Source organism: Bacteroides sp. AF39-11AC, assembly GCF_003474285.1.
In the GTDB taxonomy this organism is placed as follows: domain Bacteria; phylum Bacteroidota; class Bacteroidia; order Bacteroidales; family Bacteroidaceae; genus Bacteroides.
The window spans coordinates 115,344-173,014 of sequence record NZ_QROH01000001.1; the positions used below are offsets into that span (position 1 = coordinate 115,344).

At 42.8% G+C, this 57,671-nt stretch carries 34 protein-coding genes (2 of these 34 cut by a window edge); 10 read left to right on the forward strand and 24 right to left on the reverse strand.

Annotation, left to right across the window (positions count from 1 at the left end):
- The 5 genes in view from DW036_RS00350 to DW036_RS00370 are tightly spaced (at most 47 nt apart) and all read right to left on the reverse strand, a layout consistent with a single transcriptional unit that may run on beyond the window.
- A protein-coding gene (locus DW036_RS00350) for a glycosyl hydrolase family 28-related protein (protein ID WP_118460398.1) crosses the window boundary here: on the reverse strand, positions 1-1,049 show its 5' end (the start). 1,930 nt of this gene lie to the left of the window's left edge; only the first 1,049 of its 2,979 coding nucleotides appear in the window; the start codon lies at positions 1,047-1,049; its stop codon lies beyond the left edge, outside the window.
- Between the two features lie 10 nt (positions 1,050-1,059).
- Positions 1,060-2,109, reverse strand: coding sequence for a DUF4466 family protein (locus DW036_RS00355; RefSeq protein ID WP_118460400.1), 1,050 nt, complete (start codon positions 2,107-2,109; stop codon positions 1,060-1,062).
- A gap of 37 nt (positions 2,110-2,146) precedes the next feature.
- The gene (locus DW036_RS00360; protein WP_021967871.1) at positions 2,147-2,551 is read right to left on the reverse strand and encodes a hypothetical protein; all 405 of its coding nucleotides are present in this window, start codon (positions 2,549-2,551) and stop codon (positions 2,147-2,149) included.
- 47 nt (positions 2,552-2,598) lie between these two features.
- Complete coding sequence (locus tag DW036_RS00365) at positions 2,599-4,368, reverse strand: RagB/SusD family nutrient uptake outer membrane protein (protein ID WP_118460402.1); 1,770 nt, start codon at positions 4,366-4,368, stop codon at positions 2,599-2,601.
- 26 nt (positions 4,369-4,394) lie between these two features.
- A complete protein-coding gene (locus tag DW036_RS00370; RefSeq protein WP_118460404.1) occupies positions 4,395-7,463 on the reverse strand; it encodes a TonB-dependent receptor in 3,069 nt (1,022 codons plus the stop codon).
- A gap of 423 nt (positions 7,464-7,886) precedes the next feature.
- Between DW036_RS00370 and DW036_RS00375 the strand changes: the two genes are divergently transcribed.
- Positions 7,887-10,760 carry a transcriptional regulator gene (locus DW036_RS00375; protein ID WP_118461123.1) on the forward strand — a complete coding sequence of 958 codons (2,874 nt, stop codon included), beginning with the start codon at positions 7,887-7,889 and terminating at the stop codon, positions 10,758-10,760.
- A gap of 135 nt (positions 10,761-10,895) precedes the next feature.
- Here the strand turns inward: DW036_RS00375 and DW036_RS00380 are convergent, their stop codons facing one another.
- The 3 genes from DW036_RS00380 to DW036_RS00390 are packed head-to-tail and all read right to left on the reverse strand — an operon-like array spanning position 10,896 to position 16,298.
- The gene (locus DW036_RS00380) at positions 10,896-11,453 is read right to left on the reverse strand and encodes a hypothetical protein (RefSeq protein WP_118461124.1); all 558 of its coding nucleotides are present in this window, start codon (positions 11,451-11,453) and stop codon (positions 10,896-10,898) included.
- Between the two features lie 19 nt (positions 11,454-11,472).
- On the reverse strand, positions 11,473-13,149 hold the full coding sequence (locus DW036_RS00385) for a RagB/SusD family nutrient uptake outer membrane protein (RefSeq protein WP_118460406.1): 1,677 nt from the start codon (positions 13,147-13,149) through the stop codon (positions 11,473-11,475).
- Between the two features lie 14 nt (positions 13,150-13,163).
- Positions 13,164-16,298: a TonB-dependent receptor gene (locus tag DW036_RS00390; protein WP_118460408.1), complete on the reverse strand. Its 3,135-nt coding sequence runs from the start codon at positions 16,296-16,298 to the stop codon at positions 13,164-13,166.
- Positions 16,299-16,578: 280 nt separating this feature from the next.
- On the opposite strand from DW036_RS00390, the gene DW036_RS00395 reads away from it, so the two are divergent.
- The gene (locus DW036_RS00395; RefSeq protein WP_118461126.1) at positions 16,579-19,440 is read left to right on the forward strand and encodes a LuxR C-terminal-related transcriptional regulator; all 2,862 of its coding nucleotides are present in this window, start codon (positions 16,579-16,581) and stop codon (positions 19,438-19,440) included.
- Here DW036_RS00395 and DW036_RS00400 read toward each other — a convergent pair.
- Genes DW036_RS00400 through dapB form a run of 4 tightly spaced genes read right to left on the reverse strand, consistent with a single transcriptional unit; the run spans position 19,432 to position 23,316 of the window.
- Positions 19,432-20,064 (reverse strand): WbqC family protein, encoded by a 633-nt coding sequence (locus DW036_RS00400; RefSeq protein ID WP_118460410.1) that lies wholly within the window; start codon positions 20,062-20,064, stop codon positions 19,432-19,434. The two genes, DW036_RS00395 and DW036_RS00400, sit on opposite strands and share 9 nt — an antisense overlap.
- 44 nt (positions 20,065-20,108) lie before the next feature.
- Positions 20,109-21,044 (reverse strand): signal peptidase I, encoded by a 936-nt coding sequence (gene lepB / locus DW036_RS00405; RefSeq protein ID WP_118460412.1) that lies wholly within the window; start codon positions 21,042-21,044, stop codon positions 20,109-20,111.
- 9 nt (positions 21,045-21,053) lie between these two features.
- Entirely contained in the window at positions 21,054-22,526 is a 1,473-nt protein-coding gene (locus DW036_RS00410) for a S26 family signal peptidase (protein WP_118460414.1), read from the reverse strand.
- 28 nt (positions 22,527-22,554) lie between these two features.
- Positions 22,555-23,316 carry a 4-hydroxy-tetrahydrodipicolinate reductase gene (gene dapB / locus DW036_RS00415; RefSeq protein ID WP_118460416.1) on the reverse strand — a complete coding sequence of 254 codons (762 nt, stop codon included), beginning with the start codon at positions 23,314-23,316 and terminating at the stop codon, positions 22,555-22,557.
- A gap of 96 nt (positions 23,317-23,412) precedes the next feature.
- On the opposite strand from dapB, the gene DW036_RS00420 reads away from it, so the two are divergent.
- The 5 genes from DW036_RS00420 to DW036_RS00440 all read left to right on the forward strand — a co-directional run bounded on the left by DW036_RS00420 (position 23,413) and on the right by DW036_RS00440 (position 30,642).
- Positions 23,413-24,687: a DUF2851 family protein gene (locus tag DW036_RS00420; protein ID WP_118460418.1), complete on the forward strand. Its 1,275-nt coding sequence runs from the start codon at positions 23,413-23,415 to the stop codon at positions 24,685-24,687.
- Positions 24,688-24,826: 139 nt separating this feature from the next.
- Positions 24,827-25,342, forward strand: a complete 516-nt coding sequence (locus tag DW036_RS00425; RefSeq protein WP_118460420.1) for a DUF4348 domain-containing protein — start codon at positions 24,827-24,829, stop codon at positions 25,340-25,342.
- Positions 25,343-25,445: 103 nt separating this feature from the next.
- Positions 25,446-26,138 carry a DUF6250 domain-containing protein gene (locus tag DW036_RS00430; protein ID WP_118460422.1) on the forward strand — a complete coding sequence of 231 codons (693 nt, stop codon included), beginning with the start codon at positions 25,446-25,448 and terminating at the stop codon, positions 26,136-26,138.
- A gap of 42 nt (positions 26,139-26,180) precedes the next feature.
- Positions 26,181-29,246: a chondroitinase family polysaccharide lyase gene (locus DW036_RS00435; protein ID WP_262352191.1), complete on the forward strand. Its 3,066-nt coding sequence runs from the start codon at positions 26,181-26,183 to the stop codon at positions 29,244-29,246.
- 28 nt (positions 29,247-29,274) lie between these two features.
- Positions 29,275-30,642: a sulfatase gene (locus DW036_RS00440; RefSeq protein WP_118460426.1), complete on the forward strand. Its 1,368-nt coding sequence runs from the start codon at positions 29,275-29,277 to the stop codon at positions 30,640-30,642.
- 9 nt (positions 30,643-30,651) lie between these two features.
- On the opposite strand, the gene DW036_RS00445 is transcribed toward DW036_RS00440, so the two are convergent.
- Complete coding sequence (locus DW036_RS00445; RefSeq protein WP_118460428.1) at positions 30,652-31,593, reverse strand: tRNA-dihydrouridine synthase family protein; 942 nt, start codon at positions 31,591-31,593, stop codon at positions 30,652-30,654.
- A gap of 34 nt (positions 31,594-31,627) precedes the next feature.
- The gene (locus DW036_RS00450) at positions 31,628-32,755 is read right to left on the reverse strand and encodes a glycoside hydrolase family protein (RefSeq protein ID WP_118460430.1); all 1,128 of its coding nucleotides are present in this window, start codon (positions 32,753-32,755) and stop codon (positions 31,628-31,630) included.
- 442 nt (positions 32,756-33,197) lie between these two features.
- Here DW036_RS00450 and DW036_RS00455 point away from each other — a divergent pair, with 442 nt between their 5' ends.
- Entirely contained in the window at positions 33,198-35,663 is a 2,466-nt protein-coding gene (locus tag DW036_RS00455; RefSeq protein WP_118460432.1) for a polysaccharide lyase family 8 super-sandwich domain-containing protein, read from the forward strand.
- A 129-nt stretch (positions 35,664-35,792) separates the two neighbouring features.
- Here DW036_RS00455 and DW036_RS00460 read toward each other — a convergent pair whose 3' ends face one another.
- From DW036_RS00460 to DW036_RS00485, 6 genes are all read right to left on the reverse strand, one after another.
- Complete coding sequence (locus DW036_RS00460; RefSeq protein WP_118460434.1) at positions 35,793-38,045, reverse strand: glycoside hydrolase family 95-like protein; 2,253 nt, start codon at positions 38,043-38,045, stop codon at positions 35,793-35,795.
- A 12-nt stretch (positions 38,046-38,057) separates the two neighbouring features.
- Positions 38,058-40,961, reverse strand: coding sequence for a chondroitinase family polysaccharide lyase (locus DW036_RS00465; protein ID WP_118460436.1), 2,904 nt, complete (start codon positions 40,959-40,961; stop codon positions 38,058-38,060).
- Positions 40,962-41,090: 129 nt separating this feature from the next.
- On the reverse strand, positions 41,091-42,671 hold the full coding sequence (locus tag DW036_RS00470; protein WP_118460438.1) for a RagB/SusD family nutrient uptake outer membrane protein: 1,581 nt from the start codon (positions 42,669-42,671) through the stop codon (positions 41,091-41,093).
- A gap of 23 nt (positions 42,672-42,694) precedes the next feature.
- Complete coding sequence (locus DW036_RS00475) at positions 42,695-45,874, reverse strand: TonB-dependent receptor (protein WP_118460440.1); 3,180 nt, start codon at positions 45,872-45,874, stop codon at positions 42,695-42,697.
- 165 nt (positions 45,875-46,039) lie between these two features.
- A complete protein-coding gene (locus DW036_RS00480) occupies positions 46,040-47,599 on the reverse strand; it encodes a sulfatase-like hydrolase/transferase (RefSeq protein WP_118460441.1) in 1,560 nt (519 codons plus the stop codon).
- Between the two features lie 267 nt (positions 47,600-47,866).
- Complete coding sequence (locus DW036_RS00485; protein ID WP_118460443.1) at positions 47,867-51,940, reverse strand: two-component regulator propeller domain-containing protein; 4,074 nt, start codon at positions 51,938-51,940, stop codon at positions 47,867-47,869.
- 198 nt (positions 51,941-52,138) lie between these two features.
- Between DW036_RS00485 and DW036_RS00490 the strand changes: the two genes are divergently transcribed.
- Positions 52,139-53,224, forward strand: a complete 1,086-nt coding sequence (locus tag DW036_RS00490; protein WP_118460445.1) for a phosphotransferase enzyme family protein — start codon at positions 52,139-52,141, stop codon at positions 53,222-53,224.
- A 328-nt stretch (positions 53,225-53,552) separates the two neighbouring features.
- Positions 53,553-54,308: a carbohydrate-binding family 9-like protein gene (locus tag DW036_RS00495; RefSeq protein WP_118460447.1), complete on the forward strand. Its 756-nt coding sequence runs from the start codon at positions 53,553-53,555 to the stop codon at positions 54,306-54,308.
- Here the strand turns inward: DW036_RS00495 and DW036_RS00500 are convergent, their stop codons facing one another.
- The 4 genes from DW036_RS00500 to DW036_RS00515 all read right to left on the reverse strand — a co-directional run.
- On the reverse strand, positions 54,309-55,160 hold the full coding sequence (locus DW036_RS00500; protein ID WP_118460449.1) for a DNA/RNA non-specific endonuclease: 852 nt from the start codon (positions 55,158-55,160) through the stop codon (positions 54,309-54,311).
- Positions 55,161-55,242: 82 nt separating this feature from the next.
- On the reverse strand, positions 55,243-56,010 hold the full coding sequence (lpxA, locus tag DW036_RS00505) for an acyl-ACP--UDP-N-acetylglucosamine O-acyltransferase (RefSeq protein WP_118460451.1): 768 nt from the start codon (positions 56,008-56,010) through the stop codon (positions 55,243-55,245).
- A 19-nt stretch (positions 56,011-56,029) separates the two neighbouring features.
- Positions 56,030-57,418: a TolC family protein gene (locus tag DW036_RS00510; RefSeq protein WP_118460453.1), complete on the reverse strand. Its 1,389-nt coding sequence runs from the start codon at positions 57,416-57,418 to the stop codon at positions 56,030-56,032.
- A 27-nt stretch (positions 57,419-57,445) separates the two neighbouring features.
- Positions 57,446-57,671, reverse strand: the 3' end of a protein-coding gene (locus tag DW036_RS00515; protein WP_118460454.1) for an efflux RND transporter permease subunit. Its footprint extends 2,987 nt past the window's final position; only the last 226 of its 3,213 coding nucleotides appear in the window; the start codon falls outside the window, past its right edge; it ends in the stop codon at positions 57,446-57,448.

Genomic DNA, 57,671 nt, shown 5'->3' on the forward strand with positions numbered 1-57,671 from the left:
ACTATCTGGGGAATATCTTCGAGACTGTTAGCGTTGAAACCATAAGTGAAACGGGTAATGCAGTAGGCCTTTCCCTTACCGGATACCTGTTCTTTTGTAGAACGTTCCAGAGAAAATACCGGAACATTTTTGCACTGTATATTTCGAAGATTGATTTGCGTAGCTGCATTGCCTGCATCGGTCAGAATGAGTCCCGTTTGTTGTACATTCTCAAAGATACAGTCTTCCATAAACAGGCGATCAGGTGCATCTTTTTTAATCTCTACAGCCACGGGTACATTCTTTACTTTCATGCGTACGATAGTCAATCCGCCTTCATTAGTCAGGATCGCACTTTTACGCTGTCCTTCAAAATAACTGTTGAGTAGCATAATGGGCCATCCCGGGGCTGATTTATCCGTATCAATACCATATTCTCCTCCAAAGACGGATACGTTTTCCAGATGATTACCTGCATCTACAATTCCTGCACGTCCTTTTCCTACGTGAATCGTCACATTGGAGATGGAGCAGTGCTGGGCAAAATGGGCGCGGATTCCTGAAGCATTCGGATTTCCATCTTCAATACGAATATCTGCGTTTAGTAACGAACTATAAAAAGTTCCGGCATTAGCATCACTCACTGGACGTTCAGAACGGTAGTTTCCGCTGATGAACCAGAAAAGATACTTCCCTTTATTTGTTTCATGCGTCACTTCCTGGAAACCGGGTGAATTTTTGCCAAGGACGAATACCGGACGTTTGGTCCCATATCCAATGAGACGTATCCCTGAAGGTATATATATCGTTTTACTAAGTTTATAAACTCCTTCGGGGACAAAAAGAATACCGCAACCCGATTCTTTATGTTTGGCGGTATTCAGTGCTTCTTGCAGAGCATCAGATACGTCCGTACTTCCATCTGGTTTGATAGGGAAGTATTCCGGAGTAAAATATACGGCTGCAGAGTCCACCGGTCGGTCGGTGAAGACCGACCGGGGATTTTGAGCTTGTATTCCTCCTGCGAGGAGCACAATTAAAAAGAAAATATGGATTCTGATACGATTCATGTGCATGAGATTACAACGGATAACGTTTGATGCTAACCGTCATTTTACCACTATCATCAATTTTGTTCACATATACATAAGCGGCATACTTGCCATTTGCTGTTTTCATAAATGCACCGTCATCCTTGCTGAATGTCAATGCATAATCAACTGCCGCGCCGAGATCCAAACTCTGGAAGTCAACATCGTCAATGTAAACATTGGGTGCTTCACCTTTCAGCTGTGCATCTCGTACATTGGCGCGTTTTTCCATAGGGGTCTTATTGGTGGCTCCAGCAGGAACGATGCCTGCAATTGCAATGTATTTCGGGTCAGTACCTGGCGATACGAATGAATGCTTATAATCGTAACCATTTAATTTAGCTTGGTAAATGTAAATAAAGTCAATTTTACCGGCCAGACTTTGAGCGGTTACTTCTTCTTTTGTATAAGCCTTCATGTCTTCAATAGAGAAATAACAGGCTCCTTCATTACCCAATTCAATGAGCCGTTTCATATCCATTTTAGAGACAGGGTAAGATGGTGTACTGTAAGAAGCCTTGGCGCCTGTGCTGGAAGTTGATGAGAAAGTGAAAGAGATATTCTTTCCTTTAGCTTCTGCAGGTACCACGTATGCATAGCGTACAGTAGCAGCAATCAGTGATGCTTGGCTGGTACCGAAAGCCACTGTCGGATTCATATAGTGTTCATCTACTTTATCCATCATAGTGGCAGTAGATGTGGCACCATTCGTGGAAGTGTCCTTTACTGTTTGTACAGGAACATCATCCCCTGCCTGATACGTCACTCCGTTTACCACCAGTTTGTTTCTTGCAGTGAACCAGGAGTTGAGTTCAAATCCTGTACCTTCGGCTCCTGCGATAGAAGCCCTTACTTCGGCTTGACCCAACTGTCCCATCTGGGCACCCATGGCATAAGCGAACTCTATTTTTTCACCTGCGATAGCAGGAGCAACTGTCTTTTTGATCAGATCGTTTCTCAGCGTAGAATCATCGTCATCGCTACATGAAAAACAGGAAAGCGCAATGGCAGACAGCATTACATATTTCAGTAGTTTCATAAATAGTCTCCTTTTTTAAAGTTGATACTGTTTTAAATTATTCTCCCTGTAAAGCTACAGTGATGGTATAGGTCCTCTTCACTTGGCGGTTACCCGAGATAACCGTATATTCACGTGATTGACTAAAGTCGATCCATGAACCCATAGAAGGGGTTACAATACAATCCTTAGCTACAGAACAGTGAGGTTTAACATGCTTCAGATTTGTTCCGAATTTAGCTACAGCAGTAACTATACCTTTCGTAGCATCTGTTTCTATATCCTGAATATTGGTTTCAACCAATACATTACGATCGTCCGGACCTCTCAACTCGAAGTTGGACATATAGCATTCTTCACTGTCGGTAATCAACAAATTGTTGTCATCCAACGGGGCGTCTCCGCAAGCTTGTATCAGGAGGCATACAAACAAAAGACTTAGTATTCTATATACACTTTTCATAAATGTTCGTTCTTGTTTTAAATAAGTATTGTTTTTCACGCTGAGCATTAATACCATGGGGTATTCTGAGTCAACTTCGGATTACGGCTTCTTTCACCTTCCGGAATCTGATAAATATAGTATTTCTGGAAGTCACGTTCGGAAGCATTTTTGAACTCGTCACGGAGCCTGGTGCCTTTAGTGTCATACAGCGTTTGCCCATCACTATTCGGTTCACCCCATATTTCGTTGACTTTTCTCCAGCGGCGGATGTCAAACGGACGATGCCCTTCGGTAGCTAATTCTACGATACGTTCTTGCTCGATAGCCTTAAAGAACTCTTCTTTGTTAGCATACTTGCTTTCTTTCAATCCAGGCAGATTACCTCTGTTACGGATTTGATTGATTAATCCTACTAATTCCTGTGATGGACCATCTGTTTCATTCACGGCTTCACAGTACATCAGGTAGACGTCAGCAAGACGCATCAGATAGAAATCTTGAGGTCCCTGTGTACGTTCGGCAATACCTACTTGGCGTACCCATTTACGGTAGATATAACCAGTCTGACTACTGGCATCGTTATTGATAAAGCCTTTGGATTCTTCGCCTCTAACTCCGAACATCCAAGTCAGGCTGTCACCAATGGACATACCGTCCAAAGCTACTTTAATCATCTTTTCACCATTCCATAAGATAGTACTTCTCATACGCCAGTCACGATTTTCGTAGCTTTTGCGGTTCCATGCGCCGTTTTCCAGATTTTCCTGATTGTTTAAGATTAACTCAGGTAAGAAATCTCCTGTTATAGTCGATTGATAACGGTTTACCAGGCGATTAGTCGGCATAATCCAGCATTGTGCATTGGCTGTAGAACGTGTGCCAAAATCACGTAATAAGCTTTCTCCTTGTCCGTCACCTAAGTTAGGACCTCCATATTGAAGAGAAAATATGATTTCCTGGCAATACTCATTATCATATTGGAATAACTTCCAATAGTTGGGAGTCTGATACTCGCCTGGGTCACCGTTGCCGAAAAGTTTCAGATCATAATCGTAGATCACTTTCTTGAAGTCGGCAGCGGCCAGTTTATAGTATTCTTGGGCTTCGCTTGTGCTTTGTTGGAAATCTTTCAGTTCCGGCCAACCGTTTTTCTTCCAGGATGCCCAGTAAAGTTCTATTTTGCCTTTGAAAGCCAAAGCTGCTACCTGAGTTGCACGTCCGGCTTCGCCACCACTTACGCTTGCAGGCAGTTTCTCGTAAGCATATTGCAAGTCTTGCAGGATATCATCCTTGATGGTTGCAATAGGAATACGTTCAAGAGAACAAGCTTCAGCATCTCCTGAGAGTACATGGCGATAATAAGGTACATCACCCCAGTTCTCAATCAGGCGGAAGTAAGCTAATGCGCGAAGAAAATAGTTTTCAGCATTAATACGTTCCAGAGAAGTTCGGGTGGTGGCATTCCCCTCTATTTCAATCATCCGCTCTATGTTCTGGATAGTAAAGTTAGCGCGGTTGATAGTTTTATAGGCATTGTTCCACATAGATGAAAAACCGCTTGTCACCCAGGCGGCAGGGCTCCATCCCGTGATACTTCCGATACTTTTGCCACGGGTATTTTGAAATTCACCCTGTCCGTCGTAATAATAATCGGTAGCATACAAGTCACGGATAGCATTGTAGACCCCGTAAGTGGATGACAAAGCATCATCTGTGCTTTTCCAGAAGAGGTCTGAAGATACTTCTGTAGTCGGCTGTCTGTCCAGTAAATCACTTACGCAAGATGACATTGTTCCGACCAGTCCGGCAAATAATATATACTTAATGTATTTCATATTCGTTTTCTAATTTAAGGTGGTTATCAAAATTCAACATTAATACCGATAGAATAGGTTTTAACCAAAGGATAGAGGTCATTAGCATCCGATCTATTGTATTGTTGATTCCAACTACTGATAGATTTCTCCGGGTCAACACCTTTCCACGGGGTTATTGTGAAAACATTTTCTGCAGACAGATAAATACGAGCACGTTCAAATGAAATCTTTTTCAGTAACTTGGTTGGGATTGAATAACCTATCTGCAAGTTTTTCAGACGTACATAATTCATGTTTTCCGCCCAGAAAGTGCTTTCCGTTCTGTTATAGGAACCTCCGCTACCTGTAACCAGTCTTGGCATGGAAGCATTACGATTATCCAATGACCAGGTGTCATTCCAGTGGAAACTCTGGAAAGCATAACGGTCGGCTGGAACGCTTACATTATTGAGATCGTCCAACCACATATCTGCGCGACCATAACTGCCCTGGAATAATGCCTGGATATCAAAACCTTTATATCCTCCGGTCAGGGTGATACCAAATTGTCCGAGTGGGGTTTCACGATACTTATCTTTCCATGCTTTTTTATCTTTATCATCGATTTGTCCGTCACCATTCAGGTCTTTAATCAAGACGTCACCGGGTGCGGTATAATTACCTTGATAGGGAGCATTATAGATCTGATTCCAAGATTGTACCAGTCCGGGGTAGGCTTCATAAATATACAGGAAGTGGTAAGGCATATTCAATGCTGTCCATCCTCTGTCGAGATGATCACCCCATTCTTCCAGTTTGTTCACATTGTAAGAAGCATTCACGTTGATGCTGTAATCCAATTTTCCAACTTTGGAACGCCAGGTGATATTGGCTTCAATACCACGATTGCGCAAGTCGGCGATATTTACACGGGGGGCGTCATATCCGGAAAGGATAGAAGAAATACTGGAGCCACGAATCATACCGGTGGTGAAACGATCGTACCAGTCAAGTTCAGCCGTCAGTTGGTTATTGAATAAACCAAGGTCCAGACCCACATTGATAACACGTGTTGATTCCCAGGAAAGATCCTGGTTGATCATTTTACTGGCACTGAATCCTTGTACTAACTTACCATTCATGATGTAATTAGTCGTTTTCATCGTTTCCTTTTGTTCATAACGGCCTACACCGGAGTTATTACCCAATGTACCGTAAGAAGCACGGAATTTGGCATTGCTGATAACTTTCTTCAAAGGTTCAAAGAATGCTTCTTCAGAAATACGCCAGCCGATTGCTCCTGAGGGGAAGAAGCCCCACTGATGTCCTTTGGCAAAACGGGAAGAACCGTCCGAACGGAAGTTGAACTCAAACAAATATTTGTCGAACATTGCGTAGTTGACACGACCGATAAAGGAACGTAAGCCTTCTGATTCGGATCTACCCCAGTTGGTTTGTTGTGCAGCTGAGGCTGCATTCAGTTCTTCGAGACTTGAATGGAGTCTGTCTTTTCTCCAAGCGCCAAGTTGACGGTCAGACCAGAATTCTTCGGCGGCATTAAACATCGCTGTAATGTGATGTCCCGGAGCAATCTCACGGTCATAGCTAATTCTACCTTGGAACAGTGTTTTATAACCTTCATAATTAGAGTCGGTAATACCATCTCCTCCGTTGTCCGGCATTTCACGGGCTACTGTATTGCTCTGGAAATTCCATTGCTTTAAAGGATTCTGAATAGCTTTTGAGAATTGATTATAATACCTCAATGCATAGCTTACATTTAGTTTAAGACCTTTCAGAGGTTCCCATTCTGCATAAGCATTTCCATTGAACTCCTTGCGTGAGGTAGTTGTACGGTATGCTTCATATTCGGCAGCGACGTTACCGGCGGCAGAGTTTTCACCATAAGCCATGGCGCCACCATATTCGCCCGTTTCAGGATGCTTGTTCAATATACCGGATACTGCATATTTCAAACCGGCATTTTCCAAACCGCTTCCACGGGGAGCGGTTGTTTCGGACCATTGACCGTCTGACTTCATTCCGATTTTAAAGTTGTCTCGGATTTTATAATCCAGGTTGAAACGCATATTGTAGCGGCTATAGTCATTATGAATCTGCAATCCTTTCTGATCCATAATACCGATTGATGCATAGAAATTCATTTTGTCCGAACCGCCCGAAGCCGAAATAGTCTGGTTGAGTGTACCACCTGTGCGGAACATCTCATCAAATTGGTCGGTGTTGGGAAACAGAATAGGGTCAACCATACTCATGGCCATCCATTGCTCCACTGTTCCTTGGCGGAAGTTGGTTGAGCTGTTTCCTGTGCCGGCAGCCCGCATGTGCATAGTTAGTGCGCGGGAGTAGTCATTCATGTAGTCGTAGAATTCTACCGGGCTTGCCCAAGCATAAGAACCATTATAAGTAATCTTTGCCTTACTCTGTCCCAGACCGTTTTTGGTGGTAATCAGAATAACACCATTAGCAGCACGCGAACCGTAAACGGCTGATGAAGCAGCATCTTTCAATACAGAAATGCTCTCGATATCATTCATATTAATACGGTTGATGTCAACATCAGGCATGCCATCCACTACGATGAGCGGGTCGGAGTTATTGATAGAACCTAAACCGCGCACTTTCAGTGATGCGCCATCGGAACCTGCAAAACCAGTAGATTGGTTTACCACTAATCCCGGTACTAAACCGGAAAGTCCGGACGATACATTGGAAATGGAACGGCTGGCAATTGCTTCATCAATCTTCACTGCTGATACCGAACCGGTCAGGTTGACTTTTTTCTGGGTGCCATACCCAATCACTATAACTTCGTCCAATGCTTGTGAGTCTTCGTTGAGAGTTACAACGATATTTGTTTTGCCTTTCAAGGCAACCTCTTGTGTTGTGTATCCAATGAAGGATATCACAAGAGTGGCATTTGTTGAGGCATCAATGCTAAAATGACCGTCAATGTCTGTGATAGTACCACCTGTACCTCCTTTGATGGTGACATTAGCGCCAATAATCGTTTCTCCTGTGTTATCTTTTACTGTACCGGTAATCTTGGTCTGTTGTGCCGAGACGCTTCCGATACCAATAAAGACTAATAGGAATACCAAAAAATGTTTCATATAGCTTAAATTTAAATGAATAATAAAAGGTTAATTTCATGTAAGAACCGAGGGCTTTTACTTCTTAAGGTGGAAGTGGATCTTATGCCCCTCTTTAATAAGATGTGTGATTCATTAAGTATTATTTCATAGGCGTCCTTTCTCTTTTAATGGTTAATATGCTTTTCTAAATCGTTGTATAAAGTGATGGCAAATATATCGCTCTTTCGTACTCACATTGGAAATGTGACTACATCTTAACTACATCAGCCTTGATTACTGACTACATCAAGACTTTCTCTATGTGAAAGTAATGTTTTGGATATTAATAGTATATGTAGTAATTTTATGCTTGCAAGACTACTTCTCTTTTTCTCAAAGAATAGAGTGCTATTCATAAAAAAGACATTATCTTTGCTTTTACGAAACCAAAAGTTGACCGCTATGAAACTAAAGACGTATGCTACATTCTTTTTTCTTCTCCTATTGTGCTCATCATTGAGTGCCGGTTGGCAACGGCCGATAACGAACTATACACGTCATGCTTATAAAGCCGGTAATCAGAATTGGGGGTTACAGCAGCATGAAAACGGTTGGATGTATGTGGCCAATACCAATGGACTGCTGGAGTTTGATGGTGCCGGATGGAATCTTTATCCCATGCATAATGCAAAAGCCCGTGCTATGAAAATAGGAAATGACGGACGGATTTACATCGGTGGAATCGGTCGTTTTGGCTATTTTACGCCGAATCGTTTGGGAGGGTTAGATTATACTTGTCTTTCGGATAGTTTGCCTCCTAACTCTGCTATTGGTGTTATCTGGAATATTCTGCAAGACAAAAACCGAATCTGTTTCCAGTCGGATCGTAGCTTGTTTTATTGGGAAAATGACCGTTTGGAGTATCTGGAATGTAGCGGTGAAATATATACTTCTTCTATCGTATACAATAAATTTTATATAGGCGCTGCCGAGGGGCTACTTATTCTTGATGGGAAAGACTTCACTGTAGTACCCGGTTCGGAGATATTGGGAAGAATTTCCAGTCTGTTACCTTATAACGGTAAGGTTCTGATAGCTACCCGCTATAACGGACTCTTTACTTATGATGGTGAAAAGATTGATAAATATACTTGTGCGGCAGATGAGTTCATGAAGAAAAACCGTGTGTTTTGTGCGGCTCTTAATCATTCTTTGTTGGCCATAGGCTCTGTACAAGATGGGGTGTGCTTATTGAATCTTGAAAAAGATGAGATCGATGTCATATCTATTAGTAGCGGATTGCAGAATAAAACAGTGCTTAGTATGGCTTTTGATACACAGGAAAATCTTTGGTTAGGATTGGATAATGGAATTGATTATATTCATTTGAATTCTCGTATATCCTCTTTATATGGTAACAAGCCGGTTATAGGTTCGGGATACACTTCTCATCTCTATCGGGATAAACTATATTTGGGAACTAACCAGGGATTGTATTGTACCGTGCCTTCTGTAGATTTGAATCAGACGATACCGATGGATTTTATTCCCGGTACGGGTGGTCAGGTGTGGTCGTTCCTGAATCATGATGATAAGCTGTTCTGTGCTTCGGATAATGGCATTTTTGTAATAGATGGTGCTAATGTGGAACATCTGGATGGCTTGAGAGGGACGCGTCTGCTTGTATCTCTCAGCCACCGGCCGGATGTGTTGATTGTGGGAACATATGGCAAATATAGCGGATTACATCTGTTGCAGAAGGAATCCGGAAAGTGGAAAGTAGCCGGCCGGCTTCGGAACTTTACCTATTCTGCAAAAAGTCTTTTGGCTGAGAAGACAGGTAATATATTATGGATTACTAATAAAGATAGAGGTGTGTGTCGCCTTCAACTGTCTGATGACTTGAAAGAAGTCATAAATTTGAAGAACTATAATAACCATTCTTTTCCTACGGGATATGATGCTTATTTGGCTCAGATAAACAATGAAACCGTGGTGGTGTCACACTATGGCTTATGGCGTTATAATCAGGTTACGGATAGCTTGGAAGAGTATTCAGAGCTGGAATCTTTATTGGATGGAAAGGCTTCCTATACTTATCTTACTACAGATATTTCGCATAATATGTGGTATGTAGTGGGCGGAGCGCTGAAACTGTTGCGCTATGATGCCATGAAAAATACTTATTATAAGAATCCTCATGAGTCTTTTCTGAAAGGTTCGTTGATTGAAAATAATGAGTGTGTAAATGTATGTGACGATCAGGCGGTAGTAGGCACAGAAGAAGGTTTCTCATTGGTAAGTCTTTCGCAGATTACTACGGATGTTACACCATTGTCTTTGCAGATTCGTCGGGTATATCTGACCGGGCAACGTGATTCATTGATCTATGGGCGTAGTTACCAGTATGATGATTCGCCGGTGATTGTTCCTTATCGTCACAACTCTCTTCGTATTCAGTACAATGTGAATACCTATGATCCTTCCCAAGCAACCCTTTATTCATTCCGGCTCAGTAATGGTAGTGATAAAGGTCAATGGAGTGAGTACAGCGAGAATAGCATGAAGGAATTTACAGGCTTACATGAAGGGAAATATGTATTCAGTGTAAAACTGATGACAGATAAAGATCAGGAACCGGTGATTACGAGTTTTGCTTTTGAGGTATTACCTCCCTGGTATCGTGCATGGTGGAGCTATTTGATTTATGCAGTCATGTTAAGTGGCTTGCTATACTATATATATTATCGTATTGCCGATAGCCGCAAGCGCTTGCTGATGCAGAAAGAACTGGAACTTTATCGTCAGAAACAAGAGTTTAAGAAAGAAAGTGAACTGAAAGATAAGAAGATAGATATCCTGAAAGAAGAAAACCTGCAGTCAGAATTACGTTATAAATCGGAGGAACTGATTCGTACCACTTTGAATATTGTGCGCAAGAACGAAATCTTGTTGGACATCAAGAAAGAAGTGCTGGGTATTTCTCATTCTATCAGTGAGGAGAATCTTGTATCCCTTCGCCGGAAAACACTCCGGTTGTTGGGGCAGATCGATACGAATATTGAGCATGATGATGATTTACAGGCATTCCAGAGTACTTTCGATTCTGTGCATCATGATTTCTTCCGTAAACTGGAAGAGGCATATCCGGAACTGAATAACAAAGAAAAACTGCTTTGTGCTTATATTCAGATGAATTTGCTTTCTAAAGAAATAGCTCCACTCCTGAATATATCTTTGCGAGGAGTGGAGATTAGCCGTTACCGTTTACGCAAGAAACTGGGATTGGAAGAAGGGGAGAATCTTGCAGAATTCCTGCAGAAATTCTCAAAATAATTTGTGGATGAGAATGGTTGAGCGTTTGCGTCTATTTTATAATTAATTTTAAGTTAGAATGAAGGCATGTCCCCAAAGACATGCCTTCATTTAGAATATTCCTATGCCTTTTTAAAAGAGCTGAACTGTAAATCTCTATTTAATATTAACTGTAACATAATAGTTTTCACTAAAAGCTCTTACTTCATATTCATCTGTTTTGGTAATGGTTGTAGAATTAATATCTGTGGCATCAATCGTTTTTTGAGGATCAAAAGTCAATACACGGATTTTCCCTTTTTTACCAGTTAGTGCTTTGATATAGATATTTTGGGTCCCTTTTTTGGCATTTGGCCAAATCATGCTGTATCCGGTATTAGTATCAGGGGCTAAGATGTTACCATTAGTATCTACTACTTGATAATCTTCACCGCATTTTAGCTCTTCGACTTTGGGAACCGGTGAAGTGTAATAGAATACAACCGGACTATAATTTCTCGTATATGCACTGAAAAAATAAGTTGGAATAGCTACAACCTCTCCTTGTTTTACATCATATTGTAATTCGTTCCCTCCAGGAAATTTCACATTACCAAGTCCATAATAGTAAATGTGCTCCATTTCTGGATTATTGTTGCTCCAGTCGTCATCGCCGCAGCTGGCAAACAGACCGCATACTGTAACAAACAGTAAAAGTGTCATAAACTTCTTCATATTCATTGCTTGTTTTTAATTAGTTTTCATTGCCCCAATATGGGTTTTGTTTAATGTTTCCTCCAGAAGTACCGATTTCATATGAAGGTATTGGATAGAGATAATCTCTTTTGGGATCAAAACTGCGTGAGCCAGCCTCTTCAATAACAAAAATATTACCTTCATCATAGAGTTTATCACCTTTGTAATAGCCATTTTTGTCAGTTAGGCGTCCACCTAACTCATTTTCCTTAACTGGCGTATCTTCCGAATTATAGAGAAGTCCTAAAACCGCTTTAGGCAAAACCTCTTCTGCCGTTTTCCAGCGAATGATGTCATTGTAATGTAACCCCTCATCGATAAATTCCACCATGCGTTCTCGACGTATTTCTTTCAACATATCCAGATTATTACTTTGTACAAAAGCATTGGTCAATTTTATGTTAAACCCTACACGTTGGCGAACATAATTAATGGTTTCATCAAGTTTCTGGTCGCTGATACTTCCATTATACTCGTATAAAGCCTCAGCATATGAAATTAGGATCTCGGCATAGCGGATAATTATCTTATCTACAGTTTCTTTACTATTAGTGCTCCATTGGTCCAGCATAAAACCTTTTTTAATAGGGTAGCCGTAGCCATGCGCCTGGTCGTCTGTTTTGAATGGCTTATATGTACCTTTATAAGCTTCTTCACCTGCTGCATAGATAGTCATCGCCAAACGAGGATCACGATTCTCCAGAACGTCATTGTATCTAACTTCCGGGTGTTTTGCTAGTGGAGACTTTTCACGGGGGAGGCCATCACTATATAGAAAGTTGTCTAACATGCTACGGGTTATTGCTGCTGTATTTTCGAGCCCTCGAGAATTGTTGTGTGTAATTGTTCCGGCTCCGTTTGGTCCATAGATTTTAACAAAGACGCTCTCCTTGTTTTGACTGCCTTCTCCATCGAAGTAAAATAGTTTTTGAAAGTCAGTGTAAAGGTCATGCTTTTTTTCTGTGTAGATCATTGTTTCAGCAGCATCGATGGCTCTTTTTAAATGGGCTTTGTAGTCTCCCCCGGTTGTCTGATGATATTTACTATGAGTTCCTTCATATAAACCGATTCGTACAATCATGCCTAATGCCGCTGACTGTGAAACACGCCCCCAATCACTTTCACTTTTTAAAGCATCAATTTTGGGAAGCCATTGTAAGGCAAACTCTAAATCAGTATAGCATTGCTGGATTACAGTTTCTCGTGGATCGCGTGCTCTTTTAATATCCGGATCGGTTGTGTTTCCGAATACTTTTAAAATTAAGGGCACATCACCATATTTCTTTACTAAATCAAAGTAATGATAAGCACGGAAAAAGCGAGCTTCTGCTATCCAACGGTTTCTGGCTTCTTCACTGACAGGAGTTATTTCTCCTTTAACGATGATATTATTACATATTGCAATTTTTTTGTAGGGATCAGTCCAATCACCGGAGGTACCAGGAACACTACGATTGCCACTGGAAACTACATCTTGATTGGGACCTACTAGTTCATCAGAACGTTTGTCATGTGAGAAACCTGGCAGATCAATGTATAATCTGTTGCATGCACCTCGTAGGTCTTTCTCTGACTTCCAGAAATTGGGATCTGCAAGCGAGGTTTCAGGTTCTCTATTAAGCGTGCAGCCAGCTACTAGAAAAGTAACTATTAATAATAAATATATCTTTTTCATATTGGTCCTTTTATTTAGAATGTGACATTTAATCCGATTGTCCAACTGCGGAAGAATGGATAGAGGTCTCTTTTTGCATTATTTCCGATTTCCGGATCAAACACAGAAAGCATATTACTATGTTCCCAGATATCCTCTCCGGTTACATATATTCTCAGTTTTTCCAGATATTTTTTAGGAACAGGTATAGTGTACCCTAAAGTAATGTTCTTCAGTCGAAGATATGCTCCATTTTGTATCCATCTATCAGATGTTTTAAAGTTAAAATCATTGCCTTTATATTGATACAGTCGAGGCCAATATGCATTCTGATTATCTTCTGTCCAATAATCACGATGGATAGTCCATGGCATCATGTAGTCTTGATACAAAGGTGCAAAGGCTTCCGGATTAACAATTACTTTACGTTTGGCTACACCTTGAAACATTACAGAAATATCGAAACCTTTCCATTGTGCTGCCAAATTTATCCCATAAAGGTAGCGCCCGTTAGAGTTACCTAGACAGACCAAGTCACCCGGCTTTTCAGGAGTTGCTTCACCGACACCAATTTCATGGTTGGACTCACCTTGAGCAACATACTTTATGTCACCGCCACTGACTTTACCATCATTGAATGATTTGTACCCCGGATGTTCTTCTTTGTATTTAAGATACTCTTCACGACTTTTCCAGAAACCATCTGTCTCATATCCCCAAATAGTATTTAAGGAATAACCTTCCAATAATTCTACACCGCCGGCTGAGATAACACTGGCCCCATCATATTCTACTAATCTGTTGTCGCTGTCAGAGAGATTGAAACTTATTTGATAACTGACATCTTTAATTTGATCTTTCCATCCGATATTGAAATCCCATCCCCAGGTTTTTAAACGTCCGATATTTATTTTGGGTACACCGATACCTATTTGGTGAGGAAGTTGAAGAGAAGAAAGCATATCATTATTGTACTTCCAATAATATTCCAAACTACCGATTAACCGATTATTCAGGAAACCGAAATCTATACCGAGGTTGGTTGTTTCAATAACTTCCCAAGTCTTTTCAGTAGAAGGCATATTAGCTTGATAGAACCACTTTTCGCCCATATAAGTGGCTGATGTATTACTTTGTGAATCGCTGATTAATGGTATATAATCATATAGACCGAGTACAGCCCCATTACCCAGTTGCCCCCAAGAAGCACGAATTTTTAAATTGCTTATCCAATCAATTTTGAACCATCTTTCTTCGTTAACACGCCATGCAGCAGATATAGACGGAAATGCTTTCCAACGTTTATCAGGGGCTAAACGTGAACTGCCATCGTAGCGGATGTTAGCTTCTAGTAGATAACGTTCTTTAAAGTTATAGTTGACTCTTCCGAAATAGGACATCATAGACCATGGCTCAATATTATCTCCGATAACGGTATTAGTGGCTACTGATGTATCATAATAGTTGAAAGAGAAGAAATCATTAGAATTCATGTTTTTTGCCGTAGCATCAATTTCATCTTTGCGGTAGTTCTCATAAGAAGAACCTGCTAATACATTAAAATGATGCTGGTTCTGTAAATTGAATGTATAGTTGATGGTTGCTTCCATCAAATCGTGGTAATCAGAGTTCTTTTTTTTATATAAAGAATTTGGGTCATTGGTACTGTTACGAACATTTTTTCCAAAGCGGTCTTTCCAAACCAAGGTACGTCTGTTATTCTGTTCGGCATAGTAGCCTGCTTTACGTGATGCACTCAAATTTATTCGGAGTCCTTTTATAAAATCTTTGATGGTCAGGTTTGCTTTTCCGATGAAAGCTTCATATTTAGTTGTTTTCTGACCACCATTTTTCATTATATCAATTGCATTAGCCTGTAAGTCTCCATTATACGGATTTCCACTTTCATCCCCTTCGGGATTATATATGGACTGACGTCCTCGGGCAGAGTAAAGAAGATTGAAAAGTCCGGTAGATCCATAGGAAGAAGATTCCACTTCCTTGGATTGGTATTGCACATTGATACCTAAATCAATATATTTATTGATGTTAGTATTTACTTTTGCATGGATATTGTAGCGGTCATTGCTATCCGGTCCATATTTTAGCAAACCATCTTTCGTATAAAAGTTGGCAGACAACATGTAGTTCATGGCTTTGCTACCTCCGCTGACAGATACAGAATGGCTTTGCTGAGCCGTATGTTTTTTAGTTCCTTCTGCTACCCAGTTGACTGCATCAAAGAAGTCCCAACGTCCATTGGAGAGGGGGCGAGTGTTGAAATTAGGATTTCCTACCCAAGATGCTTTCTCTGCAGTCCATTCTGTTTTTCCAGTAGTAGGAATGCGGCTTTGATCAATAAAACCTTGCTCTTCCCATGCCGGAAGGCGTTCGGGCATATTACCTGGAATATTAAAAGAATAATAAGCATTGTAGGAGATTCTTGGTTTCCCTTCTGTACCTACTTTGGTTGTAATTAATACAACGCCGGCTGCTGCACGTGCACCGTAAATAGCACAAGCTGCTGCGTCTTTTAATACTGAGATGGAAGCTATGTCATTAGGATTTAATAAAGTCATATCTCCTTCTATTCCATCAATTAAAACTAATGTTGATGTGGAGTTGACGGATGAAAACCCGCGAATACGCATTCCCGATGTTTCGCTACCTGGTTGCCCGCTGCTACGTAACACAGCAACACCCGGCATTTCACCTTGTAATGCGGAGAGTACATCACTGGAGGGCTTGGCTGCAATTTGTTCTCCATCAATTGCAGACACTGATCCTGAAAGATTTACTTTTTTTTGTACTCCGTACCCCACCACTACTACTTCTTGTAATGTTTCACTGTCTTCTTTTAACTGAATAATTCCTTTTACAGCAGATGCCTTTAACTCTACAGTCTTATATCCTATATAAGAAAAGGAGATAAGCGCATCACTTGAAGATACTTTAAGAGAAAAATTACCATTAAAATCAGTGATACCTCCATTTGTGGTACCTTTTTCTTGGATGGTTACTCCGATAAGTGGTTCTTTTGTTGTTGTGTCCACTATCTGTCCCGTGAGGGTAAGTGCGTTTTGGGCGTACATCCCGACATCTGAGAGGAAAAGGAAACAGCATAGTAATAAAAACTGCACTAATTTCCATGAAGAATTTTTCATTCTCATAATACTTAGATTTTGATTAATACTATAATTACATTATTGACTTGAATGCGTTGCAAAACTATTTGTTTATAGAATTGGAGGGTGGAGTTTGGATACGTCAAAAACTCACAATTAAAACATTTATACTACATCAATACTTTCTTTGTATTTTGGTAAGTAGCTGATTTATATGGTTTTTGTACAGGATGAAGGGTTTCTTATTTTAGATCGGCAATCAGTATTTCGATATTTTTTTCTTCAAAAAGATGTATCTTTAAAAACTCTTTTAATGTATTATGCTATGAATAGACTTGTTACTTCATTTTTACTATTAACCCTCTTTGTTTTTTGTAGCCAGAGATTGTGTGCTGGTTGGCAACGTTCTATCACTAACTACTCTCGTAATTCTTATAAAGCTGCTTCACAAAATTGGAGAATAATGCAGAATGATAATGGATGGATGTATTTTGCTAATAATAAAGGGCTATTGGAATATGATGGGACAAACTGGTCTGTATATCCCATTCATAATGCGAAAATGCGTGCTGTGAAAGCTGGGAAAGATGGACGTATATATGTGGGTGGACTGCAACAATTTGGTTATTTTGTTCCGAACTTTTTAGGGCGTTTAGATTATATTTGCCTTTCAGATAGCATTGATAAAAGAAGTATCGGAAATATTTGGAATATTCATATAATAGAAGATCAAGTTTATTTTCAATCAGATAATGCTGTCTTTTGCTTCGAAAATGAGCGTATTCATCGAATTAATTGTCATAGTATTGTTCATTCAGCTTTAGTGGGGCAACGGCTTTATGTGGCAGGCACCGGGTTGTTTGTATTGGATAAGAATAAATTTGTATTACTGCCCAATACTAATTCTATGATAAGTGATACTGGTATGAGGGTAATTGGACTTTTTTCTTATCGGGATAAATTGCTTGTGGTAACTAATCGGGGAGGATTATTTTTTTATGAGAATAGAATGTTGATTCCTTTCCGTTCGGGTGCTGATGACTTTTTGAAGCAAAATCGTCTTTTTTGTGCTACTATTAAAGGTTCTTTGCTGGCTTTAGGAACTGTGCAGGATGGTTTGTTACTTTTAGATATGGATACCGGAGAAACAGAACATATATCTGTTCATAATGGCTTACAGAATAAAACAATACTTTCTTTGTTCTTTGATAGAGAAGATAACCTTTGGTTAGGGTTGGACAATGGTATTGATTGCATTCATCTTCATTCTCCGATTTTTCAGAATAGGGCTACGATAGGGAGTGGTTATGCTTCATGCCTATATCGTAATAAATTATACTTGGGAACTAATCAAGGAGTATTTGTAACAGACTATCCTTTGGTCTTAAATAAAGTACAGAGTTTGGAACCTGTTTGGGGGACAGCAGGGCAGATCTATTCTTTGGCAGTTTACGATGATAAACTATTTTGTGCTGGGAGTAATGCGTTAGGAGTGTTGGATGGCAATGAGTTTTATCTCATTCCTGGTATTCGTGGTGTATGGTGGGTAAAATCTATACCGCAGAAAGATAGACTGTTAGTTGCTACCTACATTGGACTTTATTCATTAAAAAAGGTAGAGGGGCGATGGATACTTCATAGAAGAGTTAAGGGGAGAAGATTCTCTTCCAAAAGTTTATATATAGAACCTTTGGCAAATACTTTGTGGACAGCAAATAAGGAAGGAGGACTATATCGGCTTTTTCTTTCTGAAGAATGTGATTCCATCCTTCATGAAAAATGTTACAATTTTGAGGAGTTGCCTATGGGAGATAATGTATGTATTACTAGGGTTGATGATGAGATTGTAATAGCTTCGAGACAAGGATTGTTTCGTTATAACCAATTGAAAGATAATTTGGAAAGATATGATCGATTGGAAAAGCAAATGGATGGCAGAACTGCTTATACATATATAATGCAAGACTCCTTGCGGAATATTTGGTATGTGACTGATGGTGTATTAAAGTTGTTGCATTATGATCCATTAGCAAACAGTTACTATCGGAGAGAGAATGAAGCTTATTTAAAAAATTGTTTGATAGAAGATTTTGAAACTGTTAATGTTTTTACCGAGAATGAAGCAATGATAGGTATGGAGGACGGTTTTTCACTATTACATTTTATGCAGGAGCGAGTGAAAAAATATCCATTGAATCTACAAATCAGGCGGGTATATCTGACCGGAGTTAAGGATTCCCTTGTATACGGGTGTAGTTATATTCCAAATGATATGTACTTGAAGATTCCTTATAAAAATAATTCTATTCGTATTGAGTATAGTATCAACAATTATGATAGGTCATTGGCTTTGTTCTATTCTTGCCGATTGACGGGACCTGTTTCTGAACCTTGGAGTCAGTTGGGAGAAAATACGATAAAGGAATATACTCTATTACCTGAAGGAAAATACACCTTTTATGTTCGTACGCATGTTGGTCAGGAAGAGCCTACAACGGCATCCTTTTCTTTTGAAATACTCTCTCCTTGGTATCGTACATGGTGGAGTTATTTACTATATAGTGTGTTGATTGTAATGTTGTTAACTTATATATACTATCGTATGTCAATGGAGCGTAAACATTTGGTCATGTTGAAGGAGTTAGAACTTTATCGTCAGAAACAAGTTTTTCAGAGAGAAAATGAATTAAATAGTAAGAAGATTGATTTGTTGAAAGAAGAAAATTTGCAGGCAGAATTACGCCACAAGTCTGAGGAGTTGATACATACTACACTGAATATTATTCGTAAGAATGAGATATTACAGAATATCAAGAGTGAAGTACTGAGTATTTTACATGCTGCCAAGGAAGAAAATTTAGTAATTATTCGTCGGAAAATCTTATGCCTCATTAGCCAAATTGATACGAATATGGAGCATGATGATGATTTGTCGGCCTTTCAAAGTACATTTGATTCAGTACACCATAATTTATTCCAAAAACTTGAAGCACGTTTTCCTGAATTAACGAAAAGGGAGAAATTATTATGTGCTTATATAAAAATGAATTTGATGTCAAAAGAGATTGCTCCATTAATGAATATTTCACAGCGTGGGGTAGAGGTCAGCCGCTATCGTTTACGCAAAAAGTTTGGACTTAAAGAGGGGGAGAACCTTGTAGAATTTCTACAGAAATTCTCACAATGATTTTTGCAATATCAGTAAACTCTCCGGTCCCATATTAAACAGTAAATCGACGATGCTGAGATTAGGCAGGAAGCCGAGTCGTTCTTGGAAGACCTGATAATAAGGCTGGACTATGAAGTCCGGGTCTTCCTCCTTATAATCTTTCTTCGGATGAATTCGTTCGCGAAAATCATCTTCATCGGATGTAAAGTCGATCTTGTACATGTCAGTGCGCTCCATGTCTAGCTGTATGTCTATCAGTGAACAGACAAGACGGCATAATTCTTCGTTGAAATCGACTAAAAACTCATATTTCTTCTCATAGAAAGGCTGGAAATCATCTTTGTAGTATTCAAAGAAAGGCGTATGATTGTAAGCAGATGACAGGGCATTCCAATGCAGGTGCCGCCAGTTGCCATGATCGGAGATACGAATGTCTTTTAGTGGGCATTTCAAGGTATCGGGCTTGACGGTAGGGATGGAAAGTGCCAATTCACCGTCCGGTGCTGCAATGGTACAGCGGTTGCGGTAAGTCTGTTTCACATAATGGTCGTGCTGCTCGATAAAGACCTTGTCATAAGCCAGTAACTTGGCATAATATTCTACGGGTGCCAGATAGGCAGAAGAAAGATATACAGTTTTCATTTTGAATTCATTCTTTGGTTAGTTCTCTTACGATTTCTCCTTTTCTATTGTACGGGACTGAGGAAACGTTTCCAGCGATAACCCCCGAACAGCCCGGTGTCGCTCTCCTTGGAAAACCAGATGAGCGAGGCTTTGCCGATAATGTGATCTTTAGGGACAAAACCAAACAGACGGGAATCAGAGAGATTGATGGAGTTATTAGCACTTACCCAGTAATAATCCTTGGTAAAACAGCAATGCTGTACGGGCTTACCTTCTACATATAATGTATCGTTTTTAATCTCAGCTTGCTTATTCTCATGCAGCACCAGGGTGTTGCGTAGCAGAGTCCGGTTCCACGGATATACACGTACAGCTTTTCCCTTACCGGGAACAATCAGCGGACGTAAGGCCTCTATGGAGTCTTTCTTATCCAATCGTTTTATCCAGCAGTTCCCGTTCATGGCTTGTTCCAGCAGATAATATTCGTAACGGCTGAAACTACGCACGTTCTTTATGCTGTCCTGTCCCATCAGGCGATTATCGCATATGGACAGGAGAGTGAGTAATGAATCAAGCTGCTTCTCCTTTTTCCGGGGATAGGTGTACAGGAACTTCTGGTCGGGAGCATTTTTTTCCGATGGAATGACGGAAAACAGGGAATCTATCAGCAACGTATCTCCCGGCACACCGATACAACGGCTGATGAATACCTCACGTCGGGAAATGACAGACTCTGAAAGATTAGCCGGATTGTTAAAGACGATAATGTCTTCCTTTTCTACGGGACTGTCTCCCCAGCGATGATAATTCCACAACGCCATGAGGGGAAGGCGCAACCCATAGCTCCATTTATTTACCAGAATACGTTCTCCCTGAAACAGGGAGTTCTCCATACCCGATGAGGGAATAAGGTAGGAAGTCATAACGCAACCCCGGAGTAACACTACAACGAGTATTATTCCGATGATTGCTCCCGTTATCTTCCATGCCTTTTTCATTTCAGGCGCTTACTTTACCCACTTAAATATCCGGTTCCAACGGATTTTACCGTCAAACCAGCCGCGATCCTTATCGAGTGACAGCCAAACTACAATCGGCTTACCTACGACATGATCTTCCGGAACGAATCCCCAGGAACGGGCATCGGCAGAGTTGTGGCGATTGTCACCCATCATCCAGTAATAGTCCATCTTGAAGGTATATTCGTCTGTCTTTTTGCCGTTGATGTAGATGCCATCCTCTTTTACTTCCAGCGTATTGCCTTCGTATGCTCTGATAGGACGTTCGTAGATAGGCAGATTATCCTCGGTCAGTTTGATGGTAGCACCTTTCTTCGGTATCCAGATTGGGCCGTAGTTATTGCGATCCCACTTTGTATAGAGGTTCAACGGATACATCTGACCGGTGAACATTTCCGGTTCCATGACGATGCGGCTGACCAGTTTCTTATTAGCCGATAGCGTTTCAAGCATTTTCTTTGTCAGCGGCAGATCGTAGGTAGGAGCCAGGCGTCCTTGTGCATCACGGTGGGTTAATCCCATCTCCATTAACAGGCTTTCGTTAGTGACCATTGCCTGATCATCCTTACTGATGCCCAGTTCGCGGAACATATCCTCTGTGATGTACGGACCTGTGGTCTGTACCAGATAGTTGAGCTGCATGTCTTCCGGATTTTCAAGAGGCTTCCCGTCGATATAGACTTGGGCATCCCTGATTTCAAGTGTATCTCCCGGTAATCCGACACAACGCTTTACATAGTTCTCGCGGCGGTCTACAGGACGGATAACAACGTCACCATACATTTTAGGATTGGAAAGTATCAGGTTTCTTCCGGCATTGTAGTACAAATCGTAAACGGCACCTTGTTGCTTACGCGTCAGACTGTCCATATTTACGGGATTCGGATACATCCGCTGCCCTTCGTTGTAGGCAAGAGAATAAAAGTCCGTTTGTTGATAGTTGGTGGCTACGGTATCTCCTGCAGGGAAGTTGAATACTACGATATCATTCCGCTTCACTTTGCCCAGACCCGGAACACGTTTGTAGTCCCATTGAGGCCACTCAATGTACGATTTGGTATTTACCAGTGGCAGGGTGTGCTGAGCCAGCGGCATGGACAACGGTGTATTGGGTACGCGCGGACCGTAGCTTAATTTGCTGACGTAGAGGTAATCGCCTACCAACAATGATTTCTCCAGTGAAGAAGAAGGTATCTGATAATTCTGGAATACGTAGATATTGACAAAGTAAACAGCTACCAGTGCAAACACGATAGCGTCTACCCAACTCATGATGCTGCGTACAGCCGGATTCTTAGACTTTTTCCAGAAGCCCCAGGGGATTTTTTTGCTGATGTAAATGTCGAAGATGAAAGGTAGGACAATCAGTCCCAACCAGCTTTTTACCCATACCAGGAAGGCGAGGTAAAGCACGGTGATGATTGCAAATTTAATCCATTGGGCGCGAGTTGCTTTTCTCATTTTAGCTTGTTGTTTATGGTCTGTTTTATTATTTCAGGAAAGGGAACAAGTCTCTCATTCCCAGATAACCTTCCTTATTAGCAGTAAATTCGGCAGCGAGTACGGCACCCAGCGCAAAACCTTTGCGGTTCTTGGCATCGTGCGTAAGGATAATGCTGTCAGCTTCCGATTCGTAGCGGATTACGTGGATACCCGGCACTTCCCCTTCGCGGATGGAGCTGACGGGTAGTTCATTGACCGCACATTCGGTAGAACCTGAAACGGTTCCATCCGGTGCCTGCATGGTTCCTTTCACCCAGCGTTCTTTACGGTCGAGGTTTTCCAGAATTTCTTCGGCAAGCGTGATAGCCGTACCGCTTGGAGCATCCAGTTTGTGGATATGGTGTGTCTCGCTCATCGTCACATCGTAAGCCGGAAACTGGTTCATTATTTTTGCCAGATATTTATTCACGGCAGAAAAGATGGTGACGCCCAAGCTGAAGTTAGACGCCCAAAACAGCGTTTTACCTCCTTTGGTGCAAAGCTCTTTGATTTCATCGCCATGTTCATCCATCCAACCCGTACTGCCGGAAACTAACTTCACACCGGCTTCGAAAGCCTTTATATAATTATTGTAGGCTACCATGGGATTGGTGAATTCTATGGCAACATCGGCGCTCTTGAAAGCATCCGATTTAAAATCCTCCTGGTTATCTACATCGATGATGCTGACAATCTCGTGTCCGCGACTGAGGGCAATCTTCTCGATCTCCTTACCCATTCTTCCGTAACCGATTAATGCTATTTTCATTCTTTTTTCTGTTTTAATTCACTTTATCAACATTTTATAGGTCGCAAAGGTAATGTTTTTCTTACATTTGCGGGCAATATTAACTTCTTGTTAACAATGGAACTACTATTGCATTACGTTTGGAAGCATAAAATCTTTCCTTTGAAGATGCTTCGGACGACTACCGGCAAGCCGGTTGAGGTGATAGATGCCGGACTACCGAACACAAATGCAGGCCCCGACTTCTTTAATGCCAAACTGAAAATAGACGGTACCCTCTGGGTGGGAAACGTTGAAGTACATACTGTTGCCTCCGACTGGATGCGGCATGGGCACGATAAAGATATTGCTTATGATAACGTGATCCTGCATGTAGCGGAGACCGTAGATTGTGAAGTGTTTTGTGCGAACGGTGCACCGATACCCCAGTTGCAGCTTTCTTGCCCCGAGTCCATCCGCCGACACTATGCCGAGCTGAGCCATGCGGAGATTTATCCTCCTTGCTATTCCATATTATCTTCTTTACCGAAACTCATTGTTCATTCCTGGCTTTCTGCCTTGCAGGTGGAACGCTTTGAACAGAAGGCCCGTGCTATTGCCGCCCGATTGAAACATTGCAATAATCATTGGGAAGATGTATTCTTCATAACCTTGTCCCGTAACTTTGGTTTCGGGTTAAATGGGGATGCTTTTGAGGCATGGGCCAATCATTTGCCTTTCCGGGCGATAGATAAGCACCGCGACAATCTCTTTCAGGTGGAAGCTTTCTTCTTCGGACAAGCCGGGTTGCTGGATGAGGAATTGCCGGATGCTGATGAATATTACCGGAAATTGCAGAAAGAGTTCCGCTATTTGCAGCATAAGTTTGAATTATCAGCTCCAATGCCCGCCACTCAATGGCGTTTTCTTCGTTTGCGTCCCGGCAATTTTCCCCATGTCCGGCTGGCACAGTTGGCAAACCTGTATTATAAGGAGCGCTCGCTGTTCTCCCGCATCATGGAAGCGGAAACACTGGAAGTTGTTCAGAAACTACTGACTATTAGTACCTCTCCGTATTGGGAAGAGCATTTCAATTTTAAAAAGACTTCTCCCAGCCAGGAAAAACAAGTTGGAAAGAATGCACAAAACCTGATTGTGATTAACACTATCATTCCTTTCCTCTATGCTTACGGTTTGCATAAAGCAGACGAAGCACTCTGCGAACGTGCCACCCGTTTTCTTGAGAGCCTGAAGGCAGAAGATAATCACATCATTCGCCATTGGAGTGGGGCAGGGCTGCCTGTATCCACTGCTGCCGACTCGCAAGCCTTACTGCAACTTCAGAAAGAGTATTGTGATAAGAAAGATTGCTTGCGCTGTCGTTTCGGCTTTGAGTATCTGCGGCAAAAATAAGACTCAGCAGGTACTGAACTGGATTGATGAGAAATGGCGGAATAGATACTTTAAAATATTCTTTTTCTCTTTTATATTAAATCTGCGGATTTGCATTATCTTTGTCGCTGATTAATAAACCCTTTGACATTGTAACCAGATGAAGGCAATTCACTTTGTATTTTGTCTTTTCGCGGTACTTATGCTGACGACTACGAATGGTCAGGCTGCCGCAGCTAATGAGGACTTTCAGGCATTCCTCAAGAAATTTACTTCCAGTGCCTCTTTCCAGTATTCCCGTATCAAGTTTCCGTTGAAAACTCCTATTGCCCTGTTAGAGGAAGATGGTGAGACGGAGAAGACTTTTCCGTTTACACGTGAGAAGTGGGCGTTGCTGGGCGAAGATGCATTCAAAGAAGAGCGTATCACAGACGAGGAAGGTGGAGTTTATGTCTCCCGTTTCACCGTAAACAACCCCAAACATAAAGAGTTTGAGGCAGGCTATGATGAGTCGGAAGCTTCCCTTCGCGTAGTGTTTGAGCTGATTGACGGAAAGTGGTATGTCACCGATTGCTATACTGACTGGTATAACTTCGATCTTCCTATCAGTGAGCTGCCGGAAACCATCACTACGATAGAAGAAGAGAATAAGGCGTTTGAGGAGATGCATCCCTAAATTACTAAAATATACTTTTTCTGTACGATTTATGTGTCATTTTCTCTAAAAAGTACCGTTTCTTTGCAATGTGGAAATATTGTAAACGAAACTAATACCGGAAATGACACATTCATCTTTCATACAAATTCTGTGGAAATGTATTTTCCTTTTTCTCCCTTGTACTTTATTGGCGCAAGAGCGCGCTTCTTTGGGCCATTGGATTGCCGAAGACCAGTCGGGAATGATGGACTTCACCATCCGTGAAGATACGCTTGAACTTATCGTACCCGAAGGACTTACTTTATGGTATAAAGACCGTCTGACCGGTGATTATGAAATCAGTTATCATATCTGCATGGTGATGAATGGCGGGGAACACGATCGTCTTAGCGACATGAACTGCTTCTGGGCTGCAAACGATCCGAAATACCCCGGCAAATTATTAGCTCGCTCCACCTGGCGAAATGGTATCTTCCGTAACTATAATACATTGAATCTGTTCTATGTAGGCTATGGTGGCAATGATAATACCACTACCCGTTTCCGTCGTTACTACGGTCAGTTTTACGATGTAGATGAGGCTCGCATCAAACCTTTGATTAAAGAGTATACCGATCCCGTTCATCTATTGAAGCCGAATCTATGGTATCACATCCGGATTCGTGTTCAGAATAATAGCACAACTTTCTTAGTAGATGGTGAGGAACTTTTCCACCTACCTCTCGAAGCCGGTGCAGGCGATGGTCATTTTGGTCTGCGCCTTCTGCAAAATCATGTTTGTTTCACGAACTTCCATATCGAACGCTTGAATTAATCCCAATAATATTCTCATACCATGATGACGAAATTTGATCTGATGAAATCTATCCTTGTTGCTGTATGTACTGCACTGTTCTCCTTTAGCCTGTCGGCACAAGTCGTAAAGAATGACCGGTTACTCTCTTTTGAACAACCAGAGCTTCCTACCGGCTTAAGTGCAACGAAAGCCACGCTCGGCATTAGCGACCAACATTATAAAGACGGTACACACAGTTTGCGATGGACCTTCGAACCCGGCTCTGTGTTGACTCTTCAGCGTGATCTGAAGTTCGAGAAGAAAGACCCTACTGGAAAAGATACTTACCTTTCCGCTTTCATTGTCTGGGTGTATAATGCAAAAGCCCAAGATACTACTATTGAGTTTGAATTCCTGAAAGATGGGAAGAAGTGTACTTCTTTTCCTTTCGGTATTAACTTCACCGGCTGGCGTGCTGCATGGGTCTGCTACGAGCGCGATATGCAAGGTACTCCTGAACTCGGGATGAATGAACTGCGTATCGTTGCACCTAACGTGAAAGGAGAGTTGTTCATCGACCATCTGATAACTGCCAGTAAAGTGGATGCCCGTCAGCAAACTGCTGATGTGCAAGTGCCCTTCGTTAATAAAGGAACCACCAACCATTGGCTGGTGATTTATGAACATTCCCTGTGGAAACCGGAAATAGCCCTTACTCCGGTTAGTGAGAAGGACAGACAAGATATGCAGTTGATGGAAAAACGTTTCCGCGATATGCTTTATACTCCTTCTAAACTTACAGAAAAAGAGATGGAAGGCATCCGTAAGAAATATGATTTCTATGGGATTACTTATAAAGACGGCGTTGTAAGCGGATTGCCCATCTTTATGGTACGCCAGGCAGAAGCTTACGAACGTATGTATCCCAACTGGGATAAAGGCATGTTCACCAAGTTAGGGATGGAGATGAGTGAGTATTTCAATCTGATGCGCCGGATAGCCTATGCTTATAACAATGCCTCGGATGATGTGACAAAGGATGAACTGAAACAGAAGTTCCTGGCTATGTACGACCACATCACCGATCAAGGAGTAGCCTATGGCAGTTGTTGGGGAAATATCCATCATTACGGATACAGTATGCGCGGTTTGTATGTGGCCTATTTCCTGATGAAAGATGTATTGAGAGAAGCCGGAAAACTGAACGAAGCGGAACGCACCTTGCGCTGGTATGCTATCACCAATGAAGTATATCCTAAACCTACGGTCAATGGCATTGATATAGATACTTTCAATACACAGACGCAGGGGCGCATGGCAAGTATCCTGATTATGGAAGATACTCCTGAGAAACTTCAATATCTCCGTTCTTTCTCCCGTTGGATAGATTATGGTTGCCGCCCGGCACTCGGATTGGCCGGTTCTTTCAAAAAAGACGGTGCTTGTTTCCACCATCGCAATAATTATCCGGCTTATGCAGTCGGTGGTCTGGATGGTGCGACAAATATGATTTATCTGTTGAGCGGAACAGGTTTCAAAGTATCTGAAATAGCCCACGAAACAGTAAAGAATGTATTGCTTACCATGCGTTTCTATTGTAATACCAAGCAATGGGCTCTCTCCATGTCAGGACGCCATCCTAATGGAAAGGGGCAATTGATACCTATACAATATGCTACTTTGGCATTGGCTGGCACTCCCGATGGAAAGCAGGAATATGATCCTGAGCTGGCTGCCGCTTATCTGCGTCTGGTTTCTTATACGGAAACTCCTGATAAGAATGCTCCTGATTATCTACCGAAAGCATCTACTGTCCATGAACAGAAATTGAAACAACTATTTGAAGCACAGGGATTCCGTCCCGAACCCGATCCGCAAGGTAATCTGGCGTTAGGTTACGGCTGCGTTTCAGTACAGCGCCGGGATAACTGGGCAGCTGTGGTACGCGGGCATTCCCGTTACCTTTGGGCAGCAGAGCATTATCTGGATGCTAATTTCTTTGGTCGCTACCTGGCTCACGGAAGCATGCAGATATTGACCGGAAAACCCGATGAAATGGTTACTTTTACAACCAGCGGCTGGCAGGAAGCAGGCTTCGACTGGAACCGTTTCCCCGGTACGACGACTATTCATTTGCCATTCGATCAGCTTCGTGCCAAAGTGATGAATGTAGATACTTTCTCCGGTATGGAAGAAATGCTATATTCCGATGAGGCTTTTGCAGGCGGATTGTCTCAGGCAAGGTTAAACGGTAACTTCGGCATGAAGCTTCACGAGCATGACAAGTACAACGGTTCACACCGTGCCCGTAAATCTTATCACTTCTTCAATGGAACGATTGTATGTCTGGGAACGGATATTGAGAATACAAATGAAGAGTTCCCGACAGAAACTACCGTTTTCCAGTTGGCAGCCACTACTCCCGAAATGCATGATTACTGGGCAGCTTATAAAAGTGACGGACAGACTTATATCGATCCTAACGGAGTAGGTTATTATTTGTCGAAAAGCTCGATGAAAGCGGCAAAATATGAAAAGAACTTCCCACAAGTTACCGTAGGTGAACGTAATCCGAAGCCTACTTCCGGTGATTGGGTTTCATTGGTATTAGAGCATGGAAAAGCTCCGAAAGGTGCTTCTTATGAATATGCTGTCCTGCCCCGCACGGATGCAGCCTCTCTGAAAGCTTTCGCAAAGAAGCCGTCTTACAAGGTACTGCAACAGGATCGCAACGCCCATGTTGTTTATTCTTTGACTGATAACCTGACTTCATACGTACTTTTTGAAACACCACAGGCATTACCTAAGGAGGGATTGTTGCAGAAAGCTGATACTTCCTGCCTCGTCATGATACGTGAAGACAGAGATAAGCTCTTATTGACCGTTTCTCAACCGGATCTGGCACTGTATCGAGGTCCGAGCGATGAGGCTTTTGACAAGGATGGCAAACGTATAGAACGTAGCATCTATTCGCGTCCCTGGATTGACAATGATAGTGGTGAAATACCTGTAACCGTTACTTTAAAGGGTGAATGGAATGTTGCAGAAACTCCTTATTGCAAAGTGATTTCCAAAGATAAGTTGCAAACTGTTCTGCGTTTTACATGCAGAGATGCCGCCAGCTTCGATGTGGAGCTGAAGAAATAATGAAGTGAGTACTTAAAATAGAACTGTGATGAAAGTAAGGAATATAATGTTGTGTGCAACGGCTGTCGCTCCTTCCTTGGTTTGGGCAAAAGGGTTGCCTAATATCATCTACATTGTAACCGATCAGCAGACAGCCTCTGCGATGAGTTGCATGGGAAACGATGACTTGCATACTCCGAATATGGATAAACTGGCACAGTCAGGTGTTCTGTTCCGTAATGCCTATTGTTCTACGCCCCTGAGCGGACCTGCCAGGGCGGCTATGTTTACAGGCTATACTTCGCACGAAGTAGGACTTGCCCGAAACGGTACGCCGATACCGGACTCGTTGCGTACCCGGACTTTGGGAACACTGATGCAGGATGCCGGTTATGATTGTATCTATGCCGGTAAATGGCATGTACATACTGCCTCCATGCCGGATAAAGAGTTCGGTTTTACTACTATCCATCCTCATAGTGATAATGGGCTGGCGGAAGCCTGTGTCGGCTTTCTGGAACAAAAACACCCCAAACCCTTCTTCCTGGTGGCGGGATTCGATAACCCGCATAATATCTGTGAGTACGCACGTAGCCAGAATTTGCCTTGGGGAAATATAGAAGACCTGCCGCAGAATGAGTGGCCGGGACTACCTCTTAATTTCGCTAAGAATCCCTATGACGCTGATGTTATCAGTTATGAGCAGAGCCTGAATTATTCGGCTTATCCTACCCGTAACTACACTCCGGATGATTGGCGCCGTTACCGTAGCCTCTATTACCGCTTGGTTGAAAAGGTGGATGCAGAAATCGGTAAGATTTTGAATGCTATAGATAAACAGGATTTATGGAAGAATACAGTCGTGATATTTACCAGTGATCATGGCGATGGAGTGGGAGCACACCATTGGAACCAGAAATCGGCTTTATATGAAGAGGTAGTAAATATTCCTCTGATTGTAACCTTACCGGGAAAGAAGAATGCCGGCAAGGAGATGCCGCAACTGGTGAATAATGGTGTCGATTTCTTTGCAGCAGTTTGCGACTGGGCAGGCATCCGGCTTCCTGAAGGGCTGCATGGTATCTCTTTCAGAGCGTTGGTAGAGAAAGCTGATCCGTCATTGAAGCATCAGGACTATATCGTGACTGAAACCACTTTCGATAAAGGTGGAAATACACGTGGCTGGGCTTTGCGTACCTCTCGCTATAAATATGTGTTGTATGACAAAGGCCGTTATCGTGAACAACTTTTTGATATGGAAAAAGACCGTGGTGAAATGCGGAATCTAGCCATCGAGGAGAAATACAAAGTAATCCTGTTGCAACACCGTGAGTACCTGCACGACTGGATGAAGCTGCATCATGTAGCGCAGATACGTAAGGATGTACATACGATTCCGGGCGTAAATCCGGAATAAGATTAATGATTACCCCAACAAGCTGCGGACTGCCGCCTGGTAAGTTTCCAGCTTGTTGGCTTTATGAATTGCCTTTTTGGCTTTCCGGTCTCCGTCCGGCATCAGATATTCCCAGAAGTTTTTCATTTTCGTCAGCAGTTGTTTGTCTCCCCCCTCCAGAAGATTACCATACTGGGCAAATACGTCAGCATGGAACAATCTGAGTCTCTCCTGCATATCCTTTTCGGAAAGCGGATGTCCCTGTTGATACTCTAAAGCTAAGGCGGGATTAGCAAGCAGTCCACGTCCTATCATAATACCCGCCAGTTGTGGGAAACGTTCGCTGATGGCCTGTATATCTTCTACTGTAAGTAAATCACCGTTATAAATAAGCGGATGACGGCATTCGTTGTAGAAGGCTTCAAAACCTTTTAAATCCACTTCCCCTTTATATTGTTGTTTTCCCAATCGGGGATGCATGATGATATGTGTCAGTGGCAGTTCATTCAGCAAGGGTAGCAAAGCCAGGCATTCTTCCGCGTTCTCCCAACCCAACCTCATCTTGACAGAGAACAGAAGGTCGGGGTGATTCTTTATGGCTGCAGTCAGCAATTCCCGTACCTCTTCGGGATAAGGAAGCATCCCCGAACCATTGTGTCGTTTAGCCAAAATAGGGAAAGGACATCCCAGATTTATGTCCACATTCCTATATCCTTTTTCGATGAATAGGGCAATTATCTGCTCCATTTTGTCCACATCGGAAGCAATGAGTTGTGGAATAAGTTGCACGCCACGGTTGTTTTCCAGAGTAATCTCTCGCATATCTTTTTTTCGGATTTCTCCGTGCTCTACACGTACAAAAGGAGTATAATAACTCTCTACACCGCCGAATATACGGGCATGCGCTTGTCGGTAAATAGCCTCGGTGTAACCTTGCAGCGGGGCAAAATGAATGGGGAGGGTACTCTGCATATCAATCAGTTATTCAATATTTCTGCAAAGGTAACTATTTTAGCGGAATAACCATGTTCCAGGAGTGCGTCCCGTTTTCAAATTCACCCGGACCATCCATTGTCGCAAAGAATATGAATGCCGGCTTGCCATCCTCAAAAAGTATAAATGGACGTTCCAATTGTCCTTGTTTCGCTATTGTGCCGTCTTCCCACTCTATTGTTTTGGAATATGCTTTCGGGTCATTATCAACAGTCCAGTTGATGCCGTCTTTGGAATGTGCCATAACACCACCTCCTTTTTCACCTGTAAATTTAGCTACATGATCCTTAAAGATGGCATGATATCCCTTATCATCCTTCCAGAGAAAAGGATCTTCCGCTTCTCCTTGTCCGTCTACCTGGAAGATGGGTTGCTCATTGTTTAATACATGGTAAGGGCCTTCGATGGTCGGAGCATAGGCCATTCCTAAAGCCATATTCGAATATTTTCCGTTTTCCAGGTGTCTGCGTCCCTTGAAAATCATCATGACAGAACCATCTTCCTGTACTACTGGCGAGGGATTGGAAGTCAGGAAACTAAAGAAAGTATTAGGTTTCGTTTTCAGGATAGGCTCATCCAGACGCTTCCATGGTCCATATGGTGAATCGGCAACAGCCAGTCCGATGCGCTTATTGGAACGTGCTACCGTACACCAAGGACTGTCGAGCGTCAACTGGTCGTACGTTGGATCTGCGAAAGGGTGGGTGGAACCCATATAAATCAGATAGTATTTATGGTTGTATTTCAGTATTCGCGGATTGTGTGTAGAACGTCCGTCCCAATACTGTGCACCACGTGCTGGCAGTGCTACTTCGCTGAACCGGTAAGGTCCTTGCGGAACATCCGATACGGCATGTACAATCTCTGAAGCCACCATCCAGCCGGGATGAAAGGGAAGTGATTTGGGAAATCGGGATACAAACATATGATACTTGCCATCATCTCCTTTTACCACAGAGCTTCCCCAACTCCAATAACCTTCGCTTTCAAAAGCAGGTGTTTCTATCGCTTTACCCAGCCGGTGGAATAACGGGTTTTGTGATTTCTGTTTTAACTCTATCAGGTTATCAATCTTCTGTGCACGGATCATACTGATTGAAGAGAGAAGTACCAGTGCAAATAATAAATAACTCTTTTTCATGGTTGTATTCTTGTTTCATATTATGATTTAAACTTCATTGCTTTCCTAAATATCTGTTGGTTGGCTTCATAATCCCTTTAACCCCCTCTGGAAGGTATTAGAACCATACCTGAGCTATACTTGCTCCGTACCAACTCCATACTTTCTCCGTACGAAGGTACCTCTGAGTGGAGAATGTACGGAGCAAGTACGGCTCAGACAGGTTCCGGGTATGGAGCAGGCATACTGCGGAGGTAAAATGTACTGTACGAAAATCAGAAAGTTTCGATCAGCAGATTTAATGAACGTAACAAAGATAATCTTTATTTCATTTCTTGATACTCTTTCCATAAACTCTTGGACGATAACATACGGTTTATTGTATGATTTGGATAGTTTCTTCTTTCTCTTTTTCCCTATTTTTGATGAGCTAATCTTTATTGATAAAATCAAATAAGTTACCATGAAAAAAGAATTGCTCCTTATTATGCTGATCACGTGTACCGGACTTTTGCTCCATGCACAAGAGACTGAAAGAGAATATGCTTTCGATAATTATCGACGCTACTATTTGGATGGTCGGCAAGTTCGTAATGTAGAGAAAGAGAAAGCCTTGGAAAGTCTGAGACATTCATTTGCAGAACATCCGTATCGTTATCATTCATTGAACACTCCATACAGTGCTGCGGAATGTTTAGAACAACTGACTGATGATGGTATATTCACTCCTTTACAGACACAGGAGGAGGAATTGCGAAAGGACAATGGTTTTCAGAAGCCTTATGCTGTAGTGCAGGGTGAGATCGGCCTCTTCTTGACGGATGCATTTAATCGTATCTGGAAGATTGCCGACGCGTTTCGTAAAAAGGAACTTCCTGCGGACAAGGCGCTGAGCGATAAAGTATTGAAAGCTATATTGCATTATGGGAACATTGAATTGGGACGTCCTAATGACGGACCGCGTTTTCATGCCTCCTGTTTTGCTATTCCAACGGCAGCCGTTAATACCTATTATGCTTATCTTGCGCAAATGGACGAGGCAGAGGCCGGGCAAGGAAGAGCCTTGTTGAAGGAGGTATGCGATATGTTGAAGGCTTTGGGGCTTCAAGCTTGGACACAGCCTTTGCGACACGATGAAACGGACGAAAATGTAGTTTCAATTCCGCGTTTCCGTAATCATGTGTGGTGGGTCGGAGGTAATGCCTTGGCTTACCGATCTTTACTTCCGGTAGCAGCGATGTATCGTTCTATTCCTATGATTGACCTACTGGCAGAGGTCTGTCAACGTGGGATCAGTATGACTTCGCAAAACACTTATTCGGAGGCTTTCTGGACGGAAGGGTTTACAGCCGACGGAGCCGGATGGGGACATGGTAAACAGTGTCTGATTTGGGGATATCCTATTGATGGAACATCCAATGCGCTCAGCATCCTGAATTTATTAAAAGGTACTCCCTGGTCGAAGACTCTGAACCGTGATAATGCTGAGGCTATCTTGAATTTTTTGCGTGGTGGTAGCTGGTACTATTATAAAGGTTTTCGTTTGCCTTGCCTCGACCGTGGATCGTATGTATATAATCCTACGGAGCAATCTATTCCTTATGCTAAGATGCTCGATAATATTATAACGAATTGGATGGATTCTTTTACTTCCGAAGAGCAGACAGAATTGCAACTGTTGCAGGCGGAAGTAAAGAAGAATCGTATAATTATGGATAGCTATGCGCCAGGGGTATATAATGGTACCCGATGGTTTTTTAATAACGATGATCTTATCAAGAAGACTTCCGATTATCATATTACAGTAAATATGGCTTCTGTCCGTTGTGACGGTCTGGAAAGTGCGGTGAATATGGCAGATGAATATAATTTCTATCCTACGGACGGTCTGACTCTTTTTCAGCGTACAGGTGATGAATACTTCCGTATAATGGGAGGCTGGGATGTCACAGCTTCTCCGGGTGTCACGGCACGTGAAGGGATGAACAAACTTACACCTGTGACTAATTGGCGTGGATATTGCAGTAAATATAATTATGCGGTGGGAACTACCGATGGAGGTGAGAATGCTGTAACCGGCTATATTTTTGAAAAGATGAATGCAGCTGATAAAGAAGATGTGAATGATCGTGGTAATAGTAAGGGTTTGAATGCACTGCTTTACGGCTTTAAAGCCTATAAGGCTAATTTTATTTTGGGAGATTATTTTGTAGCATTGGGTGCGGGCGTCACTAATGGGAAGCCAGAACTGGAAGGACATATTCGCACTACTATAGACCAGACGGCTCACATCGGAGCAGTTACTGTGATGGAAAAGGGAAAAAAGAAGCTTTTACAGAAAGGCCGTCAATCTTTGTTGACTTCTGAAGGACAATCTGTGTGGGTGATGCAGGAAGGTAAGTTTGCCTATCGTGTGTTGCCTGAATTTACCCGTGAGGCTTTTGTTCTGACAGAGACTTGTCCAACAAATTGGATAAAGCGAAATAAAGGAAATGCAAAGAAGGGAGATTTGCCTCAGACGGTTGATATTTTGCGTTTGTGGGTTGATCATGGGCAAGTACCGGTAAATGATACTTATGGGTATGTGGTTTATACAGGTAAGGGACAACCTGCTGACACTTTACCTTTCCAGGTCTTGCGGAATGATACATTGGTGCAAGCCGTACGTTCTGTAGATGATAAATTGGTTGGGGTAGTATTCTATCCCGGAAATAAAGGCTTGGAAGTTGATAATTTGTCTCTCTCTGCCTCTTCTCCTTGTGCAGTGTTGATTCAGAAAGAAAAAGGCAAATATAAATTATCCGTAACGGATGCTTGTATGACTCCCGGATTAAAAGAAATAACACTCATATTTAACGGGCGAACCGTAATTGTTCCGATGAAACGGGGAATGCTTAGTGGGAACCCATCTGTTATAGAAATACCCTAATACTACTTATTATAAAATAAATCACAAAGCAAGTATATACTTTGATTTAAGGTACTGTATGTGCAAGAAAAATGAGGGAGAAGAACCTCACGGTCCCTCTCCCTCATATAAAATTGATTAAGGTCTATCTTAAATAGTATTCGGAGTTATTTTTATGATTTCCCCTTGTGTAGTTTCCCTTTCCTCTATTTGATTGGTGAACGGATTTAGTACTTTCAGTATTCCTCCTTTCTCGGACTGTATTGTTATACTCTGTACTTTACCATTCTGATAGCTGGCGCTGACTAGAAATCCTCCTATAGCTCTCATTTTATCAAAACTAGCTTCTTTCCACCCTTCAGGGATAGCAGGAAAGACACGTATGATCCCTGTATGGCTTTGCATAAGCATCTCTTGTATAGCCGAGGCGAATGCAAAGTTTCCTTCCAAAGTGAAAGGGCGATAAGTGAAAGAAGTATATCCTTTTTTTAACTGATCACCGTTAAGATGAAAGCTGTTAGGCGAACAGAATGCTTTAATAAAAATATGCAGATTACGTGCGGCGGCATCTCCATCGAATATACGGGCTTGCATATTGGCCAACCAAGTATAGGTATATCCAATCCAAAATTCATTGCCCAATTCCTCCACATGGTGTATGGAACGCTTGATTAAACTCTCTACTTCTTTGCCTTGTGATATATCGAGGAGTCCAAAGGGATGAAAAGCCAACATGTGTGAAAGATGGCGATGCGATACTGTCAGTGGATAATCGGGGGCGATGGTCAACCCCGTACTGTCTGAGGCAAAATCAGGCCATTCTTCCAGTTGCCCGCGCCAATGAGCAGCATCTTTTTTCAGTCCTAATGCATCTGCCATTTCTGCTGCTGCCGTATAAGTGAAGCGTATATTAGCTAAATCGTAATTGGTAGTTTTCTGGAACCATGCATCCAGTTCATTATCGTTGATTTCCGGAGAAGTGGACAAGGGTAATTTGCGTTTGTTATCCGTAGTTTTCACGGAGACATTTTCAAAATAACGGGCTACCTCTTTAACCCAAGGATATGCTTGGGTTTCCAGGAATTCAGTATCTGCTTCATACTTCCATTGCTGGTAAAAATGGTGAGCGAGCCAACCGCTTGTGGTGGGCTGGTGAGAATAAGGGCTCCATCCTCCGATAGCTTTTCCTTCTAATGTGGCTATGCAAGGTACATTCAGACCTTCTACCTTAAAGAAACGACGGGTAAAATCTTCTCCGTTATCTTTTATTTTCCAGAGCCAGTCGGTGAATACACGCGATTCTTCTAGATGATTGGCACTGTATCCCGGCCAATAGCTAAGCTGTGTGTTTAAGTCATTATGGAAATCACCACGCCAAGGGGGAGTTTGCCCGTTGTCAGCAGTCCATACGGCCTGTAGGCAGATGGGAGGGGCATCTTTTCTAGAGGCAGCACCAAACTTATACATTTCTAAGTACCATTGAGCCTCCAATATAGGGTCGGGTAAATGAATTTGACATTTATTCCAATACGTATCCCACCAGTCGGTGTGTTCAGCCAATGCCGTATGGAAATCTTTTGCGTATTCCTTCATGAAATCAGCAGCCTGCACAGTTTCGCTGTACCAGGTACCTTGAGTGGTGATGCAATAGCTTCCTTCCAGGGTTTGCTGAGCAGGAACATGCCATTTCAAAGCTACTTCATAACTTACCCTTCCATAAGCTTTCTGGTGATAAACAATGCTATTATTACGTTGTGTCATTTTACCATTCTTATATCCTAATCGGGTGAGCAGATGAGTACGGGGAGCACTGACTCTTTGTATACTGGAACCGTCATCTTCAAAACGTGGTGCCTGTAATTCGATGGAAAGCATTTCAGGCAAATTCTCAAATCGGAAATGGCCTGTTTTGTCGATGGCACTGGTAAAGAATTTGCCAATGGCTCCACATTCCCAAGTAATGGTACAAACAGCTGTGTGTACATCCAGTCTAACATTCTTTACTTTCCCTAATTTAGATATCGGGAATTCGATAGCTCCTACCGGGATTTTTGTGGGAGCACAGTCTTTTCGGCTGCGGTCGTCGATTAAAGCGCGAACTCTAGAAAGATCTTTGTTGCAGATAACCTCATTACAAACGAACTGATAGGAGTAAGAAGGAGACTCAAACTCTTTAACAGGACGTAAATCCCACAAATCTGCTCTGTCCAATGCTAAACGTAAATTTCCGTCTTTCTCCCAAATGAGATTTCCTATGATACCGTTTCCTAAAGGAATTGCTTCGTCCCAGATAGTAGGGATGGTGCTGAACTGCAGTCCGTGAAATGTCTGAGTCTTGGCTTGCAGGTGGTTGAGGTTTAGTATTATCCCCACGAGGAGGATAAGGAGTTTTTTTGTTTTCATAAATATAAGGTTCTAATGAATTGTTTTCAGTGTGAATTCTACAGGTTGTCCATGTTGGCAAATAACGGTCAATTGCGTGTTTTCCCCATTAGAGGATAGAGATACTTTTTCGCAAGGATTGTCCATCTCCCATTTCCCTTTTAGAAGTAGTTTTTTTTCGATAGGCTGACTAGCCTCTTTGGTTGTGAAACTTTTCTCTGTAATATGAAGATTAGGATCACATATACTAACTAATATTTGCTTTTTATCTACTTTTCTTTGCATTACTATTGTTTCTGCAGGGACTTGGAGAAGAAGCTCGTCAGTCAAGGGAGTGTAATCTTCGAAAATCGCGTAGGCTGTAATACCAGTTGCTTCATCAAAAACAACGTGTGCTATATGATCTTTTTGTACTATTTGGTACGTTTGTTTATGCCGGGCAAGATCTAGTTCATCCGAATTCGGTTGTATCAGTACCATATACTCGTATTCAGCATCTCTAGGTGCTTTGCCGTGATTGATCCATGCCGATGAAAATGTACCATATGTTTTTGTCCGTGTTTTTTCATGGCGAGAATTTTGTTGAGCTATTTGTACAGTTATATTATTCCCTTTGACTAAATAATGATTGCCATATCCATCTTGTATCCAATGTAGTTTTCCATCATTCAGTTCTTGATGGAACATTTCATTTTGTTTTTTTCCATCGATAAATATGCTTGTACTGTCTTTTCGGAAGACACTTTGGAAAAGAGTAGTTTCTGTAGGATAGGAGAAGTTGCTATTATTGATTCCAGTTCCTAAACATATCATTCTGTTACCGAAACAGAAGACGGATTTACGGGCGACAAAGTCTGGAGTGAAGTTTTTTAATTCACGTTCCATCAATTTCATGGCAAACATTCCATTCTTTCCTTCCAGTGAACTGCTTCCTGAGAAATTCTCTTTCGAGCGTGCCATCGTAGTTCCAGGTAGAGGACTGTCCAGTAGTTCAAATGGCAGGTGGATGGTTGTGGTGCCGGGCAGACGGTTCCAGTCCCAACCATTCTCATCGTACCCGCTGGCAAGGCGTGAGGGCTGTCCCATGATTTGTACCGAGCCGTAGCTTTGGTAACGTCCATATCTGTTATCTTTCGTATAAATCTCAGCTCCCCACACGTCAGTGGTATATCCTTTAAGAGTAACCATCCAGTCTGCACGGCGGAAGATACCGGTTGAGCCATAGTTGTAGACAAAAAATCCTTGTGGTGCATTGGCGGGTTGTATGCCTTGCTCTTTGAAGTAGCATGCTTCTGGTGTGTTTTTGGGGCAAAGGCGAAGATAATCGGCTGCCAGATACCGGTCGAAATCATTTTTTTCTCCGGAAAGGTCGCCGGAGAGGGCAAGATAGGCGAAAGCAGCGATGTCGTCTTCTTTCATTGACCCTCTGAAAGGATGTCTGCCGCTGATGCCAATTCCCCATTCGTATTTATTGCAGTAGTTGCGCATGGAGATAAAGGCTGACTTTAATGTCTGTCGGGCTTCTTCAGTCGGTTCATATTCCGTTTGGTTGGTAAATGCGATAAACTGTCCTACCATGGCGAGGACTCCGGTAGTATAAGCAGGATAGAACCCTCCGTGATGGAATGTGGTGCCATCTACCTTGATGCCGCCAATAGTGCCGGGAGTATAGTGAAGTGAGGTCGAAACCCAGCGGGAAAGTCCTTTTAGAGCACGTGCCCGTTCCCGTTCGTCAGTAAGGAGCAGAGCGGATACGGTTTTCGCCATTAGCAAAGTGTGCCAGCTGTCTAGCAATTCGTCTCTTCCGTATTGATAAGGTTTACGGGTTTCGGACAGGGCAGACCAGAAGATAAGAGCTGATAAGATATTATCACGGTTGGGAGCTTTCCAAATGGCATCGCGCATCAGCCAGGCTGTAGTGTAGATTTTCCGTACCTGATAGCCATAGTGATGATTGGTTCCCATTCCGCTGCCATAGGCGAATCCTTGGTCAATGGCAAAATCCCATACTGTGAAATAGTTCTTCAGTGCTGTTGAGGAATGATTGTAATAAGCATCGTAAGCGAATCCGGAGAGCATTGTTTCCAGGTCATTCCAGGATATTTCTCCTTTAGAACGATCCAGTTCATCGGGAGTCAGGATAGGAGCACCTGTGAATCCTGTTCCGGAGCGTTGAATATTGGCTTTCTGAAAAACATTGTATGCTTTGGAAACAGCTTCCTTCGGCGCTTTCTGAATATCGAGGGCGGTGGCGGTGGTTAACCGCTGTTCTACGGTACGCAGTTCATTTTTTTCTGCTTGATTGAGGGTGGAAGGTAATGGAATATCATACTTATATTGTTCCCATTGCCAAACCCGGCACCAATGCCACAGGTCGCGATACGAGAGGGAGTTATTGTAAGGCATCTGCAAGTCGGGGGTAGTGCGGTCGTTCATCTTTTTCACAGGGAAAGTCAAACGGTCCAGAAATATGCGGCCTTTTCGTTCAGGGGCTATCAGCCGGTAGCTTGCTATTTCTTTGTTTTGTTTATCTCCTTTCATGTGCTGGAAGCCAATCCAGCAAGCGCGCCAGCCAGCCGATGCCAACTGGAAACTGAACCAATAAGATACATCTCCTTGGGGGGAAAGGAATTCAAAGCGAATGGAATCTTGTTGGGGGGCTTCATTATAAATCCATAGGGTTATTCCGTATGAATTTTCCATTCGTTCATCAAGGATTAGAGGCTGTTCCAGAGAAACATTGAGCTTGGAACCGGAACGGAAATCCCATTTCAGGCTTTGCTTCCCTTCTTTATAATACTGGGTGGACAGGGTGATTTTTCCCTTATCGGCTGTTGTAAACTCTTTGGGGATTTCTGTCTCAAAACCTATGAATTGAGCAAAAGATACTTGGCTGCATAGCAACGCAAGGATGAATAGCAAGTGTTTTCTGGTCATAAGGTATATTGTTTTTTAAAATTATAAAAGAGGAGAGGAACCTCACGGTCACTCTCCTCCATACATATCAAATTGATTAAGGTCTATTTGATTTCATTTTAAGGTTAGAAGTTCTGTGTAACTAAATGATTATTTCCAATATTTGTTTTGTTCCAATTTGGTGTTTACACCAAGTTCCTTAGTCGGAATGGGGAGGAACTGGTTCTTTTCAGTTGTATTACTTACATACTGAGCTGCTCCTTTGGCATTGTTGGCAGTAGACCAACGCGGATCATTGACTGCAGCTCCCAGATCTTCTTTGATAGCCTTGTAGTAAATACCCCAACGTACCAGGTCGTACTTACGCAGAGACTCAAAGCAAAGTTCACGACCGCGTTCATCACGGATCAATTTCTGGAAATCACCGTATGACAAATCTTTCACTTCGTCAATTCCTGCACGTTTACGTACCTCGTTGATACATGTGTAAGCTAATGCTGTAGGACCTTGGTTTGCTTCGTTTTCAGCTTCAGCGAGCATGAGCAATACATCAGCATAACGCAAGAGGCAATAGTTCTCTTGAGTATAGTTTTTATGTCTTGGACTGCTGCTTTCCCATTCACGACGGTATTTGCCACAACGACGGTCTACAATCTGGTTGTCTTTCCATGCAACTTGCTCATCCTTATTGTTAAGTTTGTAAGGAGCCATGGCCAAATCGCGGCGAGCATCTTTAGTATCGAACAAGTCCCAGAGAATCAAGCTACCTGCATAGAAAGCATATGTGTAACCTGCACCTGTACCTGCTGAGTTCTCTTGAAGATTACCGATTACATTACCTATACGGCTTTCAGTATAGCTACCATCATCACGTGTTCCAACAAATTCTACTTCCCACATACTTTCATTGTATGTAGTCTCATATTGGTCAGAAGCTAAAGCTTTCCACATAGCATATACGTCAGGATTCAACTTATGTTTTTTAGAGTCGTATACTGCTTTAGCATATTTGGCAGCTTTTTCATAATATGGCTTTCCACCTTTTGAAGGTTCGCCTGCACGCCACAAACATACGCGAGCCAGAACACCTTCTACTACAGTTTTCTTCACATGTGAAGGGGATGCATCATAATTGCTGTCATCTACCATGTCGATACAGTCTTCCATTTCCTGAATAATCCAGTCGAGTGCTTCGGCGTGGGGGGTAGCCTCCAGACTGCTGACGGTGATATCTTTTACTGTTTCTTTACGGATGGGCACTTCATACCAACCTTGTACCAGCAAGAAATGATAATAGGCGCGCAGGAATTTAGCTTCTCCTTTGATGCGTGCTCTTACTTTCTCGTCAGAGATACTGGCTCCATCGATATTATCGAGCAATACATTGGCATTATTGATTCCTGAGTAAAGTGATTCCCATGTGTACCATAGATCGGTATTACCCGTATTATGTGAATTGGCCACTACCGCACTTGTTTGGTTTTGACGATAGTAATAACTCAAATCATCAATATTGGACAACATACAAGAATAACGGTTTCCATACACATGTTCTGCTGCCATCGTCCAGTATACACCGGCTAATGCCATTGTACAATCAGTTTCATTCTTGTAGAATGTTTCAGGCGCTACAAAGTCGTAGGGCTTGGTGTCAAGCATATCGCAACCAGCCATAGAAGCAACTACTGCCAGGATGCAAACTTTCTTGAAGATATTATTGATACTTTTCATATTAGTTTCTTGATTTTAGGTGATTAGAAGGTTATGTTAATACCAAGTGATGCGTTGAATGAACGCGGATAAGCGGACCAGTCGAAACCGGGAGTCAATACACTGTTACGTGTAGAAACCTCAGGATCGGAACCGGAATAACCTGTAATGGTGGCTATATTCTCTGCCGAAACAAAGAGTCTGGCTGCACTGATACCTAAAGAACGCAATGTATTGGGTGTGAAATTGTAACCCAGTGAGATGGTCTTTAACTTCAAGAATGAACCGTCTTCTATATACAGAGAACTGTAGTATTCTGCACCGATAGCTCTTGCACGTGGCATGTTGCTAGCCGGATTTTCAGGACTCCAGCGGTTTGTATAAGAAGCGAACATATTTGTATTCTTCTTGCTTTGAGGATTTTCAAATACCATACGGTTCGCATTCAAAATATCGTTGCCGTAACTCCATTGCAGGAAGATGTTGAGATCCCAATTCTTGTAGACAAAGTTATTGCTGAAACCACCTGTATGCTTGGGTTGTCCGTTACCAATAATGGTGCGATCGTCATCAGTGATTTTATTGCCTTCTTTATTACTTAGCTTCTTATATTTCGGATCACCCGGTTGTGCATCGTCTGAAATACGAACTACATCATCTTTTAGCTTGTATATGGTTTTGCCGTTAGCATCAACTGATGTGTTGAAATCTTCATATTTATAAACACCGTCATAGATGAAACCGTACATACTTCCGGCTGCGTCACCTTTTTTGCTGATATAAGCAGGCATGGTTTTATATTTGTTATCCCAGTTTACGAAACTGATCATATCATCCTGCCCGTAATTCAGTTCTACAATCTTATTACTGTTGAAAGCAATATTGAAGTTAGAGGTCCAGCTAAAGTTTTTTTGTTTGATATTTATAGTTTCTAAGGTAAGTTCGAAACCCTTGTTACGTAATTTACCTACGTTCAAAGTTGCACTGGAATAACCGGAACTTGCAGGAACGTCTGCGCCCAACAGCAAGTCTTTGGTGGTTTTGATATAGTAGTCCATAGTAACGTTGATACGTCCATCGAAGAATCCTAAATCCAAACCGAGGTCATATTGTTCGGTAGTTTCCCATTTTAGCTTTTCATTAGCCATAGAACCTAATACGTATCCGGGATAGAAAGAGCTGTCCCAAGGATATTTGTAGACATTGGAGCTGGTTACTAACTGTGCCATGTAGTCGAAGTCACCGATACGGTTGTTACCTGTGAGACCCCAGCTTAAACGCAATTTACCATTAGACAACCAAGGAAGTGCATCGGAAACAAAGTTTTCGCGTCCGAAAGCCCAAGCCAGTGAGCCTGATGGGAAATAACCCCAACGATTGCCCGGAGCGAACTTGGAAGAACCGTCAGTACGCATAGAAGCTGTAACATAATATTTGGATGCGTAGTTGTAATTGATACGTCCCAGATAAGAAATCATGGCGTTTTCTCCTTGTGAGGCTGTGACAACCGGAACTGCAGAACCTTTACCAATACCTGACATTCCGAAAGCCTCGTTCGTAATCTGTTCTTGGGTAATGCTGCTAAGATAGCTGGTATACTTTTGGAAAGTAGCACCGACCAAAGCGTTCAGGTTATGATCGTTTTTAGCATAAACGTAAGACAGAGTGTTTTCATTCAGGTAATTGCGTGTCTGCTGTTGTCTCAGGAATGCGTTGATACCTTTACTTTGTGTATTGGATGGATGCGTATTACCGGTACGGGTTTGGCTTCCATTGAATTCTTCTCTCTTTATGTCGCGTCCAGTATATCCGGCAGTAACTTTGAACTTCAGGTTCTTGATAATTTCCCATTCTACACCTAAGTTGGCTTGCAGATGGTTGGTCGTTGTACGGCGATACTCGTTTTTTGCAGAAAGTACCGGATTGAAACGATAGTCATTACTCATGTCCACGTCGTTATCGTACAATTCTGCCAGGAGGTCGGAACCGGAAGGAGAAACCGGACGATATCCCCATACACTATACATCAGTGAGTTGGATACACTTGTTTGTGCAGCAGAAGGATCGGGACCGTTCTGTACGTTACTTGCAAAGTTTGCATTCGCATTAACCTTTATACTCTTGTTAATTCTCTGATTAAAATTGAAACGACCTTGGTAACGAGAGAGATCAGAGTTGATAATAACACCTTCCTGGTTGCTGTAAGAGAGTGATGCTGAGTAGTCCATCTTATCGCTACCACCACTTAAACCTACATAGTGATTATGGCTGATAGCTGTGCGATAGATTTCATCCTGCCAGTCGTAACTCTTGAATCTCTTATAATCATCGAGTGTGATACCATCTTTTAAGTAGTAATAAGCAAATTCATCTACTTTTTCTCCATCGATTTCTTTAGTGTTTCCTTCCATGATTTCCTTTTGCAGGTTGACGAAGTCATAACCGTTCATCATATCCATGGTGTTTTTCACTTTACTCATGCTGACACTACCGTTATAAGTAAGAGTAGCTTTTCCGGCTTTACCCTTCTTGGTTGTGATGATAACAACACCATTGGCACCACGAGAACCGTAGATTGCTGTTGCAGAAGCATCCTTCAATACGTCGATAGATTCAATATCGTTCGGGTTGAGGGCGCTCATTCCGGAAGTTTCACTTGGGAAACCATCGATAACGTATAGAGGAGCAGTACTCTGAGTCAAAGAACCGGCACCACGGATTACGATATTGAAGTTGTCGCCCAGACCACCATCTGTAGAAGATACCTGTACACCGGCGATACGTCCACCCAGTGTTTCAGCTACGTTGTTAATAGGGGTTTTTGTTAAGTCACTCATGTTGGCCTTACCAATAGCTCCGGTTAAGTCGCGACGTTTTACGTCACCATAACCAACAGCTACAACGACTACCTCATCCAGTGCTTGCGCGTCTTCTTGCAGAGTAACATTGAAAGTCTTTTGATTTCCAACTTTAATTTCTTGAGTTTTATAACCTACAAAAGAGAATTGCAGGATATCAGAGGATTTGACATTGTCCAGTTTAAAACTACCGTCGAGTGCGGTAATAATTCCGTTTGTAGTTCCTTTCACAACGACGCTAACTCCGGGAAGTTCTCCCATGGCATCAACAACTTTACCTGTAACTTGGCTACCTGTCTGTGCTTGTACGCCTAATACGCAGCAGAGAAAAGTTGCCAGTAGCATTAAGGTTACTTTCTGTTTCATAAATATTAAATTAATTAGTTATTAAAAAGGTTGTTCTTTCTCGTTAAACGACTCGAATCACAATGCAAATGTATGTGATTAAATAGGAGACGACTTTCGTTAATAGTTCGCAAAAAGTACGAATTTGTACATTCTTGATAAAGAAGACCTGTTCTGTACGATTCCTTACCTTGTTCCCTGATTCTTACCTGCTTTCACTTGTTCCAGTAGTGCTGAAAGCTCTTTTACCATCTCCGGATGTGCTGCCGCCACATTGTCTTTCTCCGATGGATCTATGGATATATTGTACAGTTGGGGCTTTGGATTGTTTCCTAATTCCATCTTCGTCCAATGTTCGATGGCTGGTTTGTTGCTCGGTTCGATGTATTTCCATGTTCCTTGAATAATTGATAAGGTATTATTCAGATTCTGCTGTACTACATAATCACATCCGGTATTATCTTTCCCTAAGAAAGTAGACAGTTGGTCACGGCTGTCGGGAGCAACGGTTGCAGGCGTGAGCGGGTGGTTCAGTAAAGCAGCTAAGGAGGCATACACGTCGATCATAGAGAACAAAGCTTGTTGTTTGCAAGGCTGGATACCGATAGGCCAACGTACAATGAAAGGAATACGTGTTCCGGCTTCATAAGCACTATACTTACCGCCACGGTATTGTTTCATAGGAGTATGGCCGTTCAGCAGTTCGAAAGCCTGATCTTGATAACCGTCGTCAATAACGGGGCCATTATCGCTACAGAACACAAAGATAGTGTTATCTGCAAGGTTCAGACTATCCAGAGTGTTCATAATCTCACCCACAGTCCAGTCCAGTTGCAGGATTACGTCACCACGGGTTCCCATGCCACTCTTGCCGGCAAAACGGGCGTGAGGTACGCGGGGAACGTGCACGTCTTGCGTGCCCATATACATAAAGAAAGGTTCGTCTTTATGCTTTACGATAAAGTCTTTGGCTTTACCAGTGATGACATCTGCAATGTCTTCATCTACCCAAAGGGCTGATTTTCCACCGGTCATCCAACCGATACGGGGAATACCATTTACTATTGTATTATTATGACCCTGGCTGGGTTTCAGTTTTACAAGTTCGGGATTTTCCAGTCCGGTAGGCCAGTTGCCTACTTTATGGTTGTAGTTGACGGTAATGGGGTCGTTGGGGTCTAAACCTACAACGTGTCCATTCTCAACGAATACGCAAGGTACACGATCCACAGTGGCAGGAATGATGTATTCGTAATCAAATCCTATATCCTGGGTATTCGGCTTGATAAGATGGTTGAAGTCTGTACCTCCTTTAGGACCAAGTCCCAGATGCCATTTACCAACGGCTCCGGTAGCATATCCTTCCGCCTTGAACATGTCAGCCATGGTGACACAGGCTGTATCGATAATGAGCTCGGAGTTGCCGGGAGCGATTCCTGTATTTTCCTGTCGCCAGGGATACATACCTGTCAGCAGACCGAAGCGGGAGGGGGTACTGGTGGAGGAAGTGGCATAGGCATTGGTGAACTGTACACCTTGTCCGGCAAGGCGGTCGATATTGGGGGTACTTATTTTAGTGGCGCCATAGCAACTCAGGTCACCGATACCCAAATCATCGGCAATCAGGTAGATAACATTGGGCTTCTGACGGAGAGTGCCGGTGGTTTCTTTCTTCGACGGATTTCCGCATCCGGTTATCAGGGCTGCGCCCGGAAGAAGGGACCATAAAGGGGAAAAATGTTTCATAGCTCTTTGACTTTAGATTGTTATTTCTGAGGCCAAAAGTAGTGGTTTTTCCGGAATTGAGTGTATAAGGGAGTACAAGGGAAGGACGAAAATGTACATAATGCTAATGAAAACACTGGAATGTACAGAAGAAGATATTCTCCCTTTATAGAGAATCTTTTCTCAATGCGGTGAGAGTTTCTTCTCAATACGATGAGAATAGATTCTCTTTATGATGAGAATAGATTCTCGCCATAGCGAGAAAGATGAGAAGACTTATACGGCTTATTAACCTTCTTCGTCTTCTTCATCCTTACTTCCTGTATCCGCATCCTCTCCTTTGCGATAAGCCAGCGGACTTACATGGTATACATCCTTGAAACACTTTGAGAAGTAGCGGGAAGAGCTGAATCCGATCTTGTCTGAGATTTCGGTGATGTTCAGTTCCGGATTGTTCCGTAACATCAAGGCGCCTTTCTTCAAACGAATGGTCAGGATGAAATCATTCGGTGTTTGTCCGGTGATAGCCTTCAGCTTGGTGAACAGGTTGGTACGAGCCATTGCCATTTCACGGGCGAAGGTATTGACATTAAATTCCGTATTATCCAGATTTTTCTCGATGATGCTGATGGCACGATCCAGAATTTCCTTATCTATCGGATTCGTTGCCAGCATCTGGGCATAGGCTTGCGGTTGCTTGCTGAACTTCTCTTGTAAGAGGATGCGTGAGTTTACCAGATTGTTACAACGGGAAATCAGCAGGTTTGTATTGAAAGGCTTGGTGATGTAATCATCCGCACCAATACGCAGGCCCTCGATGTTTTGTTCTACGGCAGTCCGGGCTGTAAGAAGCACTACCGGAATATGGCAGGTGTTGAAGTCGTTTTTGATCTGTTTACATAGCTCGGTGCCGGACATTTTAGGCATAACCACGTCGCTTACTACGATGTTCGGCATCTCCTTCTGTACCAGTTCCAGGCCTTCTTCTCCGTCTGCGGCAGTCAGTACCTGATAGAATGGGCGGAAGATATTCTCCAGCATTTCACGGATGGAGGCATTGTCTTCTACGATAACCATTTTAACGTCGGGCATGCGTTTTATCGGAGCATTCTCTTCCAACTCTGCTTTGAGTGAAGCATCGATTTCAGAAGTTTGTGCCTGTTCTATTTGTTGTACGGCTTCAGTCTTCTTACTGATTTCTTCCTGACTGAAATGAGCGTTTCCAAGATGGAGACGAATGATGAAGCTACTGCCTTTGCCGAGTTCACTTTCTACCTTGATAGTGCCGTGGTGCAGTTCGATGATACCTTTCGTGAGAGCCAGTCCGATGCCGGTACCAACGCCGGTGGTAAGGCTATCCATTTGTTCGGTCTGATAGAAACGGTCGAATATCTTATCTATCTCTTTGGCATCGATGCCGCTGCCGGTATCAGTCACACGGATGACGGCTTCGTTACCTTCGGTGGTAATACTGAGGGTAATGGTATCTTCTGCCTGGGTGTGCTTGATGGCATTGGACAGGAGGTTGTTGATAACCTTCTGCATCTGTTTCTGGTCGTACCATACTTCAAGGCTTTCGCTGTCTTTCTCGAAGTTGAAACTAATCTGCTTGCTGCTGGCATACTCCATAAAGATCAGATAGTTCTCATAGAGGAAATGTACGATATTGTGCGGACTGACTTTTACTTTCATATGCCCTTGTTCCTGTTTGCGGAAGTCAAGGAGTTCAGTGATCAGTTCGCGCAACTGGATACTATTCTGGTAAATACTCAATATCTTATTATAGATAGTGGGTGTGAAGTTCTGCAGTTGCATCAGGGTTTCCACCTGCGACACGATAAGGGTAAGCGGGGTACGGAATTCGTGTGAGATGTTGGTGAAGAAGCGTAGCTTGGACTGGTTCAAAGCTTCTACATCTTGTATGTGTTTCTGCTCATACTTCAACGATTCACGCAGTTTAATTCTCGATTTGTACGTTCTGACCAGATACCATAAAAGGATAGCTGTCACTATCAGATAAATGAGATAAGCAAGGGGTGTTTTATAGTAAGGAGGCAATACGTGGATAGTCAGATGTATCTGCGGGCAAAGGGATTCTTCTTTCCCTTTGGGTTTAATCAGCAGATTGTACGTTCCGGCATTCAGGTTCGTATAAGTGATGATGGGCTGACCGCGTGTACTGTTCCAGTCGTCGGAGAAGCCTTCCAGTTTGTAAATGATTTCATCTTTATTCGCTGCCACGTAGTTGGAGGTGGCAAATTCAATACTGAACATGGTCTGGTTCGCGTTCAGGGTGATCTCCTGGGTATGGCATAAAGATTGCGTCAAAATGCCCGTTTCATCGCTGACTTTCACTTCAGAACCGTTTACGATGAGGCGGGAAAGGATAATTTTGTAGGGCTTCGGAGTAAAGTTAAGCTCCAGCTCATTGAACGAAAGCATACCTTGTGTGCCGCCGAGGAATACTTCGCCATCTCGCGTTACACATAGTGCATTTTCATTGACTGCTGTCAACGGGAAGCCGTTTTCTGCACTATAGTTCTGGAACTTCTCTGTTTTCTGGTCGAAAATGGAGAACCCCTGATTGGTGATAAGTATCAGTTTGCCGCTGACTGGGGATTCTTGCGTATCGTAGATACAATCGCTGACGAGTCCGTTCTTATCTTTGTCGAAGTTCTCGAAGTCATTGCTGGCAGGGCGATACAGGTCGAGTCCACTTCCTGAAGTCGAAAACCAGAGATTGCCCTTATTATCTTGCATGATGTTGTTCACATTGTTGTTACTGAGGCTGTGCGGTTGTGCCACGTCGTGCCGGTAATTGGTCAGCTTGTTGGTATCGAAACGGTAGGAGAAGATACCTTCGCCCGTGGCGGCAATCCAGAGTGTGCCATTGTTATCTACTTCTACATCGGCCACCATTGTTATTTTGCGTCCTTCTTTGGTGTCTTTAAAGAGTTGCCGGCATTTCCCGCTTTGGGGATCAAACAAACATACGCCATTCTGAGTGGCGACAATTAACTGGTCATGATAAGGTGTTATATCACGAACAATGTTTGATGGAAGTGTTTCCGGATTACCTTCTTCCATGAGATAGTGGGTGAATGCTCCTGTACGGATATCGAGCTTGTTCAGTCCACCGAGATGAGTACCAATCCAGATGATTTCTTTGGCAGGATCATAATAGAGGGCTTTTACATTGCTGTGGGAGATACTATTATATCCCTTTCCGGCAAGATACCATTTGAACTCACGTGTGCGGCGATTATAGAAATTGAGTCCGCCACCTTCAGTACCGATCCATAGGTTACCGTTCTTATCTTCAATGGTACGCCCTACTACAGGACTACTCAGGCCCTCTTTCTCATTTCTGGAGGCTTTATACCGGGTGTAGATTTCATATTCAGGATTGAAGTAATTGACACCACCGAAGTAAGTGCCTAGCCATAGTGTCCCCTGATTATCCTTTACGATGCACCAGATGGAAGAGTGGGTAAGACCTTCGTTCTGCATATCGTTGGAAGTATGGTTCTGGAAAAGTCCTGTTGTCTTGTTATAGCGGTTCAGGCCGTTGAAGGTTCCTATCCAGATATTGCCAAGGTTATCTTCGCAACAAGCTCTTACGAAGTCGGAAGATATACTGTGCGGATTCTTCGGGTCGTTTCGCAGGTTTTCGATACTCCCGTCTGTTTTTATTCGGAAGAGTCCTTTTTCCCAGCTGCCTATCCACAATTCGCCTGAATTGTCCTGGTAGATGCTGGTAATGTTTCCTTTTTCAATGGGATGGGTGACTTGATGTCCGTCTATTTTCAGATTGAAGACTCCTTCGCTGGTGGTTCCTATCCACATGTGTCCTTTATCCTCGAACATGCAGGAGATCTCGATGTTTTCTCCCGCCATTTGATAGTAGAGGTCGAAGTTGTCGGTCTGTTCATTGTAACGGTAGATTTCATTCTTTTTTCCTATAAACAGGCCGTTTTTATAATAGATGCTGTTGATGTTACCTTGAAGGAGAGTCGTAAAGCGTTGTGTCGTCAGATCGAACTGGGCAACGCCTTCGGTACAGAGCAGATAGATTTTACCGTTTTGATCGCCTGCCATGCGCAACACTGTATTGCAGAAAAGGCTGTAAGGGTCGTTTTTGCTCAGTTTATAGGTTTGTATATCATTACCGTTGTAGCGGTTCAAACCTTCACGCGTACCAATCCACAAGATACCGTTCTCGTCAATGTACAGGCTGTTGACGCTAAACTGAGATAAACCGTCATCGGTTGTCAGATGATTGAAAGTAATATTCTGGCTGTGTAGATTTGCTGTAGCTATGCTTACTAAAACAAGAAACAGCGTTTTGATAAACTTTTGCACTTCTCCTCCGGTATTTTTAAGGTTTCAAACACAAATATAAGGCGTTTTGCTTAAAAGGGGGAAGTTTATTATCTGATTTTTATGGTTATGTCTGTTTAAATGTATAATTTTGGGCGTTTGTCGGACGAATTTGGACTTTTTCATTGATGAGGAAGACGTATATTTGCATACTAATTTTAAATCTATATATAGAATATCATGAACAACCTTCAATCCATTGTATCCCATTTTAATACGAAGGGTACAGTTAATGAAATCCAGCCTTTAGGCAGCGGGCTGATTAACGACACGTATAAAGTGACTACTCTTGAAGCAGATGCCCCCAACTATGTATTGCAACGTGTTAACCATGCTATTTTCCAGAATGTGGAGATGTTGCAGGCGAACATTGAAGCCGTAACCCGGCATATCCGCAAAAAGCTTGTGGAACAAGGTGCGGATGATATAGATCGTAAAGTGCTTTCTTTTATTCCTGCCGATACCGGAAAAACGTATTGGTACGATGGTGAAAACTATTGGCGTATCATGACATTCATTCCTAATGCAAAGACTTATGAGACGGTGGATGCAGAATATTCTTATTATGCCGGTGTAGCTTTTGGTAATTTCCAGGCAATGCTTGCGGATATTCCTGATGAACTGGGAGAGACTATTCCTGATTTTCACAATATGGAGTTCCGTCTGAAGCAACTTCGTGATGCGGTGGCTGCGGATGCGGTTGGCCGGGTGAAAGAAGTGCAGTACTATCTGGATGAGATAGAGAAACGTGCTGAGGAGATGTGCAAAGGTGAACGTTTGTATCGCGAAGGCAAATTGCCCAAGCGTGTATGTCATTGCGATACGAAAGTGAATAATATGATGTTTGATGAAGAAGGTAAGGTGCTCTGCGTCATTGATCTTGATACAGTGATGCCTAATTTTATCTTCTCTGATTTCGGCGATTTCCTTCGTTCTGCTGCCAATACAGGTGCCGAGGATGATGAGAATCTGGATAACGTGAATTTCAATATGGAGATATTCAAGGCGTTTGCAAAAGGTTACCTGGAATCAGCGAAGGTCTTTCTGCTTCCGATAGAGGTTGAGAACCTGCCGTATGCGGCTGCATTATTCCCCTATATGCAATGTGTTCGTTTCCTGGCGGATTATATTAATGGTGATACTTATTATAAGACTAAATATCCTGAACATAACCTTGTACGTACAAAAGCGCAATTCAAACTGTTGCAGAGTGTGGAAGAACATACACCGGAAATGAAGGAGTTTATAAAGGAGTCATTAGTATAAAGTATGTTCATAACGGAATAATAATGAGCTAAATGATAATTTATCGGGCTGAATTTTAAGCCTGAAAGGCTTGCATTATATAGCGTAGGGCATCGCCCTACGTAATATACATCCCCATTTTTGAGCCCTGAAAGGGCGAGATAAAGCGTGTATGCTTGATTGCGCCCTTTCAGGGCTTAAATAGAGATATACATAATCACGTAGGGCGTTGCCCTACGCTATGTAATTTCAGGCTTTCAGCCTTATAAAATCCGCGTTCGTCCGCCTTGTCCGCGTATCAATTTAGCTCATAACCGTATAGAAATGAATTGTTTAATGTAATCAAAATATGAACAAAAGAACCTTTGCATGCTTGGTCTTGAAATCAACAGCCCTGTTAATAGCTCTGCTCTGTTTTTATCCCTTGTCTGCAACTAACCCCCAAAAGAAAGAAATGAAAGAGTTGAATGTAAAAAAAGTAAGTCTGGCTAATGTGGCAGTAGAGAATATCCCTGCTTTGTTGGATAAAGAAAAGGTGGCTTTTCAGTCGATTAATACGGTGAATTGGATAGCATTCCCTTATCAGCCGGAGGTGCAGTTCCGTATAGCTCACACGGATGATGCAATTTTGGTTCATTACAAAGTAAAAGAAGCCAGTGTGCGTGCTGTAGCTGCCGGAGATAACGGTGCAGTATGGGAAGATGCTTGCGTAGAGTTTTTCTCTATCCCAGCAGGAGATGGAATTTATTATAATGTAGAATGTAACTGCGTTGGGACTCTCCTGATCGGTGCCGGTGCCGGACGTGAAAACCGTGAGCATGCCCCGCAAGAAGTGATGGACAAAGTGCAGCGCTGGTCTTCTTTGGGACGCCAGTCTTTTGAAGAACGTGTGGGAGAGTGTAACTGGGAACTGGCATTGGTCATCCCGTATTCTGCTTTTTTCAAGCATCAAATCACCAATCTTGACGGAAAGACAGTTCGTGCCAATTTCTACAAATGCGGTGATAAGCTACAAACGCCTCACTTCCTTTCTTGGAATCCTATTGGTCTGGAAAAGCCCAATTTCCACTGTCCCGAATTCTTCGGTACATTGAGCTTTGAGTAATTATTTCCAGTCTTTCAAATTGTAACTTGCTTCTACCGCCCTTTCTATATCATCGGGAAGGGCGGGGAAGAAGTCTATCCCTGTGATCCGCTCCACTTCGTCCACAGTGTTTACATAAGAGTCCAGCGGATTGTCCCCTTCATTATTTTTATAGATAAAGCCGATAGCTTTCGGTTTCTTGTGCAGAGAAAGTATCACCTTAAAGAAAGCATCCGGTACAGCTACTTTATGTTCACCTATGGTCTGTGGCTTCCGGTCATAGAAGATAGGACCGGCTACAATGTAAAGGCAACTGTCTTTTTTCACCCACTTACGGCATTTCTGTTCCAGCTCGTTCCAGTCGCCACGGTTTAGATTATGGTGCTGGGGGCAGATGTTAGTCATGTAGAAGCTCTCTATCATGGCTTCACGGTTCCATTTGTTATCACCTGCCGGACAAAGATGCCCACGATCCCAGCCACTACCTTTATAGTCTTGTGTAGTGACTGCTTTGCTTTTGGGCAGGTCGGGGTCGGGACGGAAGTTATTGATCCGCTCGGTATTTTCTTTTAAACGTTCGGGAGTCAGTTTCCAGGCTACCCAGTTGGCAATGCGGGTATTGGAGTTATAAGATACGAGGTATCCGGTGCGTTGCAGAAGTATTTCGGGGGTGCCGGGGGCAGTGGTTTGCTTGATGTATATATCAGAATTCAGTGGGAGATTCTGAATGATGGTTTCAGTCTGTTCAGAGGCGGCAGTCTTTTCTTTAGAGCTCGTTGTCTGATAAGCGGTAGCAATGCCACATATGATCAGGATAATCAGGAGCACCACTTGTTTCTTGCTATTCGTTTGTTTCTTCTTCTTTTTTCTCATAATTGAATGGGTAAGGTGGTGCAAAGATAACAAAAAAGGCGGACGAGTAAACCCGACCGCCTTCTGAATAAGGAGTATTCCTTTATTTTACAATGCCTTTAGACTCTCGCACAAAGTTGATGATATTGTGTATCTCGTCACTCATCGGCACCTGGTCTTCAATCTTTTGCAAAGCATCGTGTATGCTGAAGTTACCTTGGTAAATCAGACGGTAAGCATTTACGATATGGCGTAGAATGCGTTCGGAAACCTGATGCTTATGTTGCAGTACAACAGCATTAATACCATGATAACCTGCCGGGTTACCATTCATGATAACATACGGTGGAACGTCTTTTGCTATGCGGCATCCTGACTGGATCAATACCCAGCTTCCGATGTGGCATTGTTGTTGCAAAATGACGTTACTACTCAGAATGGTGCAGTCACTGATACGACAATCACCGGCTACGATAGTCTTAAGTCCCAGTACGCAGTGGTTACCTACTTGCACGTCATGACAAAGGTGTACACCATCCATCAGGAAATTTTCATTTCCGATACGTGTAGCATCTCCTTCATGTGTAGCACGGCTCACAACTACATTTTCGCGAATGTCGTTCTGGTCGCCGATGATCAGCAGACTCTTCTCGCCCGTATAATGGAAATCCTGCGGAACGGTACCGAGTACGGCGCCATGATGCACTTTGTTCTTTTGCCCCAAGCGTGTGCCGTCGAGGATACGTGCACCGGACATGATAATACAGTCATCTCCAATCTCTACATCGCCTTCGATATATGCAAAAGGCTGAACCGTTACATTCTTGCCGAGCTTTGCGGCAGGATCTACAAATGCTAATGGACTTATCATAGTAATTAGTTTTTAGTTATTACTTTCTGCCTCCTCCGAGCGCCTGGTACAGGCTGATAACAGCTTGCATGCGGTCGAAAGTGTCGGATACCTCGGAGGTTTGTGCACTGAGGTAAGATTGCTCAGCAGACAGAACTTCCAGATACGTTGACGTGCCTAAGTTAAACAATTCTTTTGTATCTTCCGCAGCTTTGCGGGCAGAATTTACCTGAATCTCGCGAGAAATGGCCTTTTCGGAGGTCATTTGGTATTGATACAAGGCATTGCTCACTTCATTTCCAGCTTTCAGCAAAGTGGTCTGGAACTGGATTTTGGATTGTTCTTCCTGTGCTTTGGCCTGTTTCAGACGGGCGATATTAGCACCGCGATAGAACAACGGTTGTGTCAACGATCCTATAGCAGAAGCCAGTAGCTTGCTCGGATTTACAATTGCAGAACCTGCACTGTTGGTCCATCCTGCCGAACCGCTCAACGTAATCTGCGGATAGAAAGCTGCACGTGCGCTGTTGGTATTGTAATAACTTGCGGCAAGAGACATCTCGGCAGCCTTTACATCAGGACGGTTGGACAACAGTTGCAAAGGAATGCCGGCAGAGAATTCTGTTGGTAATTGTTGGCCTTCCAGTACACCACGTTCTATTTCCTGTGCCGGCTGATTCAGCATCAGGCAAAGAGCGTTTTCTGTTTCGCGAATGCTTTGACGCATGCTGGGCAGAGATGCCAATACCTGTGCGTAAGCTGCACGGGTTTGTTCTACTCCGGCAGAAGTAGTATTGTATATACCCGCATCCTTCATAGCCTCTACAGTTTCCACATTCTTTTTCAGGATATCGGCTGTGGATTCTGTAATCTGCAACTGGCGGTCGAGCATCAATAATGTGTAGTACATATTGGCCACATTGGCGATTACCTGAGTTTGCACGGCTTGTTCATAGAACTGTGTCTGTTTCAGAGATACCTGTGCGCCACGTTTCGGGTTCAGTATCTGGCCGAACAGATCAATCTGCCAGCTTGCTGTGACAGGAAGCGAATAAGTTTGTGTTGCTTTTCCCTTATCCCAGCTGCTTACGGTTCCTTGCGGAGACAGTGCAAGCGTGGGAGCATAAGCCAGGCGTGCAGACATAAGTGCAGCTTCTGCCTTCTTCACGTTCAGAGCGGCGCTGCGTAAATCAGGATTATTAGCAAGTGCTTGTTCGATGAGTGCTTGCAACTGAGGGTCGGTAAACACTTCCCTCCAAGGCAGGTTGCCGAAGTTTGCAGTATCCGCAGCCAGTGTATCGTTCACGATTGTCGTGTCGCGATACAGCCCGGCAGCCGTAATATCTTCGGGTCTGTCGTATGATTTGTAGATGTGGCAACTACTTAAAAGAGTAGTTGCACACATCAAAGTTATAATTTGTTTCTTCATAATGATAAAAGTATTTATACCTAATACTTATTTAGTGTATTGCTCAATTTCAGGTTCTGCATCAGAATTATCCACATCAGTCCATTCCATCGGTTTAATCTTCTCTTGCAGATATTGGAATGCAACGAACAGGGCCGGTACAATAAATATCTGCAGAATCATACCGATTAACATACCACCGATGGCAGAGGTACCCAGCGTACGGTTACCATTAGCACCTGCACCGGATGCCATCATCAACGGAATCAAACCG

What these genes read in the sequence shown, in the direction of transcription:
- DW036_RS00355 (WP_118460400.1), bottom strand. Translation starts at nt 2,109, where the DNA reads ATGAAACTACTGAAATATGTAATGCTGTCTGCCATTGCGCTTTCCTGT.
- DW036_RS00360 (WP_021967871.1), bottom strand. Translation starts at nt 2,551, where the DNA reads ATGAAAAGTGTATATAGAATACTAAGTCTTTTGTTTGTATGCCTCCTG.
- DW036_RS00365 (WP_118460402.1), bottom strand. Translation starts at nt 4,368, where the DNA reads ATGAAATACATTAAGTATATATTATTTGCCGGACTGGTCGGAACAATG.
- DW036_RS00370 (WP_118460404.1), bottom strand. Translation starts at nt 7,463, where the DNA reads ATGAAACATTTTTTGGTATTCCTATTAGTCTTTATTGGTATCGGAAGC.
- DW036_RS00375 (WP_118461123.1), top strand. Translation starts at nt 7,887, where the DNA reads ATGAAACTAAAGACGTATGCTACATTCTTTTTTCTTCTCCTATTGTGC.
- DW036_RS00380 (WP_118461124.1), bottom strand. Translation starts at nt 11,453, where the DNA reads ATGAAGAAGTTTATGACACTTTTACTGTTTGTTACAGTATGCGGTCTG.
- DW036_RS00385 (WP_118460406.1), bottom strand. Translation starts at nt 13,149, where the DNA reads ATGAAAAAGATATATTTATTATTAATAGTTACTTTTCTAGTAGCTGGC.
- DW036_RS00390 (WP_118460408.1), bottom strand. Translation starts at nt 16,298, where the DNA reads ATGAGAATGAAAAATTCTTCATGGAAATTAGTGCAGTTTTTATTACTA.
- DW036_RS00395 (WP_118461126.1), top strand. Translation starts at nt 16,579, where the DNA reads ATGAATAGACTTGTTACTTCATTTTTACTATTAACCCTCTTTGTTTTT.
- DW036_RS00400 (WP_118460410.1), bottom strand. Translation starts at nt 20,064, where the DNA reads ATGAAAACTGTATATCTTTCTTCTGCCTATCTGGCACCCGTAGAATAT.
- lepB (WP_118460412.1), bottom strand. Translation starts at nt 21,044, where the DNA reads ATGAAAAAGGCATGGAAGATAACGGGAGCAATCATCGGAATAATACTC.
- DW036_RS00410 (WP_118460414.1), bottom strand. Translation starts at nt 22,526, where the DNA reads ATGAGAAAAGCAACTCGCGCCCAATGGATTAAATTTGCAATCATCACC.
- dapB (WP_118460416.1), bottom strand. Translation starts at nt 23,316, where the DNA reads ATGAAAATAGCATTAATCGGTTACGGAAGAATGGGTAAGGAGATCGAG.
- DW036_RS00420 (WP_118460418.1), top strand. Translation starts at nt 23,413, where the DNA reads ATGGAACTACTATTGCATTACGTTTGGAAGCATAAAATCTTTCCTTTG.
- DW036_RS00425 (WP_118460420.1), top strand. Translation starts at nt 24,827, where the DNA reads ATGAAGGCAATTCACTTTGTATTTTGTCTTTTCGCGGTACTTATGCTG.
- DW036_RS00430 (WP_118460422.1), top strand. Translation starts at nt 25,446, where the DNA reads ATGACACATTCATCTTTCATACAAATTCTGTGGAAATGTATTTTCCTT.
- DW036_RS00435 (WP_262352191.1), top strand. Translation starts at nt 26,181, where the DNA reads ATGAAATCTATCCTTGTTGCTGTATGTACTGCACTGTTCTCCTTTAGC.
- DW036_RS00440 (WP_118460426.1), top strand. Translation starts at nt 29,275, where the DNA reads ATGAAAGTAAGGAATATAATGTTGTGTGCAACGGCTGTCGCTCCTTCC.
- DW036_RS00445 (WP_118460428.1), bottom strand. Translation starts at nt 31,593, where the DNA reads ATGCAGAGTACCCTCCCCATTCATTTTGCCCCGCTGCAAGGTTACACC.
- DW036_RS00450 (WP_118460430.1), bottom strand. Translation starts at nt 32,755, where the DNA reads ATGAAAAAGAGTTATTTATTATTTGCACTGGTACTTCTCTCTTCAATC.
- DW036_RS00455 (WP_118460432.1), top strand. Translation starts at nt 33,198, where the DNA reads ATGAAAAAAGAATTGCTCCTTATTATGCTGATCACGTGTACCGGACTT.
- DW036_RS00460 (WP_118460434.1), bottom strand. Translation starts at nt 38,045, where the DNA reads ATGAAAACAAAAAAACTCCTTATCCTCCTCGTGGGGATAATACTAAAC.
- DW036_RS00465 (WP_118460436.1), bottom strand. Translation starts at nt 40,961, where the DNA reads ATGACCAGAAAACACTTGCTATTCATCCTTGCGTTGCTATGCAGCCAA.
- DW036_RS00470 (WP_118460438.1), bottom strand. Translation starts at nt 42,671, where the DNA reads ATGAAAAGTATCAATAATATCTTCAAGAAAGTTTGCATCCTGGCAGTA.
- DW036_RS00475 (WP_118460440.1), bottom strand. Translation starts at nt 45,874, where the DNA reads ATGAAACAGAAAGTAACCTTAATGCTACTGGCAACTTTTCTCTGCTGC.
- DW036_RS00480 (WP_118460441.1), bottom strand. Translation starts at nt 47,599, where the DNA reads ATGAAACATTTTTCCCCTTTATGGTCCCTTCTTCCGGGCGCAGCCCTG.
- DW036_RS00490 (WP_118460445.1), top strand. Translation starts at nt 52,139, where the DNA reads ATGAACAACCTTCAATCCATTGTATCCCATTTTAATACGAAGGGTACA.
- DW036_RS00495 (WP_118460447.1), top strand. Translation starts at nt 53,553, where the DNA reads ATGAACAAAAGAACCTTTGCATGCTTGGTCTTGAAATCAACAGCCCTG.
- DW036_RS00500 (WP_118460449.1), bottom strand. Translation starts at nt 55,160, where the DNA reads ATGAGAAAAAAGAAGAAGAAACAAACGAATAGCAAGAAACAAGTGGTG.
- lpxA (WP_118460451.1), bottom strand. Translation starts at nt 56,010, where the DNA reads ATGATAAGTCCATTAGCATTTGTAGATCCTGCCGCAAAGCTCGGCAAG.
- DW036_RS00510 (WP_118460453.1), bottom strand. Translation starts at nt 57,418, where the DNA reads ATGAAGAAACAAATTATAACTTTGATGTGTGCAACTACTCTTTTAAGT.